This window comes from Oxalicibacterium sp., from assembly GCF_057353965.1.
In genome coordinates this window covers 114,651-171,411 of the sequence record NZ_JBMQZD010000001.1, presented here as the reverse complement: position 1 = coordinate 171,411, position 56,761 = coordinate 114,651, and the positions used below count along the sequence as shown (strand labels likewise).

At 60.0% G+C, this 56,761-nt stretch carries 51 protein-coding genes and 3 tRNA genes (2 of these 54 only partly in view); 28 read left to right on the top strand and 26 right to left on the bottom strand.

Annotation, left to right across the window (positions count from 1 at the left end; genetic code table 11):
- The 3 genes from hpnE to hpnC all read right to left on the bottom strand — a co-directional run.
- On the bottom strand, positions 1-354 hold the 5' portion of the coding sequence (gene hpnE / locus ACO1VH_RS00835) for a hydroxysqualene dehydroxylase HpnE (protein ID WP_486241678.1). Its footprint begins 966 nt before the window's first position; only the first 354 of its 1,320 coding nucleotides appear in the window; it begins with the start codon at positions 352-354; the stop codon falls past the left edge of the window.
- Between the two features lie 21 nt (positions 355-375).
- Positions 376-1,209 carry a presqualene diphosphate synthase HpnD gene (gene hpnD, locus ACO1VH_RS00830; protein ID WP_486241676.1) on the bottom strand — a complete coding sequence of 278 codons (834 nt, stop codon included), beginning with the start codon at positions 1,207-1,209 and terminating at the stop codon, positions 376-378.
- 74 nt (positions 1,210-1,283) lie between these two features.
- Positions 1,284-2,117, bottom strand: coding sequence for a squalene synthase HpnC (gene hpnC, locus ACO1VH_RS00825; protein ID WP_486241674.1), 834 nt, complete (start codon positions 2,115-2,117; stop codon positions 1,284-1,286).
- A 227-nt stretch (positions 2,118-2,344) separates the two neighbouring features.
- Here hpnC and ACO1VH_RS00820 point away from each other — a divergent pair.
- From ACO1VH_RS00820 to clpX, 4 genes are all read left to right on the top strand, one after another.
- Positions 2,345-2,431 (top strand) — tRNA-Leu (locus ACO1VH_RS00820).
- Between the two features lie 32 nt (positions 2,432-2,463).
- Positions 2,464-3,813 carry a trigger factor gene (gene tig, locus ACO1VH_RS00815; RefSeq protein ID WP_486241672.1) on the top strand — a complete coding sequence of 450 codons (1,350 nt, stop codon included), beginning with the start codon at positions 2,464-2,466 and terminating at the stop codon, positions 3,811-3,813.
- 52 nt (positions 3,814-3,865) lie between these two features.
- Positions 3,866-4,495: an ATP-dependent Clp endopeptidase proteolytic subunit ClpP gene (gene clpP / locus ACO1VH_RS00810; RefSeq protein WP_308632356.1), complete on the top strand. Its 630-nt coding sequence runs from the start codon at positions 3,866-3,868 to the stop codon at positions 4,493-4,495.
- A gap of 160 nt (positions 4,496-4,655) precedes the next feature.
- Positions 4,656-5,927 carry an ATP-dependent Clp protease ATP-binding subunit ClpX gene (gene clpX / locus ACO1VH_RS00805; RefSeq protein WP_486241670.1) on the top strand — a complete coding sequence of 424 codons (1,272 nt, stop codon included), beginning with the start codon at positions 4,656-4,658 and terminating at the stop codon, positions 5,925-5,927.
- Here the strand turns inward: clpX and ACO1VH_RS00800 are convergent.
- Entirely contained in the window at positions 5,920-6,171 is a 252-nt protein-coding gene (locus tag ACO1VH_RS00800) for a hypothetical protein (RefSeq protein WP_486241668.1), read from the bottom strand. The two genes, clpX and ACO1VH_RS00800, sit on opposite strands and share 8 nt — an antisense overlap.
- Between ACO1VH_RS00800 and lon the strand changes: the two genes are divergently transcribed.
- The 5 genes from lon (at position 6,170) to ACO1VH_RS00775 (ending at position 11,402) form a co-directional block, all read left to right on the top strand.
- The gene (gene lon / locus ACO1VH_RS00795; RefSeq protein ID WP_486241666.1) at positions 6,170-8,587 is read left to right on the top strand and encodes an endopeptidase La; all 2,418 of its coding nucleotides are present in this window, start codon (positions 6,170-6,172) and stop codon (positions 8,585-8,587) included. The genes ACO1VH_RS00800 and lon overlap by 2 nt on opposite strands.
- A 261-nt stretch (positions 8,588-8,848) precedes the next feature.
- Complete coding sequence (locus ACO1VH_RS00790) at positions 8,849-9,121, top strand: HU family DNA-binding protein (protein WP_486241664.1); 273 nt, start codon at positions 8,849-8,851, stop codon at positions 9,119-9,121.
- Between the two features lie 96 nt (positions 9,122-9,217).
- Positions 9,218-9,293: transfer RNA gene (locus ACO1VH_RS00785), tRNA-Val, on the top strand.
- A gap of 35 nt (positions 9,294-9,328) precedes the next feature.
- A tRNA-Asp gene (locus ACO1VH_RS00780) sits at positions 9,329-9,405 on the top strand.
- A 77-nt stretch (positions 9,406-9,482) separates the two neighbouring features.
- Positions 9,483-11,402 (top strand): SurA N-terminal domain-containing protein, encoded by a 1,920-nt coding sequence (locus ACO1VH_RS00775; protein ID WP_486241662.1) that lies wholly within the window; start codon positions 9,483-9,485, stop codon positions 11,400-11,402.
- Between the two features lie 82 nt (positions 11,403-11,484).
- Here the strand turns inward: ACO1VH_RS00775 and ACO1VH_RS00770 are convergent, their stop codons facing one another.
- Complete coding sequence (locus ACO1VH_RS00770; protein ID WP_486241660.1) at positions 11,485-12,144, bottom strand: arylesterase; 660 nt, start codon at positions 12,142-12,144, stop codon at positions 11,485-11,487.
- On the opposite strand from ACO1VH_RS00770, the gene ACO1VH_RS00765 reads away from it, so the two are divergent.
- Complete coding sequence (locus ACO1VH_RS00765; protein ID WP_486241658.1) at positions 12,143-12,826, top strand: ABC transporter ATP-binding protein; 684 nt, start codon at positions 12,143-12,145, stop codon at positions 12,824-12,826. The genes ACO1VH_RS00770 and ACO1VH_RS00765 overlap by 2 nt on opposite strands.
- Before the next feature lie 15 nt (positions 12,827-12,841).
- Here ACO1VH_RS00765 and ACO1VH_RS00760 read toward each other — a convergent pair whose 3' ends face one another.
- From ACO1VH_RS00760 to ACO1VH_RS00750, 3 genes are all read right to left on the bottom strand, one after another.
- Positions 12,842-14,377 carry an NAD(P)H-hydrate dehydratase gene (locus ACO1VH_RS00760; protein WP_486241656.1) on the bottom strand — a complete coding sequence of 512 codons (1,536 nt, stop codon included), beginning with the start codon at positions 14,375-14,377 and terminating at the stop codon, positions 12,842-12,844.
- Between the two features lie 110 nt (positions 14,378-14,487).
- A complete protein-coding gene (locus tag ACO1VH_RS00755; RefSeq protein WP_486241654.1) occupies positions 14,488-15,738 on the bottom strand; it encodes a D-amino acid dehydrogenase in 1,251 nt (416 codons plus the stop codon).
- A gap of 180 nt (positions 15,739-15,918) precedes the next feature.
- Complete coding sequence (locus ACO1VH_RS00750; RefSeq protein WP_486241652.1) at positions 15,919-16,068, bottom strand: lmo0937 family membrane protein; 150 nt, start codon at positions 16,066-16,068, stop codon at positions 15,919-15,921.
- A 230-nt stretch (positions 16,069-16,298) separates the two neighbouring features.
- Between ACO1VH_RS00750 and ACO1VH_RS00745 the strand changes: the two genes are divergently transcribed.
- The 3 genes from ACO1VH_RS00745 to purL all read left to right on the top strand — a co-directional run bounded on the left by ACO1VH_RS00745 (position 16,299) and on the right by purL (position 22,355).
- Positions 16,299-17,486, top strand: a complete 1,188-nt coding sequence (locus ACO1VH_RS00745; RefSeq protein WP_486241650.1) for an AI-2E family transporter — start codon at positions 16,299-16,301, stop codon at positions 17,484-17,486.
- Positions 17,487-17,684: 198 nt separating this feature from the next.
- Complete coding sequence (locus tag ACO1VH_RS00740) at positions 17,685-18,089, top strand: DoxX family protein (protein WP_486241648.1); 405 nt, start codon at positions 17,685-17,687, stop codon at positions 18,087-18,089.
- 255 nt (positions 18,090-18,344) lie between these two features.
- On the top strand, positions 18,345-22,355 hold the full coding sequence (gene purL, locus ACO1VH_RS00735) for a phosphoribosylformylglycinamidine synthase (RefSeq protein ID WP_486241646.1): 4,011 nt from the start codon (positions 18,345-18,347) through the stop codon (positions 22,353-22,355).
- A 209-nt stretch (positions 22,356-22,564) separates the two neighbouring features.
- On the opposite strand, the gene ACO1VH_RS00730 is transcribed toward purL, so the two are convergent.
- From ACO1VH_RS00730 to cls, 6 genes are all read right to left on the bottom strand, one after another.
- Positions 22,565-23,341 carry a peptidylprolyl isomerase gene (locus tag ACO1VH_RS00730; RefSeq protein ID WP_486241643.1) on the bottom strand — a complete coding sequence of 259 codons (777 nt, stop codon included), beginning with the start codon at positions 23,339-23,341 and terminating at the stop codon, positions 22,565-22,567.
- 76 nt (positions 23,342-23,417) lie between these two features.
- Positions 23,418-23,687: a BolA family protein gene (locus ACO1VH_RS00725; RefSeq protein WP_486241641.1), complete on the bottom strand. Its 270-nt coding sequence runs from the start codon at positions 23,685-23,687 to the stop codon at positions 23,418-23,420.
- 1 nt (position 23,688) lies between these two features.
- Positions 23,689-24,309, bottom strand: coding sequence for a septation protein A (locus ACO1VH_RS00720; RefSeq protein ID WP_486241640.1), 621 nt, complete (start codon positions 24,307-24,309; stop codon positions 23,689-23,691).
- Between the two features lie 13 nt (positions 24,310-24,322).
- Complete coding sequence (gene msrB / locus ACO1VH_RS00715) at positions 24,323-24,730, bottom strand: peptide-methionine (R)-S-oxide reductase MsrB (RefSeq protein WP_486241638.1); 408 nt, start codon at positions 24,728-24,730, stop codon at positions 24,323-24,325.
- Entirely contained in the window at positions 24,727-26,229 is a 1,503-nt protein-coding gene (locus ACO1VH_RS00710; protein WP_486241636.1) for a protein adenylyltransferase SelO, read from the bottom strand. Before ACO1VH_RS00710 ends, msrB begins: the two co-directional genes overlap by 4 nt.
- Positions 26,230-26,423: 194 nt before the next feature.
- A complete protein-coding gene (cls, locus tag ACO1VH_RS00705) occupies positions 26,424-27,842 on the bottom strand; it encodes a cardiolipin synthase (protein WP_486241634.1) in 1,419 nt (472 codons plus the stop codon).
- 206 nt (positions 27,843-28,048) lie between these two features.
- Between cls and ACO1VH_RS00700 the strand changes: the two genes are divergently transcribed.
- Positions 28,049-28,240 carry a YjfB family protein gene (locus ACO1VH_RS00700; RefSeq protein WP_486241632.1) on the top strand — a complete coding sequence of 64 codons (192 nt, stop codon included), beginning with the start codon at positions 28,049-28,051 and terminating at the stop codon, positions 28,238-28,240.
- 24 nt (positions 28,241-28,264) lie between these two features.
- The gene (locus ACO1VH_RS00695; protein WP_486241630.1) at positions 28,265-28,870 is read left to right on the top strand and encodes a DUF924 family protein; all 606 of its coding nucleotides are present in this window, start codon (positions 28,265-28,267) and stop codon (positions 28,868-28,870) included.
- A gap of 32 nt (positions 28,871-28,902) precedes the next feature.
- On the opposite strand, the gene ACO1VH_RS00690 is transcribed toward ACO1VH_RS00695, so the two are convergent.
- On the bottom strand, positions 28,903-29,817 hold the full coding sequence (locus tag ACO1VH_RS00690) for a LysR substrate-binding domain-containing protein (protein WP_486241628.1): 915 nt from the start codon (positions 29,815-29,817) through the stop codon (positions 28,903-28,905).
- Between the two features lie 172 nt (positions 29,818-29,989).
- Between ACO1VH_RS00690 and ACO1VH_RS00685 the strand changes: the two genes are divergently transcribed.
- The gene (locus ACO1VH_RS00685; RefSeq protein ID WP_486241626.1) at positions 29,990-30,625 is read left to right on the top strand and encodes a glutathione S-transferase N-terminal domain-containing protein; all 636 of its coding nucleotides are present in this window, start codon (positions 29,990-29,992) and stop codon (positions 30,623-30,625) included.
- 159 nt (positions 30,626-30,784) lie between these two features.
- Here ACO1VH_RS00685 and ACO1VH_RS00680 read toward each other — a convergent pair whose 3' ends face one another.
- Complete coding sequence (locus tag ACO1VH_RS00680) at positions 30,785-31,327, bottom strand: TetR/AcrR family transcriptional regulator (RefSeq protein WP_486241624.1); 543 nt, start codon at positions 31,325-31,327, stop codon at positions 30,785-30,787.
- A 357-nt stretch (positions 31,328-31,684) separates the two neighbouring features.
- On the opposite strand from ACO1VH_RS00680, the gene ACO1VH_RS00675 reads away from it, so the two are divergent.
- From ACO1VH_RS00675 to ACO1VH_RS00655, 5 genes are all read left to right on the top strand, one after another.
- Entirely contained in the window at positions 31,685-31,870 is a 186-nt protein-coding gene (locus ACO1VH_RS00675; protein ID WP_486241622.1) for a hypothetical protein, read from the top strand.
- Between the two features lie 2 nt (positions 31,871-31,872).
- Positions 31,873-32,688: an alpha/beta hydrolase gene (locus ACO1VH_RS00670; protein WP_486241620.1), complete on the top strand. Its 816-nt coding sequence runs from the start codon at positions 31,873-31,875 to the stop codon at positions 32,686-32,688.
- A gap of 107 nt (positions 32,689-32,795) precedes the next feature.
- The gene (locus ACO1VH_RS00665; protein WP_486241619.1) at positions 32,796-34,019 is read left to right on the top strand and encodes an efflux RND transporter periplasmic adaptor subunit; all 1,224 of its coding nucleotides are present in this window, start codon (positions 32,796-32,798) and stop codon (positions 34,017-34,019) included.
- A gap of 44 nt (positions 34,020-34,063) precedes the next feature.
- Positions 34,064-37,276, top strand: coding sequence for an efflux RND transporter permease subunit (locus ACO1VH_RS00660; protein ID WP_486241617.1), 3,213 nt, complete (start codon positions 34,064-34,066; stop codon positions 37,274-37,276).
- 2 nt (positions 37,277-37,278) lie between these two features.
- Complete coding sequence (locus ACO1VH_RS00655; RefSeq protein ID WP_486241615.1) at positions 37,279-38,727, top strand: efflux transporter outer membrane subunit; 1,449 nt, start codon at positions 37,279-37,281, stop codon at positions 38,725-38,727.
- Between the two features lie 112 nt (positions 38,728-38,839).
- Here ACO1VH_RS00655 and ACO1VH_RS00650 read toward each other — a convergent pair whose 3' ends face one another.
- The 6 genes from ACO1VH_RS00650 to ku form a co-directional block, all read right to left on the bottom strand.
- Positions 38,840-39,130, bottom strand: coding sequence for a PsiF family protein (locus tag ACO1VH_RS00650; protein ID WP_486241613.1), 291 nt, complete (start codon positions 39,128-39,130; stop codon positions 38,840-38,842).
- Between the two features lie 151 nt (positions 39,131-39,281).
- Positions 39,282-40,019: a polysaccharide deacetylase family protein gene (locus tag ACO1VH_RS00645; RefSeq protein ID WP_486241611.1), complete on the bottom strand. Its 738-nt coding sequence runs from the start codon at positions 40,017-40,019 to the stop codon at positions 39,282-39,284.
- A complete protein-coding gene (locus ACO1VH_RS00640; RefSeq protein ID WP_486241609.1) occupies positions 40,016-41,107 on the bottom strand; it encodes a glycosyltransferase in 1,092 nt (363 codons plus the stop codon). Before ACO1VH_RS00640 ends, ACO1VH_RS00645 begins: the two co-directional genes overlap by 4 nt.
- 44 nt (positions 41,108-41,151) lie before the next feature.
- Positions 41,152-41,958 (bottom strand): DNA-formamidopyrimidine glycosylase family protein, encoded by an 807-nt coding sequence (locus tag ACO1VH_RS00635; RefSeq protein ID WP_486241607.1) that lies wholly within the window; start codon positions 41,956-41,958, stop codon positions 41,152-41,154.
- A 9-nt stretch (positions 41,959-41,967) separates the two neighbouring features.
- A complete protein-coding gene (gene ligD / locus ACO1VH_RS00630; RefSeq protein WP_486241605.1) occupies positions 41,968-44,682 on the bottom strand; it encodes a DNA ligase D in 2,715 nt (904 codons plus the stop codon).
- A 3-nt stretch (positions 44,683-44,685) separates the two neighbouring features.
- Positions 44,686-45,675: a non-homologous end joining protein Ku gene (gene ku, locus ACO1VH_RS00625; RefSeq protein WP_486241603.1), complete on the bottom strand. Its 990-nt coding sequence runs from the start codon at positions 45,673-45,675 to the stop codon at positions 44,686-44,688.
- A 163-nt stretch (positions 45,676-45,838) separates the two neighbouring features.
- Here ku and ACO1VH_RS00620 point away from each other — a divergent pair, with 163 nt between their 5' ends.
- Positions 45,839-46,705, top strand: a complete 867-nt coding sequence (locus tag ACO1VH_RS00620) for a DNA ligase (protein ID WP_486241601.1) — start codon at positions 45,839-45,841, stop codon at positions 46,703-46,705.
- A 48-nt stretch (positions 46,706-46,753) separates the two neighbouring features.
- Positions 46,754-47,446: a DUF4197 domain-containing protein gene (locus tag ACO1VH_RS00615; protein WP_486241599.1), complete on the top strand. Its 693-nt coding sequence runs from the start codon at positions 46,754-46,756 to the stop codon at positions 47,444-47,446.
- Positions 47,447-47,558: 112 nt separating this feature from the next.
- Here ACO1VH_RS00615 and ACO1VH_RS00610 read toward each other — a convergent pair whose 3' ends face one another.
- Entirely contained in the window at positions 47,559-48,575 is a 1,017-nt protein-coding gene (locus ACO1VH_RS00610) for a zinc-binding alcohol dehydrogenase family protein (protein WP_486241597.1), read from the bottom strand.
- Positions 48,576-48,776: 201 nt separating this feature from the next.
- On the opposite strand from ACO1VH_RS00610, the gene ACO1VH_RS00605 reads away from it, so the two are divergent.
- A complete protein-coding gene (locus tag ACO1VH_RS00605; RefSeq protein ID WP_486242797.1) occupies positions 48,777-49,685 on the top strand; it encodes a LysR family transcriptional regulator in 909 nt (302 codons plus the stop codon).
- 108 nt (positions 49,686-49,793) lie between these two features.
- On the opposite strand, the gene ACO1VH_RS00600 is transcribed toward ACO1VH_RS00605, so the two are convergent.
- Complete coding sequence (locus ACO1VH_RS00600) at positions 49,794-51,425, bottom strand: methyl-accepting chemotaxis protein (RefSeq protein WP_486241595.1); 1,632 nt, start codon at positions 51,423-51,425, stop codon at positions 49,794-49,796.
- A 285-nt stretch (positions 51,426-51,710) separates the two neighbouring features.
- On the bottom strand, positions 51,711-52,613 hold the full coding sequence (locus tag ACO1VH_RS00595; protein WP_486241594.1) for an NAD-dependent epimerase/dehydratase family protein: 903 nt from the start codon (positions 52,611-52,613) through the stop codon (positions 51,711-51,713).
- A 134-nt stretch (positions 52,614-52,747) separates the two neighbouring features.
- Here ACO1VH_RS00595 and ACO1VH_RS00590 point away from each other — a divergent pair, with 134 nt between their 5' ends.
- Entirely contained in the window at positions 52,748-53,632 is an 885-nt protein-coding gene (locus ACO1VH_RS00590) for a LysR substrate-binding domain-containing protein (RefSeq protein WP_486241592.1), read from the top strand.
- 382 nt (positions 53,633-54,014) lie between these two features.
- On the opposite strand, the gene ACO1VH_RS00585 is transcribed toward ACO1VH_RS00590, so the two are convergent.
- The gene (locus ACO1VH_RS00585) at positions 54,015-54,581 is read right to left on the bottom strand and encodes a M15 family metallopeptidase (protein WP_486241590.1); all 567 of its coding nucleotides are present in this window, start codon (positions 54,579-54,581) and stop codon (positions 54,015-54,017) included.
- 148 nt (positions 54,582-54,729) lie between these two features.
- Here ACO1VH_RS00585 and ACO1VH_RS00580 point away from each other — a divergent pair, with 148 nt between their 5' ends.
- The 3 genes from ACO1VH_RS00580 to ACO1VH_RS00570 all read left to right on the top strand — a co-directional run.
- On the top strand, positions 54,730-55,311 hold the full coding sequence (locus ACO1VH_RS00580) for a restriction endonuclease (protein ID WP_486241588.1): 582 nt from the start codon (positions 54,730-54,732) through the stop codon (positions 55,309-55,311).
- A 229-nt stretch (positions 55,312-55,540) separates the two neighbouring features.
- Positions 55,541-55,975, top strand: a complete 435-nt coding sequence (locus ACO1VH_RS00575; RefSeq protein WP_486241586.1) for a MarR family winged helix-turn-helix transcriptional regulator — start codon at positions 55,541-55,543, stop codon at positions 55,973-55,975.
- A gap of 32 nt (positions 55,976-56,007) precedes the next feature.
- Positions 56,008-56,761, top strand: the 5' portion of a protein-coding gene (locus ACO1VH_RS00570) for a chloride channel protein (protein WP_486241584.1). 986 nt of this gene lie beyond the right edge of the window; only the first 754 of its 1,740 coding nucleotides appear in the window; the start codon lies at positions 56,008-56,010; its stop codon lies off the right edge, out of view.

Here is a 56,761-nt window from a genome sequence, read left to right as displayed (position 1 = left end):
TCCCTGCGCGCGCCATAACGCCATGAGCAGATGCAGCGGGGCGGGCAAGCGCGGCGCGATGAAGTCCATGCCGTCGCAGCCGGCCGGATAGCGCATTTGCAGCGGCAGGCGCAGTAACGCCGTGTCGGGATCGACGCCGGTCATTTCGAGCAGGCGCAGGGTTTCTGTGTAGGCGCCGAGCAGGATGTGCTGGCCGTTGTCCAGCTGTCTGCCGTCGAGTTCGACGGCACGTGCGCGGCCACCCAGCGTGCGTGCCGCCTCGAACAGTGTGACCTTGCAACCGGCATCCGCCAGCTCGACAGCTGCGGCGCAGCCGGCCCAGCCGGCACCGATGACGGCGACGGAAGTTATCATGGGAAGCAGGAAGTCGGTCCGTCAGCCGCGCACATAGGTAGTCCAGGCCAGCCACAGCTTGCGTAGCGGCGTCAGCGAGATGCGCTGGTTCAGCACATGAAAACCGTCGCGTTCGACTTCGCCGAGCAGCGCGCGATAGATGGCTGCCATGATGAGGCCGGGGCGTTGTGCGCGGCGATCTTCCTTCGGCAACAAGGCAAAGGCTTCATCGTACAGGCGTTGCGCGCGTTCGGCCTGGAAACGCATCAATTGCTCGAAGCGATCGCTGTGGCGCGCATTCAGGATGTCGGCGGCGGTAACGTTGAACTGCTGCAGTTCACTGACCGGCAGATAGATGCGGCCTTTGCGTGCATCCTCGCCGACGTCGCGAATGATGTTCGTCAACTGGAAGGCGAGGCCGAGTTTTTCCGCATATTGCAGCGTCTGCGGATTGGTGACGCCGAAGATGTTGGCCGACAGGATGCCGACCACACCGGCCACATGCCAGCAATATTTCTGCAAGCCGGCAAAGTCGAGATAACGCGTCTGATCCAGATCCATTTCCATGCCATCGACGATGGCGGTCAGCTTGTCGCCGTCGATAGCATATGGCTCGAGATGCGGTTGCAGCGCCTGCATGACCGGATGCGTCGCGTTGCCGGCCATCAGTGCCGCGATTTCGGTACGCCACCATGCAAGCTTGATGCGGGCGACGCCGGCATCCGTGCATTCGTCGACGGTATCGTCCACTTCGCGGCAGAACGCATACAGCGCAGTGATGGCGCGGCGCCGGTCCGGCGGCAGGAACAGGAAGCTGTAATAGAAACTCGATCCGCTTTGCGCGGCTTTTTGTTGGCAGTATTCGTCGGGGGACATGGGTGTGGGCGCTTTGCGCTGAATTTGCGCTGAATCAAGCCGCTATGCTAGCCGAGTCGGGCAATGGCGACAAATCATGATGATGCGTGCAGTCGAGAGCGCATGCGCAATGTGCGCCACAGGATGCGCAGCCAGTCGCCACTGTCCAGTTTGGGGCGGCGGCGATGGACGTCGAAATCGACATGCTCGATCTTTTCCAGAATGCGCAAGCCGCCATGCACCACCATGCGCAATTCCCAACCGATCCGGCCGGGCAACCGCAGTGCCAGCGGTGCGCCGGCAAGCAGCATCTCGCGTGCGCGTGCGACTTCGAACCACATCAGCGCACGCCATGCATCGTGGGTGCGCCGTTCGGACATGTCTCGTTCGGATATGCGGAAGCGGAGCAGATCTTCCTGCGGCAGATAGATGCGCTGTTTTTTCAGGTCGATTGCCACGTCCTGCCAGAAGTTGATCAGTTGCAGCGCCGAGCATATCGCATCCGAATCGCGCAGATTGGGTTCGGTCGCGGCGTCGTACAGATGCAGCATCAGGATGCCGACCGGATTGGCGGAGCGACGGCAATAGTCGAGCAGGGTGTCGAAATCGTCGTAGCGCTGGACGAGCACGTCCTGCTTGAACGCCGACAACAGATCGCGGAACGGCTGCAGCGGAAGCGCATGTTCGTGGATGACGCGCGCCAGAGGCTGAAACAGCGGGACGGTTGTCGGCTGGCCGGATGCGATTTTGTCCAGTTCCATTTCATATCCGGTCAACGCTGCCAGCCGTTGATCCGGGGTTGCATCGCCTTCATCGGCCAGATCGTCGGCGCTGCGGGCGAATGCGTAAATGGCTTCTACCGCCGGGCGCAGGCGGGCGGGCAGCAGCAGCGAAGCAACGGGAAAATTTTCGTAGTGGTCGACAGGCATGGGAACGCTAGCCAAGGATTGCCAGAGCGCATGGTAAAGGAAAAAGCGATGCTTGCCGCTGGAATGGCGGGCCGAGGTTGGCATGGCAAAGTGTCAAAAATCAGCGCAGCGATGTCAAAATCCAGTAAAATCCCGGGTTGAAGTTGAAAAGCCGGCATCATGGCAGCGCAGGGCGACACGCATTCACTTCGTGGTCGCCCTTTGCTTTTTGTCGGCGCACCGATCCCGCGAGGATGGCGAAATTGGTAGACGCACCAGGTTTAGGTCCTGACGCCAGCAATGGTGTGGGGGTTCGAGTCCCCCTCCTCGCACCACGAAAGTATTCTTAATTTTTTGGACGATTCACATGGCAACTGCAGTCGAAACCCTCGAAAAACTCGAACGCCGCATCACCATCAACGTGCCAGTCGCTGACGTACAGGCCGAAGTGGAAAAGCGCCTGAAAGTACGCGCACGCACGGCCAAGGCGCCGGGCTTCCGTCCGGGCAAGGTTCCGATGAAGATGGTTGCACAGCAATACGGCTATCAGATCGAGAATGAAGTGCTGAACGACAAGGTCGGCCGCGCATTCAGCGAAGCGACCAGCGAAAACAATCTGCGCGTTGCCGGTTTCCCGAAAATCGAACCGAAGACCGAAGGCGCCGCCGAAGGCACGATCGCATTCGATGCGACCTTTGAAGTCTATCCGGAAGTGAAGATCGGCGATCTGTCGCAGGCGGAAGTCGAAAAGGTTGCGACCGACGTCAGCGAAGCCGAAATCGACAAGACGATCGACATCCTGCGCAAGCAGCGCGTGCATTACCACGTCAAGGGCGAGCAGAGCGCGCACGGTGACGGCGGTTCTGACCTGACGGCAAAGAACGGCGATCGCGTCACCATCGATTTCGTCGGCACGATCGACGGCGTCGAATTCCAGGGCGGCAAGGCTGACGACTACGCCTTCGTGCTGGGCGAAGGCCGCATGCTGGCCGAATTCGAAAACGGCACGCTGGGCCTGAAGGTCGGCGAATCGCGCACCTTCCCGCTGTCGTTCCCGGCCGATTACCATGGCGCCGACGTGGCTGGCAAAACTGCTGAATTCAAAGTCACGCTGAAGCAGATCGAGTGGGCGCACATGCCGGAAGTCGACGCTGAATTCGCCAAATCGCTGGGTATTCCCGATGGCGATCTGGGCAAGATGCGCGAAGACATCAAATCCAATCTGCAGCGTGAAGTCGGTAACCGCATCAAGGCGCGCGTCAAGGACAGCGTGATGGACGCACTGATCAAGAACAGCGAACTGGATGTGCCGAAGGCGCTGGTCGATCAGGAAGTCGACCGCCTGATGGAACAGACCCGCCAGGATATGATGCAACGCGGCATGAAGATCAACAACGACATGCCGTTCCCGCGCGAGCTGTTCAGCGAGCAGGCAGAACGCCGTGTGCGTCTGGGCCTGATTCTGGCCGACATCGTCAAGACCAACGAACTGCAGGCCAAGCCGGAACAGGTGAGCACGCAGGTCGAGGAATTCGCGCAGAGCTACGAAGATCCGCAACAGGTTATCAAGTATTATTTCAGCGATCGCAACCGCCTGGCCGAAATCGAAGCACTTGTTTTGGAAGAAAACGTCGTCAATTACGTGCTGGGCAAGGCGAAGGTGACCGAGAAGCCGGTTGCGTTCGACGAATTGATGGGTAACAACGCACAAGGCTGATAGCGCAACGCACGATAATGAGCGCCTTGTGCGCTCTCTTCGAGGAAAGCAGATGACGACAAGCATGATCCGTACTTCCGCGCTCGATACCGACATGCTCGGTATGGTGCCGATGGTGATCGAACAAAGCGGCCGTGGTGAGCGCGCGTATGACATTTATTCGCGACTGCTGAAAGAACGCATCATTTTTCTGGTCGGCCCGGTCAACGACCAGTCGGCCAATCTGATCGTCGCGCAGATGCTGTTCCTGGAAAGCGAGAATCCGGACAAGGATATTTCCTTGTACATCAACTCGCCGGGCGGTTCGGTTTCGGCCGGCATGGCGATCTACGACACGATGCAGTTCATCAAGCCGAACGTCTCGACGCTGTGCACCGGTCTGGCGGCTTCGATGGGCGCTTTCCTGCTGGCAGCAGGCGAGAAGGGCAAGCGTTTTTCGTTGCCGAATTCGCGCATCATGATTCATCAGCCGCTGGGCGGTGCGCAGGGCCAGGCTTCGGATATCGAAATCCAGGCGCGTGAAATCCTTTATCTGCGGGAACGTTTGAACGGCATTCTTGCCGAACGTACCGGAAAGTCGGTAGAGGAAATCTCCAAGGACACTGATCGCGACAATTTCATGTCGGCAGAAGCTGCTGTGGAATATGGCATGATTGACAAGGTTCTGATGCATCGCGAATAACACGACGCCTGTCGAAATCGCGAACGCCCGGACCTGTTCCGGGCGTTTTGCTTTGCGTCATCGGATTCATCATCGGATTGGCAAAATTGCCATTGCGCGCGGCGTGACGAATCGTGGATTCGCAGGTAATATCGATCCGTTCAACTAAAAGAAATGCACCATGTCAGAGAAAAAATCCTCAAGCGGTGAAAAATTGCTTTACTGCTCCTTTTGCGGCAAAAGCCAGCATGAGGTGAAGAAGCTCATCGCAGGTCCGTCCGTCTTCATCTGCGACGAGTGCATCGACCTGTGCAACGACATCATTCGCGACGAAGCTGCGAGCATCGAATCGGTCGGCGGCGCGCCGCGCAGCGACCTGCCGACGCCGCAGGAATTGTGTGACCTGCTGGATCAATATGTGATCGGACAGCAGGCTGCCAAGCGCATTCTGTCGGTTGCGGTCTACAACCATTACAAGCGCCTGAAGCATCTGGGCAAGAAGGACGACGTCGAATTGGCCAAGAGCAATATCCTGCTCGTCGGCCCGACCGGTTCCGGCAAGACGCTGCTGGCGCAAACGCTGGCACGTACGCTCGATGTTCCTTTCGTGATCGCCGATGCGACCACGCTGACCGAAGCCGGCTATGTCGGCGAGGACGTGGAAAATATCATCCAGAAGCTGCTGCAGAACTGCAATTACGAAGTCGAGCGCGCGCAGAAGGGTATCGTCTATATCGACGAGATCGACAAGATTTCGCGCAAGTCGGACAACCCGTCGATCACGCGTGACGTTTCCGGCGAAGGCGTGCAGCAGGCGTTGCTGAAACTGATCGAAGGCACGATGGCATCGGTGCCGCCGCAGGGCGGACGCAAGCATCCGAATCAGGATTTCGTACAGATCGATACGACCAACATCCTGTTCATTTGCGGCGGTGCATTCGATGGCCTGGCGAAGATCATTTCGGAACGTTCGGAAAAGAGCGGCATCGGTTTCTCCGCCAGCGTGAAGAGTCGGGAAGAACGTACGGCAAGCGACGTCATGCTGGATACCGAACCGGAAGACCTGATCAAGTTCGGCTTGATTCCGGAACTGGTCGGCCGCCTGCCGGTTGTCGCAACGCTGAGCGAATTGAACGAAGACGCGCTGATCCAGATTCTGGTCGAGCCGAAGAACGCGCTGATCAAGCAGTACACCAAGTTGCTGCAGATGGAAGGCGCGGAACTGGAAATCCGTCCGGCCGCATTGCAGGCTATTGCCAAAAAAGCCATTGCCCGCAAGACCGGTGCGCGCGGCCTGCGTTCCATTCTTGAGCATGCCTTGCTGGATGTCATGTTCGAATTGCCAAACGAACAAAACGTTTCCAAGGTGGTCATCGACGACAACACGATCACCAATGGCGCCAAGCCGTTGCTCATCTATCACGAACAGCCGAAAGTGTCCGGTTCTAAGTGATATTCCGTACAAAAAGCGGCTGAAATGATGAAAAACGGGCTTTGAAGGCCCGTTTTTCATTTGAAAAAGGCAGTACAATCAAATCGCAGCAGAAATCAATCAGGCTTCCATCGTAAAGCCACTTCGAAGAACGTCTTCGCGGGTGGCTTTTTTGTTTGTCGGGCTGATTTTTGTTGCTGACCGGGCTTGTGTTTTGGCCGCTCGTGCCAACATCATTAACACGTTTATCGATAAGGCTCGCCATGACGACTACACTTTCCATTGAACAAACCCAACTTCCGTTGTTGCCTTTGCGGGATGTCGTTGTCTTCCCGCACATGGTGATTCCGCTATTTGTCGGTCGTCCCAAATCAATCAAGGCACTGGAAGCCGCAATGGAGCAGGGCAAGAGCATCATGCTCGCCGCCCAGAAGGCTGCTGCCAAGGATGAGCCGTCTGCCGACGACATCTATGAAATCGGCTGCGTCGCCAATATCCTGCAGATGCTGAAGCTGCCGGACGGCACCGTGAAGGTGCTGGTCGAAGGCGCGCAGCGTGCACGTATCCACCACATCAGCGAACTGGAAACGCATTTCGTCGCTGACCTGACACCGATCGAATCCGAACTCGGCGACGAGTCGGAAGTCGAGGCGATGCGCCGCGCGATCGTCCAGCAGTTCGATCAGTACGTCAAACTGAACAAGAAGATTCCGCCGGAAATCCTGACTTCGCTGGCAGGCATCGACGACGCCGGTCGCCTGGCCGATACGATTGCCGCGCATCTGCCGCTGAAGCTCGAGCAGAAGCAGGTCATCCTAGAAATCTTCAACGTCGCCAAGCGCTACGAGCATTTGCTCGGCCAGCTGGAAGGCGAACTCGACATCCTGCAGGTCGAGAAGCGCATCCGCGGCCGCGTCAAGCGCCAGATGGAGAAATCGCAGCGCGAGTATTACCTGAACGAACAGGTCAAGGCGATCCAGAAAGAGCTGGGCGAAGGCGAAGAAGGTGCCGATCTCGAGGAGCTCGAGAAGAAGATCGTTGCAGCCAAGATGCCGAAGGAAGCCTTGGCCAAGGCGCAGAGCGAACTGAAGAAGCTGAAGCTGATGTCCCCGATGTCGGCTGAAGCGACGGTCGTGCGCAACTACATCGACACGTTGCTCGGCCTGCCGTGGAAGAAAAAATCCAAGGTCAACAACGATCTGTCGAACGCCGAGAAAGTGCTCGAAGCGGACCACTACGGTCTCGAAAAGATCAAGGAACGCATTCTCGAATATCTCGCCGTGCAGCAGCGCGTCGACAAGGTGAAAGCGCCTATCCTGTGCTTCGTCGGCCCTCCGGGCGTCGGCAAGACTTCGCTCGGCCAGTCGATCGCGCGTGCGACGAACCGCAAGTTCGTGCGCATGGCGCTCGGTGGCGTGCGCGACGAAGCGGAGATTCGCGGTCATCGTCGTACCTACATCGGTTCGATGCCGGGCAAGATCCTGCAGAGCCTGTCGAAGATCGGCGTACGCAATCCGCTGTTCCTGCTCGACGAGATCGACAAGCTGGGCATGGATTTCCGCGGCGATCCGTCGTCGGCATTGCTTGAAGTGCTGGACCCGGAACAGAACCACACGTTCTCCGATCATTACGTCGAAGTCGATTTCGATTTGTCCGACGTGATGTTCGTGGCGACGTCGAACTCGCTGAACATTCCGCCGGCCTTGCTCGATCGTATGGAAGTCATCCGTCTGTCCGGTTACACGGAAGATGAGAAGACCAGCATCGCGCAGCGTTATCTGTTGCCGAAGCAGATCAAGAACAACGGTCTGAAGGAAGGCGAGATCAGCGTGGCCGAATCGGCGATCCGCGACATCATTCGTTACTACACGCGTGAGGCGGGCGTGCGTTCGCTCGAGCGGGAGATTTCGAAGATCTGCCGCAAGGTCGTGAAAATGCTGCTGCTGAAGAAACAGGACCGCAAGATCAACGTGACGTCGAAGAATCTCGACAAATTCCTTGGCGTGCGTCTGTTCGACTTCGGTGTGGCCGAGAAGGAAAACCAGGTCGGTCAGGTGGTCGGTCTTGCGTGGACCGAAGTCGGCGGCGATCTGCTGACGATCGAAGCTGTCAGCATGCCGGGCAAGGGCAACATCATCCGTACCGGTACGCTGGGCGATGTGATGAAGGAGTCGATCGAGGCGGCGCGCACTGTCGTGCGTAGCCGTGCACAGAAACTCGGCATCAAGCCGATGGCTTTCGAGAAGAACGACATTCACATCCACGTGCCGGAAGGTGCGACGCCGAAGGACGGTCCGTCCGCCGGTATCGCGATGACGCTGGCGATGGTGTCGGTCTTCACCGGCATTCCGGTACGTGCCGACGTTGCGATGACGGGCGAAATCACGCTGCGCGGTGAAGTGCTGCCGATCGGTGGTCTGAAGGAAAAACTGCTGGCGGCACATCGCGGTGGTATCAAGACCGTGCTGATTCCTGAGCAGAACGTGAAGGATCTTGCAGAGATCCCCGACAACGTGAAGAACAAGCTCGAAATCGTTCCGGTTCGCTGGATCGACAAGGTGCTGGAAATCGCGTTGGAGCGCCCGCCGGTTGCGCTGTCGGACGAGGAAGTGGCCGAAGTCGATGCATCGTCGGTCGCAAAATCGTCGGAATCATCCGATCCGAATGTCGTCAAACATTGATGTTCACAGGTGTGTTGCACTGTCGAAAAAGCGCTCTTCGGAGCGCTTTTTTTTCGCATGTGCATCGAACGTCTGCATAAAAATGAGAAAAGTATGTCGTGAAGATAGATGATCTTCAGAGGGAGAATGCCCGGAAAACCGCTTGACACAAGGCTTTGCGGCTTGTTTAATACCTGCTGCAGATTTTTCTGCACTGCGTATCGTCGTGATACAAATCGTGTATGACGACATGCGATATTCAACCTTTGTGAGGGGACGTACGTGAACAAAACCGAATTGATTGACCACATTGCCGATTCCGCAGACATCTCCAAGGCTGCTGCTACGCGTGCACTCGACTCCGTGATTGCTGCCGTCAAAACCACGTTGAAAAAGAATGGTTCCGTTACCCTGGTTGGTTTCGGCACGTTCTCCGTTGGCAAGCGTGCTGCTCGCACCGGCCGCAATCCGCGTACCGGCGAAGCAATCAAGATCAAGGCTGCCAAAGTGCCGAAGTTCAAACCGGGCAAAGCACTGAAAGACGCCATCAACTAATTTGCGTAGTGCATTTTGCAGCGACATGCTGTAAAATAGCTCCTCTTTGCGGCGTGGTGACAACGCTGAATGTTTGACTGGTTAAGCAAAGGCTTCGGGTGCTTAGCTCAGTTGGTAGAGCGGCGCCCTTACAAGGCGTAGGTCGGGAGTTCGAGCCTCTCAGCACCCACCAAGCAGTCAGACTCGCAAGGAAACATCAAGCAGTAAGGAGTGGTAGTTCAGTCGGTTAGAATACCGGCCTGTCACGCCGGGGGTCGCGGGTTCGAGTCCCGTCCACTCCGCCAAAATCAAAAAGGCGAACGAGAGTTCGCCTTTTTTCATATCGACGTCCAGATCGTGTCTAGTTTGTGATTGGTTAGCCATGTTTGAATTCATCCGCACCCACCAACGCCTGATGCAGTTTCTGCTGCTTCTGATCATCTTCCCGTCGTTCGCGTTTTTCGGCCTCGAAAGCTACACCAGCATGCGGGAATCCACGAATGCCGTTGCCAAGGTCGATGGGCAGGAAATCACGCAGCAGGAGTGGGATGCCGCGCAGCGCGAACAGATGGAGCGTTTTCGCCAAGTGCTCGGCAACCAGTTCGATTCCAAGATGTTCGACACGCCTGAAGCAAAGAGAGACATTCTGGACAACATGATCGCGCAGCGCGTACTGGCGGGCGAGGCGAAGCGGAATCAATTGTCGGTGTCCGACCAGATGCTGCAGCAGACGATCGGCAACATGGCTGCGCTGAAGGGCGCGGACGGCAAATTCGACTACGAACGCTATCGTGCGCTGTTGGCCGCGCAGGGATTGACGCCGGAAATGTACGAAGGGCGCCTGCGTCATGATCTGGCAATGCAGCAGGTAAATGCGGCGATCCAGACGACGGCTTTTGCGCCGGATTCGCTGGCCACGCGTCTGTCAGAACTGGGTGAGCAGGAGCGCGAGGTGCAGCAGCTGTCGTTCAAAGCGGCCGACTACAAGTCGCAGGTCAAGGTGACCGACGACATGCTCCAGGCGTATTACGCAGGCAGCAAGCAATTCGACGTGCCGGAACGCGTGAAGGCAGAGTACGTTGTGCTGACGTCGGATGCAGTGGCGTCGCAGATCAATGTCAGCGATGCCGACATCAAATCCTATTACGAGCAGAACAAATCCCACTACGGTACGCCGGAGCAGCGCCGCGCCAGCCATATCCTGATCGCAGTGAATAAGGATGCGACCGATGCCGAGAAGGCAGCGGCAAAGGAAAAGGCCGAAAAACTGCTGGAGACATTGCGCAAGAATCCGCAGCAGTTCGCCGAACTGGCGAAGAAGAATTCGGACGATCCGGGTTCGGCCGAGCGTGGCGGCGATCTGGATTTCTTCAGCAAGGGCATGATGGTTCCGTCCTTTGAGGAGGCAGCCTTCAAGCTGAAGCAGGGGGAGTTGAGCGACCTGGTGCAGTCGGATTACGGCTATCACATCATCAAGGTCACGGCGATCAAGCCGGCGACGGTCAAGACGCTGGATGAGGTGAAAGGCGAGATCGCTGCAGACATTCGCAAGCAACTGCTGGCAAAGAAATTCGCCGAGACGGCAGACGTGTTCAACAACACGGTGTACGAGCAATCGGATAGCCTGAAAGACGTGGCCGACAAGCTGAAGCTGAAAATCGAAACGGCAGACAATCTGTCGCGCCAATCGAATCGCGCACTGCCGGCGACCGCGCTGTACAACAATCAGAAGTTCCTGACCGCGCTATTCTCGGACGATGCGTTGAAGAACAAACGCAACACCGAAGCAGTCGAGGTGGCACCGAATACGCTGATCGCAGGCCGTGTCGTGGATTACAAGCCGGCATCCAAGCGTCCCTTCGAAGAAGTGAAAGCACAGGTGCATGATCGCGTTGTGGCGAAGGAAGCTGCCGCGCTGGCGAAGAAGGCAGGCGAAGCCAAGCTGGCCGAGTTGAAGGCGAAGGACGACGCTGCAGGTTTCAGTGCTGCGCAAATCATTTCGCGTGCAAAAAGCCAGGGTGTGAATCCGGCCGTTTTCCTCGCAGCGATGAAAGCGGATACTTCCAAGTTGCCGGCTTATGCGGGTGCCGATCTGGGCGATCAGGGCTACAGCATTGTCCGTGTCATCAAGATCATGCAACCGTCCAATGTCGACAATGCCAAGCGTCAGGCGGAAAAACAGCAGATCACGGCTGCGCTGGCACAGGAAGAAACGCAGGCCTACATCGAGGCCTTGAAGCAGAAGGCGAAAGTGCAGATTCTGCGTCCGGTATCTGCCGGTTCGGCGGAAGCAACAGAATAAGTCGATGAAGAAATCGGAATCGAAGTGAATAAAAAAGCCGCTGAATAACCAGCGGCTTTTTTCATGAAACGCATATTGTTCGTCATCGGAGCAGCGGTTTCAGTTGCGGCCAGATGTTGTCCAGAATGATGGGATGAGCCGTTTCATTCGGATGAATGCGGTCCGGCTGGAACAGTTCCGGTTTTTCCACGACGCCTTTCAGCATGAAAGGGACCAGCGCCGCTCCCGATTGCTTTGCCACCTTGGGATACAGCGCGGTAAAACGCTTTGTATAGTCGGCGCCGTAATTGGGCGGAATCTGCATGCCGATCAGCAGAATTTTTGCGCGGGCATTCGCGGCACTTTTGACCATGGCTTCCAGATTGTCCTGCGTGGCTGCCAGCGACAGTCCGCGCAGCGCGTCGTTGGCGCCAAGTTCGATGACAACGACATCGGGCTTGTGCTTGTTCAGCAGCGATTGCAGGCGTGCGCGGCCGCCGCTGGTGGTTTCGCCGCTGATGCTGGCATTGACGATGTTGACCGGAATTTTTTCCGCGACGAGCCGTTGCTGCAACAGGCTGACCCAGCCGCGGCCGCGTTCCAGTCCGTATTCGGCCGACAGGCTGTCGCCGAGCACCACGATGGTTTTTGATGCAGAATAGGCCGTCATTGCGAACGTGGCCAGCATCAGCGTCAGTATCATCTGCAATGCCATCCGGAATACCGATCCCACCTGATGTGACAACCTGAAATCAAACGGCATGCCTGAATCCTCTCTTTCGTATCCTGCAATCGAAGCAATCAATCTGACGAAGCGCGTGGCCGATGCAACCGGCGAACTGACCATCCTGCACGGCGTCGATTTTACCGTGCAGCCCGGCGACACGCTGGCGATCGTCGGCGCATCGGGGTCAGGCAAGTCCACCTTGCTGGGCCTGCTGGCCGGGCTGGATACGCCGTCGAACGGAACAGTCCGGTTGAACGGCACCGATATCTTCGCGCTCGACGAGGATGGCCGCGCCGGTTTGCGCAAGGAACGGCTGGGCTTCGTATTCCAGTCATTCCAACTGCTGGGGCATCTGAATGCGCTGGAAAACGTCATGCTGCCGCTGGAATTGCGTAGTGACGATCAGGCGAAGGAAAAAGCGGAAGCGATGCTGGCGCGCGTCGGCCTGTCGAGCCGCTTGAAGCATTATCCAAAGTATCTGTCGGGCGGCGAACAGCAGCGGGTTGCTCTGGCGCGCGCCTTTGTCTGCGAGCCGCCGCTGTTGTTTGCCGACGAGCCGACGGGCAGCCTCGATGCCGCAACTGGCGAGGCCGTCATCAAGCTGATGTTCGAACTGAATCACGAGCGCCAATCGACGCTGGTCTTGGTCACGCACGATCCGTCGATCGCTGCCTTGTGCAGGCAGACGATTACCATTTCGGCTGGCCGGCTGCTCTGATAGAGAACGACGTTTTCAATGCAGGCGCGGTGCATGCTCGGCAATCAGCCGGTTCAGCAGCGCGCGAATCTCCGGAATCAATTCGCTGGCGACCACGCCGACCGGCCCGATGCCGTGTCGAACCAGTTCGTCCGCTGCCGCGCCATGCAGCCAGACGGCCGCAAGTGCAGCTTCCCAGGCCGGCCATTGCTGTGCCAGCAGTGCGCCGCATACACCTGACAGTACATCGCCGGAGCCGGCCGTTGCCAATGCCGGGTTGCCGGTGGGGTTGATCGCGATCCTGCCGTCCGGCGAGGCGATCACCGATCCCGATCCTTTCAATACGATCACCGCATGCAATGTCGTCGCCAACGTGCGGGTGGCATCGATGCGATTTGCCTGCACCTGTGCAGTCGTCATGCCGAGCAGGCGCGCCGCTTCCAGCGGATGAGGCGTGAGCAGGGCCGGTGCGCGATGCGATTTCAGTTTCTGCTGCAACGCCGGTTCTTCGGCGATCAGGTTCAGCGCATCGGCATCGAGCACCAACGGCGTATCGGCGGCAATGGCCCGTGCCAGCAGATCATGGGCGTCGCGGGACGTTCCCATGCCGGGGCCGGCGACAACTGTCTTGTCAATGAAATCGATGGTGGCGGCGGCGCGGCACATCAGTTCCGGCTGCTGGCTGTCGTAGACGAGATCGGCTGCCATTGATGCCACATGCACGCGGCCGGCTCCACATTTGGCTGCTGCGCGTGCTGACAGGATGGCAGCGCCGCTCATGCCGGCCGCACCGCCCAGCACCACCACGTCGCCATAGCTGCCCTTGTGCGAATTGTGCGGACGACGACGCAATGTGGAAGCGAATGCAGCAATGCCATTCAATGCCATCGATGGAGAAGCGGCGGCAACGGATGCCTGCGCAATGTCGAGACAGGCAACGCTGACCGCACCGGCATGATCGCGACCGTCACAGGTATGCAGACCGAGCTTGTCGCCGATAAAGGTCAACGTATGCGTCGCACGGACGGCAATGCCGTCCGCACCGCCGACTACGGTGCCGGTATCGGCGTCCAGGCCGCTTGGCACGTCGAGCGAAAGAACGGGAGCGGGCAACACATTGACCGTTTCGACCAGTTGCCGCCACAGGCCGGACAGCGGACGCGCCAGACCGATGCCGAACAAGCCGTCGATGACCAGTGCCCAGTCGGTTCGCGCAATGGCGTCGTATTGTTCGGGGCCCAGAAAGGCGATATGGCTGGCCGCCGCATGCAGATAGGCCCGATGTGCATCGGCCGGCAGGCGGGTGGCGTCGCTCGCCATCAGGACGGTGACGTCGCAGCGTGCATGGGCCAATAAGCTGGCGGCTTCCAGTGCGTCGCCGCCGTTATTGCCGGGACCGGCAAGCACCAGTACCGGCGGCATGCCGTCCACATCGGCCAGCAGTTCGAGTGCAAAGGCCGCAGCGGCCTTGCCGGCGCGTTGCATCAGCGTGAATGGCGGCAGCGTGCGCAAGGCGGCTTCTTCGATGCTGCGAATCGCTGCGACGGAATGGAGCGGATGCGTGCCGGTCATGGGATCGTCGTGGGAAGTGAAGTGCGATTCCGATTCTAGCCGAGACGAGTGGCAAGGACGTGCATCATCGGCATGGCCGTTGCGGTGCGGTCTTATTCAGCCGTGATTGACTAGGCAGCCTGCAGACGCGACATGGTCAGGCCGTCGGTATCGATATCGGTCGAACGGCCAGAAACGATATCGGCAACCAGCCGTCCGGCGCCCGCCGCCATTGCCCAGCCGGCCGAGCCGTGGCCGATATTCAGGAAAACGTTCCTGGCAGGCGTTTCGCCGATCAGTGGCACGTTGTCCGGCAACATCAGGCTGCTGCCTGACCAGAACGTGGCCGCGTTGTAATGACAGGCGTCGGGGAACCAGTCGTAAGCTACTTTCAGCAGCGTGTTCAATGCGTTTTGCCGCAGAGCAGGTGTGCGGGCGCCGAGCTCGGCGGTGCCGGCGATGCGGATGCGGTTGCCAAGGCGGGCGATCGACGTTTTGCAGCTCTCGTCCATCAAAGTATTCAACGGCACGGATTCATAGTTGCGAATCGTCGCGGTTGCCGCATAGTGGCGTACCGACTGCACCGGCAGCTTCATGCCGAAGGGGGCGAGCAGGGCGGCGCTGTCGGCGCCGGTGGCGAGCACGACGGCATCGGCGGACAGGTTCAGTTCGCCCACCTGCATCAGCACGCCGCGATACGAGGTATGGATGGCATCGACATTGCAGCCGAAGTGGAATTCCACGCCCATTGCCTGGGCAAGCTGTCGGATCTGGCGCGTGAACAGCGGGCAGTTGCCGGATTCGGCCTGCGGCAGATAGAGGCCGCCTGCAAGGCGGGCAGAGGAATTCAGCGCCGGTTCCAGCATGCGCACGTCTTCCATCGTGAGAACGTCGTGCCGGATGGCGGCTTCCTGCAGGAAGTCGAAGGCAGGCTTGGCCAGCTGCAGTTCGCGTTCGGAACGATAGATTTGCAGATAGCCGGCCGTCTGTTCGTAATCGAGCTGATGGCGATCGCACAGTTGGCGGATGATTTCATCACTGTAGGCGGCCACGCGATGCATGCGCGCGCGGTTGATGCGGTAGCGGTTGGCATCGCTTTCACGCATCCAGCGGCGAATCCAGCGCCACAGGGACGGGTTCCAGGCGCGGTGAAGGTGAATCGGCGCGTCCTGTCGCAGCAGCAGCGAAAACAGCGATTTCGCCATGCCCGGCGCAATCCAGGGGGAAACGGCATCGGTTGCCAGAATGCCGGCATCGCCGAAACTGGCTTCTTCCGCGACGTTGTTGCGGCGTTCCACGACGACGACTTCGTGTCCTGCCTCGGCCAGAAAATAGGCGGTGCTGACGCCGACCACACCCGCCCCGATGACCGCTACTTGCATTATTCCCCATCCTTCCTGAAAGCAACTCGTCATGTTACCAAGCCGGTTCGTTACTGTGCCAGCGCGGCAGATGAAATTGGCGAATAAATTTTTTTGCGACGGCTATTTTGTCGCAACGGATACGAAAAAGCCGCCCGCAGGCGGCTTTTCGGCATGTCGTGGTCTTACATGCAACGACTGTTACATCGGACTGCGCCCGCTGATGATGCGCAGCAGGACGACGACGATGGCGATGACCAGCAGCAGATGGATGAAGCCGCCCAGCGTATACGAACTCACCAGGCCGATCAGCCAGAGGATGACGAGTATCACTGCAATGGTATAAAGCATGGCATGTCCTTTCTCTTTTGCGGATGGTTGAAACCTGCCTTGCCGCATGTGCAGACGATTGCTGACAGGCTTGTTCGTTTTTATCCGTTTCCAGTCTAGGGGCGTGCTCCGAGCGGAATCTGTACGTTACCGTACATTGTGCTTGCCTGAGGGCAGTCCTTGTACCAACCGGGAACGTTCCATGACGGCCGTTGCCCAATGGCAGTGTCCTTCCTGCATTTGCCGCCAAAATGAAAAAACAGATCGACGAAAGCCGGCCGCATGGAACCGATGTGGTTCATCATGAGGATGCGAGTGAAAGCGCCGTACAGCAGGAGAGAGCCGCAGCGCTGATTCCGCTTCCGGTGGATGCGCGTGGCATATCGCTGATCATTCTGGCCAGCGTGGCGCTGGTGTTTGCGCTGACTGCCGCGAACAAATTCTTCATCCCGCTGGTGTTCGGCATCTTCATTGCCTATACGCTGAGTCCGCTGGTGACCTGGCTGGAGCGCATACGCATTCCCCGGCTGCTCGGCACCTCGATCGTGATCGCGGCGATTCTGAGTAGCGCCTTGCTGACGACATGGAATCTGCGCGACGAATTCAATGCCATCCTCAGCGATCTGCCGGTAGCGACGCAGAAGATGGCGCGCACGCTGCGCAACTTCCATCGCGGCCAGCCCAGCGCGATTCAGCAGATGCAGGCGGCGGCAAGCGAAATCGAGAAGGCGACCAACCAGGCGGCCGGCGTGCGTACGTCGCCCAGCCGGGCCAATGCCGATCGTTCGCTGTTCAATCTGAACGAATGGTTGCGCGCGGGATCGGCGGGCGTGATGACCTTTCTCAGCCAGGCCGTCATGGTGATTTTCCTGGTGTTTTTCTTTCTTGCTTCCGGCGATACCTTCAAACGCAAACTGGTGAAAGTCAGCGGGCATGCGCTGTCGACACGCAAGATCACCGTACATATTCTCGATGCGATCAACAAGTCGATCCAGAATTACATGCTGATGCTGCTGGTGACGAATGCATTGTTCGGCGTTCTGATGTGGATCGCGCTGGAGTGGATCGGACTGGCGAATGCCGGCGCCTGGGCGATTGCTGCCGCCTTCCTGCACATCATCCCGTATTTCGGCACGGTCCTGATCATCGCGGCGACCGGCGTCAGCGCCTTCATGCAATTCGAGACGGTGAATGCCTTGCTGCTGGTGACGGGGGCGACCCTGGTCGTGTCGACAGTCGTCGGCACATTCGTCACGACGTGGATGACCGGGCGCATCGCCCGCATGAACGCGACGGCGGTATTCGTCTCGCTGCTGTTCTGGACCTGGCTGTGGGGCGCCTGGGGCATGCTGCTGGGGATTCCGATCACGGTGATCATCAAGGTGATCTCCGAACACGTCGAAGGTTTGCGGGCGGTTTCGGAATTGCTGGGAGAGTGAATTGGCGGCCGATGAATCGACCGAAGAGTCGACCGATAAATCGCCGGTGAATTAGCCGGCAATTCGTTCAGAAAAAAGGTTGAAAAAACCCCGAAATGTCACGGCGCTTGCCATCATGCGGCACAAGCGTATGATGCCAGCGGGCGGACTGCTGTCTGCCGGCGGGTACTGTGCATTCAACCATGAAGGGAGCGAGCGATGGGTAATACGGACGATCTCGGAAAACTGCTGTTGCGTGTGGTGCTGGGCGTGCTGATCCTGCTGCACGGCATATCCAAAATCATGGCTGGGCCGGCATTCGTCATCGGTGCGGCGACGCAGGCGGGATTGCCTGCCGCCATCGGCTATCTGGTCTATCTGGGCGAAGTGGTCGCGCCCATCCTGCTGATCGTCGGCTTGTGGTCGCGCCTGGCGGCGCTGATCATCGCCGGCAATATGGTGTTTGCGATCTTTCTCGTCCACATGAAGCAACTGGCGACGCTGTCCAGTACCGGTGGCTGGGCGCTGGAATTGCAGGGCATGTTTCTCTTTTCGGCGCTGGCGCTGGTCTTGCTGGGAGCGGGGCGCTTCAGCGTGGGCGGCCGCGGCGGCCGCTGGAACTGAGTTCCGGCGCTGCAGGATGTGACAGGCAGGCAATCCAGACCGGGCGACAACCGCCGCAATACGCGGATTCGTCGCAAACGCAGGGAAAAATGAAAGGACGCCGGACGGCGTCCTTTTTTCGTCTTCCGGCCGGCGATTTCCGCTGTTGCGGACGCGGCTTCCGAGGGCGCCTCGCGGTATAATCACGGTTTCCGATCCAAATCGCGGGTTGGAGGCCATTCCGTTCCGCCTTCCCGCCTCAACCGCCATCTCGCCATGCTGATTCTGCCAGGTTCCAACGCCCTGTCTGCCTTCCGTACCGAACGTCTCCTGCAACAACTTCACCAGATCGATTCCGCCATCACGGGCGTCTCCGGACGCTATCTGCATTTCATCGATTCCGCCGTGCCGCTGGCGCCGGACGACGTCAAGCGTCTGGAAGCGATGCTGACCTATGGCGAACCTTTCGACTCGAAGCTGGAAGGCGAGGAATTCGTCGTGATCCCGCGTTTCGGCACGATCTCGCCGTGGGCCAGCAAGGCGACCGACATTGCGCACAACTGCGGCATGACCGGTATCCATCGCATCGAGCGCGGCATCAGCTATGTCGTGCATCTGAAGAGCGGCTTGCTGGGTGGTGCGAAGAAGCTGTCCGAAGAGGACACCGCTGCGGTGCAGGCCCTGCTGCATGACCGCATGACGGAAACCGTGCTGCGCGATGCGCAACAGGCAGCCGGACTGTTCGAGGAATTGGACGCCAAGCCGCTGGCGCACATCGATCTGCTGCAGGGCGGCCGTGCCGCGCTGCTCGATGCCAACACGGAACTGGGCCTGGCGTTGTCGGACGACGAGATCGATTATCTGCTGGATGCGTTTACCGCCGCCAAGCGCAATCCGACCGACGTCGAACTGATGATGTTCGCGCAGGCCAACAGCGAACACTGCCGCCACAAGATCTTCAATGCCGACTGGACCATCGACGGCGAAAAGCAGGACAAGTCGCTGTTCGCGATGATCAAGAATACGCACCAGCTGTCGCCGCGCGGCACCGTCGTCGCCTACAGCGACAACTCGTCGGTGATCGAGGGCGGCAACGTGATGCGTTTCTATCCGCGCGGCGCTTCGGCAGGCAATACCTATGCGCCGTCGGAAGAGCTGACGCACATCTTGATGAAGGTCGAGACGCATAACCATCCGACCGCGATCTCGCCGTTCCCGGGCGCTTCGACCGGTGCCGGCGGCGAAATCCGCGACGAAGGTTCGACTGGCCGCGGCGCCAAGCCGAAAGCCGGCCTGTGCGGTTTCACCGTCTCCAACCTGATGCTGCCGGATGGCGAGCAGCAATGGGAAAACGCGCGCGACGTCACGCTACCGCCCGATCAGAAGGGTGATGCAGACGTCTACGGCAAGCCGGATCGCATCGCCTCGCCGCTGCAAATCATGATCGACGGCCCGATTGGCGCAGCAGCATTCAACAACGAATTCGGCCGACCGAACCTCGGCGGCTATTTCCGTACCTATGAGCAGAACGTCGGCGGCGTGGTGCAGGGCTATCACAAGCCGATCATGATTGCCGGCGGCATCGGCAGCATCGCCGCGCAACATACGAAGAAAAACGCCTTGCCGGTCGGCAGCCTGCTGATCCAGCTCGGCGGTCCGGGCATGCGTATCGGCATGGGCGGCGGCGCTGCATCGTCGATGGCGACCGGCACCAACACCGTCGACCTCGATTTCGATTCCGTGCAGCGCGGCAATCCGGAAATGGAGCGTCGTGCGCAGGAAGTCATCAATGCCTGCTGGGCGATGGGTGAAAACAATCCCATCCTGTCGATCCACGACGTCGGCGCCGGCGGTCTGTCGAACGCTTTCCCGGAAATCACCAACGACGCCAAGCGTGGCGCAATTTTCGATCTGCGCGAAATTCAACTGGAGGAGAGCGGCCTGTCGCCGAAGGAAATCTGGAGCAACGAATCGCAGGAACGTTATGTGCTGGCGATCGAACCGGACAATCTCGCACAGTTCGCCTACCTGTGCGAGCGTGAGCGCAGCCCGTTTGCCGTGGTCGGTACCGCGACGGAAGAGCGCCAGTTGAAACTGATCGATCCGCTGCATGACAACGAGCCGGTCGACATGCCGATGGACGTGCTGCTCGGCAAGCCGCCGAAGATGCATCGCGACGTCACGCATGTCGAGAAAAGCCTGCCGGCGATCGACCTGACCGGCATCGATCTGCTGGAAGCATCGGTGCGCGTGCTGCGTCTGCCGACGGTGGCGGACAAATCTTTCCTGATCACGATCGGCGACCGTACCGTCGGCGGCATGTCGGTGCGCGACCAGATGGTCGGCCCATGGCAGGTTCCCGTTGCCGATTGCGCCGTTACGGCGATGAGCTTCGAAGGATATCTGGGCGAGGCGATGGCGATGGGCGAACGCACGCCGGTCGCCGTCATCGATGCTGCCGCCTCCGGCCGCATGGCAGTCGGCGAAGCGATCACGAATATCGCGGCGGCGCCGATTGCCGATATCTCCGACATCAAGCTGTCGGCCAACTGGATGGCGGCATGCGGACAGCCGGGGCAGGACGCGGCGTTATTCGATACCGTCAAGGCGGTCGGCATGGAATTGTGCCCGGCGCTCGGCATCAGCATCCCGGTCGGCAAGGATTCACTGTCGATGCGCACGACCTGGCAGGACGAGGGCAAGGACAAGGCTGTCGTCGCGCCGGTTTCGCTGATCGTGTCCGCGTTTGCGCCGGTGCACGACGTGCGCAAGTCGCTGACGCCGCAACTGCGTACCGACCTGGGCGATACCGCGCTGATCGTCATCGATCTGGGCCGTGGCAAGAATCGTCTGGGGGCATCGGCCTTTGCGCAAGTCATGCAGCAGATCGGCAACGATGCACCGGACGTGGAAAGCGCGGAAGACCTGAAAGGCTTCTTCAACGCGATCCAGCGCCTGAACAACGAAGGCAAGCTGTTGGCCTATCACGACCGTTCCGACGGCGGCCTGTTTGCCACGCTGTGCGAAATGGCATTCGCCGGCCATACCGGGCTGTCGGTCAATCTCGACATTCTGACGCTGGAAGGCGAGCATGCGAGCGACGCCGGCGATGCGAAGAACTGGGCGCAGCAGGTGAGCGAGCGCCGCAACGACATGACGTTGCGCGCGCTGTTCAATGAAGAACTGGGTGCTGTCATCCAAGTGCGCGCGGAGCAGAAGTCCGACGTGATGAACGTGCTGCGCGAATACAACCTCGGCGGCTGCAGCCACATCGTCGGCACGCTGAACGATCACGACATGATCGAATTCACGCGCGATGCGAAGACGATCTACAGTCAGTCGCGCATCGACCTGCAGCGCTTCTGGAGCGAAACCAGCTGGCGCATCGTGCGCCTGCGCGACAACCCGGATTGCGCCGATGCCGAATACGACCGCATCCTCGACAAGCTCGATCCGGGCATCACGCCGCTGCTGACCTTCGATCCGCAGGAGGATATTGCCGCGCCGTTCATCGCGACCGGCGCGCGTCCCAAGGTTGCCATCCTGCGCGAGCAGGGCGTCAATTCGCAGGTCGAGACGGCCTACGTGATGCACAAGTCCGGTTTCGAAGCGGTGGACGTGCACATGAGCGACCTGATCGCCGGCCGCGCGCATCTGGCCGACTACAAGGGCGCGATCGCCGTTGGCGGTTTCTCGTACGGCGACGTACTGGGTGCCGGCGAAGGCTGGGCCAAGACCATCCTGTTCAATGCGCAGCTGGCCGAGCAGTTCGCCGACTTCTTCTTTCGTGCGGATACGTTCGCGCTGGGCATCTGCAACGGCTGCCAGATGATGAGCAACCTGAAATCCATCATCCCGGGTGCGGAAGCCTGGCCGAAATTCACGCGCAACAAGGCCGAGCAGTTCCAGGCGCGCTTCTCGATGGTCGAGGTGGCATCGTCGCCATCGATCTTCTTCAGCGGCATGGCCGGCACGCAAACCGCGATCGCGATTGCGCACGGCGAAGGCTATGCGGATTTCTCGCAGACCGGCGACATCGACAAGGCCATCGTCGCGATGCGCTACATCGACAACAAGGGTCATGCGACCGAAACCTATCCGTACAATCCGAACGGTTCGCCGCAGGGCATCACGTCGGTGACGACGCCGGACGGCCGCTTCACCGTGCTGATGCCGCATGCGGAGCGTGTGTTCCGCACGGTCCAGCAATCGTGGCATCCGGATGCGTGGGGCGAGGATTCGCCGTGGATGCGCATGTTCCGCAATGCGCGCAAATGGGTTGGATGATTTACCTTTCCATCTGAAAAATGGCCGGAAATATCCGGCCATTTTTTTTACGATGTACATGTTTCTTTCAGGCTTGCTTGGAGAAGCCGGAAGGACATGACGATCATGGAGGATGGCGGTTCGTTAGAGGAACTGTCGATTCACAGGCAAACAAAACAGGCAATAAAAAAGGCGCTCGTTCGAGCGCCTTTTTCGTGAAGAAGCGGGAATTACTTGATCTTCGCCTTGGTACGCAGTTCCTGCTGGTAAGCCTGCAGTTTGCGCTGTTGCAGCGATTCGACGATCTGCGGTTTGACTTCTTCCAGCGTCGGAATCTTCGCTGCACGCACATCATCCAGACGGATCACGTGCCAGCCGAATTGCGTATGCACCGGCGTTTCCAGCAGCTGGCCTTTTTTCAGCGAAACCATTGCGTCGGAGAACGGTTTCACGAAAGCCTGCGGTGCAGCCCAGTCCAGATCACCGCCGTTGGCAGCAGAACCAGGATCCTTCGATTGCTTGGCCAGGTCTTCGAACTTGGCGCCTGCCTTCAGCTTGGCGATGATGGCCTTGGCTTCATCCTCGGTTTCGACCAGGATGTGGCGCGCATGATATTCCTTGTCACTGGCTTGTGCACGGAACTTGTCGTACTCGGCCTTGACGTCGGCATCCTTGACCGGATTCTTCTTCAGGTAATCGCCGACCAGCGCGCGGATCAGGATGGACTGGCGTGCGATTTCCAGTTGCGCCTTGACGTCGGGCGTGGTGCCGAGACCGAGTTTGTCGGCTTCCTGCACCAGGATTTCGCGGTTGATCAGCTCTTCCTTGATCATGGCGCGCAGTTCAGGCGTGTCCTGCTGGCCTTGCGCGGCCATCTGCTTGACCATCATGTCCGCACGGGAGGAGGGAACGGGTTTGCCGTTCACAACGGCAAGATTTTGTGCCATCGCAGGCAACGCGGAAGACACAAGTAATGCGACCACCAGATGAGCGGGTTTAAAGGTCATATTGATTCCTGAATGGAAGTTTGTTGTTGGGAAAAACGTGCCGGCTTACTTTGTTCAACTTTTCTTCAAATTTTTGTCAGATTTCGGACGGCGCGAGGGCGGTAATGGCCAATGCGTGAATATCCTTGTGCATCATGTCACTCAGACAATCATACACCAGCCGGTGACGTTGGATACGGCTCTGTTTTTCGAATTTGTCCGAGACGATGAACAGGCGGTAATGTCCGCCGCCGGAAGCCGCGCCCGCATGGCCTGCGTGCAGCGCGGATTCGTCCTCAAGTTGACAGGACTCGGGAGCGAAAGTTTCCTCAAGGCGGATACGGATGCGGTCGATGCGATCGCTCATGTTACTGCGGTTCCTTGATGTACTTGGACAGCATCAGGCTCTGCACGACGATGAAGACCAGCATCAGTCCCATGCTGCCGAACAGCTTGAAGTTGACCCAGCTGTCCGTGGAGAAATTGAAGGCGACGTACAGGTTCAGCAGTCCCATCGTCAGGAAGAAGGCGACCCACGACAAGTTGACGCGGCGCCAGATGCCGTCCGGCAGCGACATCTGTTTTTCCATCATCGTGCGGATCAGGTTCTTCTTCAGGAAGATCTGGCTGAACAATAGCGCGGCGGCGAAGCACCAGTACAACACGGTCGGTTTCCACTTGATGAAGGTTTCGTTGTGGAAGTAGATCGTTGCGCCGCCAAAGACCACGATGATGGCGAGCGACAGCCACAGCGTCGTATCCACTTTCTTCCGGCGCAGCAGCAGCCAGCCGATCTGCACGACGGTGGCGACGATGGCGATCGCGGTCGCAAGCAGGATGGGGGCCTGCGCCAGCGTGACTTCGCCGCCGGAGACGAGGCCGCTCAGATATTGCTGGCCGATAGCCTGCGCGGCTTGCGCATTGCCTTCGCCCCACTTGAAGACGCCGAAGAAGAGGATGACGGGGAACAGATCGAACAGGAATTTCATGGCAGTCGTGCGGTTATTTCAGTTCGGGCATCGGTGAAAAGCTCAGCGATGCGGAATTGATGCAGTAGCGCAGGCCGGTCGGCGGCGGGCCGTCGTTGAAGACGTGGCCGAGGTGCGCGTCGCAGACATTACAGATGATTTCGGTGCGCACCATGCCGTAGCTGCGATCGATCTTTTCCTTGACCATCGCCGGATTCAGCGCCTTGAAGTAGCTGGGCCAGCCGCAGCCGGATTCGAACTTGGCGTCGGATGCGAACAGCGGCGTGCCGCAGCAGATGCAGGTGTAGATGCCGGGTTCGTGATGATCCCAGTAGCGGCCGGTGAACGGCGCTTCGGTGGCGGCATGGCGCGTGACGGCGTATTGTTCGTCGTCCAGCTGTTCGCGCCATTCGGCGTCGGTCTTGATGACTTTGTCGATCATGATGAGCAACTCACTTCCAAATCGTTGGCCCAGTCGGGCGGCAGGGCGGCGTAATGTTCGTTTTCCGGCTGTTCGTCGAACGGACGTTCCAGCACCTGCAACAGGCGCGCCACCTCCGAAAAATCCTTTTTCTGCGCTTTCTCGATGGCGATATGCGCCAGATAGTTGCGCAGCACGTACTTGGGGTTGACGGCGTTCATTGCAAGCTTGCGTGCGCCGTCGTCGTTATTTTCCTGTTGCAGGCGTGCCGCGTATTGTAGCGCCCAGGCATCGAAGGCGGCGCGGTCGATGAACAAGTCGCGCAACGGTTCGGCGCTGCCGGCATCTCCCGGCCGGAAATTGCCGAGCTGGCGGAAGAAGGACGTGAAATCGACATGACTGGCATGCAGGATGCCGAACATGTCGTCGAACAGTGCGGCGTCTTCCGGCTGCGATGTCTGCAGGCCGAGCTTGGCATGCATCAGCGCCAGGAATTTTTCCGAAAAGGCCGGCTTGTAGATGCGCAAGGCTGCCTGCGTTTCCTCGACGCTACCGATCAGCGGCAGCAAGGCTTGTCCGAGCGCAAAACAGTTCCATTCGCCGATCTGCGGCTGGCGCGCATAGGAATAGCGCCCTTGCTGGTCGGTGTGGTTGCAGATGTGGTGTGCGTTGAATGCTTCCATGAAACCGAACGGGCCGTAATCCAGCGTCAGGCCGAGGATGGACATATTGTCGGTATTCATCACGCCATGCATGAAGCCGACCGACTGCCATTGCGCCATCAATTGCGCCGTACGCAGCGTCACTTCCGTCAGCAATGCCTTGTAGGGATTTTCGGCGGTACGCAATTGCGGATAGAAGTTGTCGATGACGTAGTCGGCCAGCGTGCGCAACTCATCGTGCTTCTCGTTGTAGAACCAGTGTTCGAAGGAGCCGAAACGCACAAAGCTTGGCGACATGCGCGTTGCCACGGCGGCGGTTTCCGGTTGTTCGCGCATGACGAGTTGATCGGAACCGGTCACGCAGAGTGCGCGCGTGGTCGGAATGCCGAGTGCGGCCATCGCTTCCGAACAAAGGAATTCGCGAATCGACGAACGCAATACGGCGCGGCCATCACCCATGCGCGAGTAGGGCGTCAAGCCGGAACCCTTCAGTTGCAATTCGAGACGTCCCGTCGGCGCGGCATCGAAGGCCGGCACATCGCCGAGCAGAATCGCACGGCCGTCGCCGAGCTGACCGGCCCAGACACCGAACTGGTGGCCGGAATACACGGCGGAGAGCGGTTTGGAGCCGTCCAGAAGCTGATTGCCGGTAAACACGTCGATGAAGGCTTGCGTACGCGTTTCCTCAACATCCAGGCCGATCAGGGCTGCGGCCGAGGTGCTTGTTGCAACGAGATAAGGATCGGGCAGCGGCGTCGGCATCAATGTCGTGTAATGCGCAGGCGGCAGCGAGGCAAACGAATTGGCAAGCTGCAAATCGCCGAGGCGTTGGCCCGGGCGCGGTGCGGGTGCATTCATGCAGAATCTTTCAGGGGCGTGGCGCTTTTGTCGCCATGGAAACTGCTATTTTGACAGAGAAGGGAAAGCGCTGCGCGCACGCGTACTGAAGCTGCGGTGCAGCGATGTTGCACGCCGTGATTGCAAACAATGTTGCAACAAGCGCCGACAGAAATGTCGCGCAGTCAGTGCAACATCAAGCGTTCAATTCGGCGCTACAGCCAGTATTCGAACTGGCGTGCAAACCATTCCTTCAGGCGGTCGGACAAGGGGCGCTCTTCCCATTTTTCCGGCGTGACTTCAATCGAGTTCTTCAAATCTTCGTTGAAGGCGCTTTCCATCACCGAGCCGAATTCCTGGTCGATCGCGATCAGGTTGACTTCGCTGTTGTGCAGAAAGCTGCGCATGTCGAGATTGGTGGAGCCGACCGTGGACCAGTAGCCGTCGATGACGGCTGTCTTCGCATGCAGCACCGAAGCCTGCAGTTCGAAGATGCGTACGCCTGCCGTCAGCAGTTCGGTATAGAAGGAACGCCCCGCATGCATGACGAGACCGGCATCGGATACCGCAGGGAAGATGACTTTCACGTCCACCCCGCGTCTTGCTGCATCGGTCAGCGCATCGAGCAGTTGCTGATCCGGCACGAAATAGGAATTGGTGATGTGGATAGACGTCTTGGCCTGCTGCATCGCCAGCACATATGCCTTGTACGTCTCATAGTCGCCGTTGGGCTCGCTGGCGATCACGCGGACGATCTTGTCGCCGGCCGGCTTGAGCGGCGGAAAATATTTGCGTGCTGCCAGATCGATGTCTTTCTCCTTGTGCTGGCTGACCCAGGTTTGCAGGAACAACCACTGGAAGGAGGCGACCGCCGGGCCTTCCACGCGGATATGCGTATCGCGCCAGCCAAGATGCTTTTGGCTCTTCGATTTCGAACGGAACAGCGAACCGGAGGAGTAATCGTCGGTGATGTTGATGCCGCCGGTGAAGGCGACCTTGCCGTCGACGACGAGAATCTTGCGATGGTCGCGATTGTTCAATCGCCAGCCGGAACCGAAACGCTTCAGCGGATTGACCGGATGGAATTCGAGCACGGCGATACCGGCGTCGCGCAGGCGCTGGAAGAATTCAGGCCGCGTGCCGAGCGAGCCGACGCTGTCGTAGATGATGTTCACCTGTACGCCTGCCTGCTGCTTTTCGATCAGCAGGTCCGCGAATTCGTCGCCCATCGTGTCCTGGCCGAAGATATAGGTTTCCAGATTGATGTGGTCCCGCGCATCCTTGATGGCTTCGATCATCGCCTTCATCGTCTGCGGTCCATCGTTCAGCAGCGTCAGCTTGTTGCCGGCGATGAGCGGGCTGTTGGTCGCAGCCTCTTCCAGCGCAGCCATTTCCGGCAGATCCACCTTCGCGCTGCGCAAGCGTTGCGCCAGCAGCGATTCGGTACGCTGCGGCGACAGTTCACCCTGCGCCGTGCGTACGGTCGGCGTGTCCTGCGGTGCGAGCGAGGTTTTCAGATAGCGCACATCGGGCAGCGAGGCGCAGGCCGACAATGTCAGGCAGAAGGCGGCCAGCGGCAGCAAGGCCGTACGATGTATGCGCAAGGTGAGGCAACGATGGAAAAAGCCGGTCATCCTGATCCTCTGACATGTTCTTGTAGGAATTGATGAAGCGCCGATGCCGGCAGCTATCAATCAGACAACGCGACAGTAAAAAAGTTGGCACGCGGATAAAGGCGATGCGCATATTTGTGTGCAGAGGTTGCGGTAGTCTAAAGAAAGCGCGATCCTCGCCGTTAAGAAAAGATGAAAGCGGTCATTCCGATTTGAATGGAGGTAGTATGGATGTAGGCAATATCCCGGCTCTTGCCACCAGCATGGCGCAGGAGCGCACTGCCAGCGCGGTATCGATCGCGGTTTTCAAGAAGGCGCTGGATGCGCAAAGCTCTGCCGCACTGGCATTGCTGGAAGCGATTCCCCAGGTGCAGAGCCTGCCGCCGCATCTGGGCAACAACATCAACACCAAGGCCTGAACGGGCTGATCGCAAGGAGAGGCATTGATCGAAACAGCGGACACGATAAGAACGTTCTGGTTCGGCAGCGATGAGGGCGACGATGCTGCCGTCGGCAGCCGTCAGGGCAAGCTCTGGTGGTCGAAAGACGACGATACAGATCGCGAGATTCGCACACGTTTCGAAGCCTGCACGATTGCTGCCAGCGGCGGCCGCTTCGATCAATGGTCCAGGACGCCGCACGGTCTGCTGGCATTGATTCTGCTGACCGACCAGTTCCCGCGCAATATGTATCGCAACCGGCCGGAATCGTTCTCCTTCGATCCGATCGCCTTGCATTGGGCGCTGGACGGATTGGCGCGCGGCGTCGATGCCTTGTTGCGTCCCATCGAACGCGTGTTTTTCTATCTGCCGCTCGAACATGCGGAATCGCTGCCGCTGCAGGATCGCGCGGTCGCATTGTTCAACACGCTGCAGGATGAAGTGCCCACCGAGCAGCGCGAAGCCTTCACCGGCTACACCAATTTCGCGATCCGTCATCGCGACATCGTTGCCCGCTTCGGGCGTTTCCCGCATCGCAATGCCATCCTCGGCCGGACATCGACCGATGAAGAAATCGCGTTCCTGAAAACACCGGGTTCGGGATTCTGAGCGGACGGAGAATCCGACTCAGCGTTTGCCCATCAGAGCGGCCGTGCGCCGATTTCCGTCTTCGCAAACAATTCCGCCGCCCATTCGGCGAATGCACGCACCTTGGTCGACAGGTGGCGGTTGGGCGGATAGAGAATCCACAGCGGTACATGTTCCGATAGCAAACCATCCAGCACCGGAACCAGCTGGCCTGACGCCACATATTCGCGCGCGATGTAATCCGGCAGTTGCGCCAGGCCGATACCGGAACAGGTGGCAGCTGCCAGCGCGTCGGCATCGTTGACCGAGACGCGCCGCATTCCTTGCGCAGTGGTCTGTACCTCATCCTGTTCGTAGATCATCGGAAGAATCCTGCCGGTTTTCGACGAGGCGAACAGGATCAACTGATGGCGTTCGAGTTCTTCCAGGCTGTGCGGCTCGCCATGTTTTTTCAGATAGGCAGGCGCGGCATAGGTACGCATGCGGAAATCGCCAAGTCGGCGTGCCACCAGCGATTCGTCACTGATTTCGCCGCCGCGGATCACGCAATCGATGCCTTCATGCACGAGATCGACAGGCCGGTCGGTACAACCCAGTTCCAGATCGATTTCGGGATAGCGCTCGAAGAAATCCGCCAGCGCCGGTGCAATGATGCGGCGTCCGACCGAACCGGGAACGTCCACGCGCAGACGGCCTTTGGGCGACGTCGCCGCATGGCTGACGGCTGCTTCGGTTTCTTCGAGTTCTGCCAGCAGGCGTACAGCGCGTTCGTAATAGCCGGCGCCATCCGGCGTCACGCTGACGTGGCGCGTCGTGCGGTTGAGCAGTTTGACGCGCAGGCGTTTTTCCAGCGCGATGACCTGCGCGGAAACCGTCGCCTTCGGCAGGTTCAGCGACATGGCTGCCTTGGTAAAGCTCTTCAGTTCCACCACGCGGGTGAAGGCCAGCATCGTATCGAAACGGTCCATGCGGAATTGTCCGGTCGTAAAAGACAGTAGTGAGTAACGGGGAAAGATAGTGCGCACGATTCTAGAACATTCTTGAAAGTGAACAGGGAACCTTGTACCTGTCAGCCGACTCCGTCTGGAATAACGGTCCGTCGTGGCGCGATGTTCGACGGCAATTTTGGATGGAGGACGCATGCTGACCGTATACACATGGGGCACGCCGAATGGCCGCAAGCCGTTGATCCTGCTGGAAGAACTGGCGTTGCCGTACAACGTGCAGCCAGTGAATATCGGCAAGGGCGAACAGTTTGCTGCGGATTTTCTGGCGATCTCGCCGAACAACAAGATTCCTGCGCTGGTCGACGACGAAGCGGAAGGCGGACCGCTGACGCTGTTCGAAAGCGGTGCCATCCTGACCTATCTGGCGGAAAAGCATGGCCGCTTTCTCGACGCCACAGGTCCCGAACGCTATCGCGCACTCGCGTGGCTGCACTGGCAGATCGGCGGGACGGGGCCGATGTTCGGGCAACTGGGATTTTTCGCCTTGCGCGCCGAAGAAAAACTGCCGATGGCGATCAAGCATTTCACCGACGAAGCGGATCGCCTGCTCGGCGTGATGGATCGCCATCTGATGCGCAATACCTATCTCGCCGGCGAGCACTACACGATTGCCGACATCGCGTGCTACGCCTGGACGCTGAGCGCAACAACCTATCTGAAAGATGTGCTGGCGGACAGCATGCGCGACAAGCAATCGGTACAACGTTGGCTGGATGACGTCGGCGAACGTCCGGCCGTGCAGCGCGGGATGCGTGCATTGCAGGCGTAAGACAAATGAAATAAGTGGGATGTAAAAGGCTATCGGGCGTTGCCGCCCGCAAAAAACAAAAGCGCACGTTGGGCGCTTTTTCGTTGGCGAAGACCGGATTGAATTGATTGCCGGTTTCGCTTAGTCGTGTCACTTGGTTGCGACACTTGCTTGATCTGTCTATTTTGCAGGCCAGGCTCGCATCGCGGTGTATGCAATCGCCAGCAGCTTGTCGCGATTGCCGCCCGTATCACGCGCCTGCGTGGACATGCCCTGAATCACCGTGTTGTAGAAGTTGGCAAGGGCGGCAGCATCGGTGTCCTGCGCCAGTTCGCCATCGCGTATGCCTTGCTCAATGCGTGTACGAATCATGCTTTCCACATTGTCGCGGCGTTCGACCATCGCACTCTGCACATGGGCCGACGAGGCGGAACAATTGGTGGCAGCGGTGACGACCAGGCAGCCGGGCGGATGACTGGGGCAGGTGAGTTCGACTGCATTGCTTTGCAGCAGACGTTCGATCGCATCGCGTGCCGTCGGCGCTGCCGCGAAGAGGCACTGCAATGCATCGCAATTCTTGGATGAATAACGTTCGACGGCTTCAAGAAACAGCTTTTCCTTGTCGCCGAATGCCGCGTACAGGCTGGGCGGCGTGATGCCCATCGCGGACGTCAATTCCTGCAGCGAGGCTGCCTCATAACCGTAACGCCAAAAGACAAGCATTGCCCGTTCCAGCGCCGCATCGCGGTCGAAGGAAAGGGGGCGGCCGGCCTTTTTGCGCGGCTTGTCTTCAGTTTTTGTCTCTATTTCCATAGCGATCGATATTAAATCTCTTGACAGCGCAAAAGACGCTGGCTACAGTAGCAACTGTATTCTGTAGCGATCACTAGTAATTATGAAGTTATCATCCGTTTCGCTCACGGATGTCTGTATTAAAAGGCGATACACCGCCTTTGTCAAGGTTGGAAACGGTGGACTGTCAAATTTTAAAAGACAGTACTTCATAAAAACCAATATTTATCTTCGATGAATGGATTCCTATACTTCCGTCCATCGAAACATTTGCAAGAGGGCATCATCATGAAAGCACGTCTTTATCAGTTTACGGCAGTTGCCGCCGGTACGCTGGCAATTTCTGCTGCGATGCACAATGCGGCAGTGTCCGACTTGGTCTACGACAGCGCGTTGAAGGGCGGCGCCGTCTGGGCCAATGCCACGATGGCGGTCGGCAACCTCGGCCAGTCGACTGCCGTGGAGCGCCGGTAATCATGGAACTGGCCGTACGGCAGGCTCCGGCATTGGCGTCGTTCCGATACGCAGAGAGGGAAATCGCCCTGCGCGTATTTGGTCAACGTGGCGGCCAACATTCTGGCCGCCACGCCGGCAAGCCTGGCGTGCCGCTGATCGTCTATTTCCATGGCGGCTATTTCGATTGCGGTCGCGCGGACGACGCGGATGGCATCGCCGACGCGCTGGCCGATGGTGCAGTCGTCGTCACGGTCGATTATCCGCTGGCGCCGACCGTGCAGTTTCCCGATACGGCTGAAACGGCGTTCGCGGCGCTGCTATGGGCGCACGAACATGCAGGCGCATACGGCGCCGATGGCAAGCGCGTGTTCGTCGCCGGCGATCAGGCGGGCGGCAATCTGGCTGCGGCCGCGGCGATGATGGCGCGCGATCGCGTCATGCCGAACGGTCGCGGCATCTGGTTGAAAGGACAGATCCTGATCACGCCGATGCTGGATCCGCATCAGACGTCGTCATCCATGCATGCATCCGGCGAATTCATCTGCCGCGAAGGTTGGGCTGCCTATCTGCCGGCCGTCGGCGATGCGCTGCATCCGTACGCCGCGCCTTCGCAATCGCGCCGTCTTGCCGATCTGCCGCCGGCATTGATCGTCAGCACGGAAAGCGGTGCCTTGCGCGATGAGGCGGAACAATACGCCGCGCAACTGATCGCTGCCGGCGTTCCCGTACAGACCCGTCGACTGGAAGGTTCCGCACACCGGCTGGTGCAGACGACGCATCCGGATTTTCCGGCCATCGTTTCCGCCGTCGTGCGATTCATCGACGCTTCGGATTGAGCTTCGCCTATCGCTATGGCCTTACGTAACCGACTCATGTAACCGACTCATTCGCCTATTTATTCATCGATTCATCTAGTCAATATTCACGCTCACAGGGAACAACAATGAAGATCACCACCAAACCTCGCTTCTCCCGCAGCCTTATCGCTGTCGCCATCGGCGTGCTCGTCATCGCCGGTGCTGCGACCGTCTCGCTTTCCGGCCATGCGGAAAAATCGCAACAGGCCGCGCCGGCCGCCACGCCGGTCACGGTGGCAGCAGTGCTCGAACGTTCGGTCACAGAATGGGACGATTTCTCCGGACGTGTCGAAGCGATCGAGCGCGTCGAAGTGCGTCCGCGCATTTCCGGCACGATCGACGCCGTGCATTTTCAGGATGGTCAGCTGGTGAAGAAGGGCGATCCGCTGTTCACCATCGATCCGCGTCCGTACCGGGCCGAACTGGCGCGCGCAGACGCTGCGCGTGCCGGTGCGCAGGCACGCCTGACATTGGCGAAAACGGAACTGGAGCGCACGCGCAAGCTGCTGGAAGAACGCGCTGTCGCGCAACGTGAACTGGATACGCGCAATAACGCCTATCGCGAAGCCGAAGCCGACCTGAAGGCAACCGATGCCGCCGTGCAGACCGCACGCCTGAATCTGCAATACACCGAGATCACCGCGCCGGTGGCCGGCCGCGTATCGCGTGCCGAGATCACTGTGGGCAACCTGGTGACGACCGGACCGACCGCGCCGGTACTGACGACGGTGGTGTCGGTATCGCCGATGTACGTCAGCTTCGAAGTCGATGAACCGACCTATATCCGCTATGCAGCGACTGGCGCGGTCGGCAACAGTGGCGTCAACCGCATTCCGGTGGCGATGGGGCTGACCAGCGAGGAAGGCTATCCGCGTCAGGGACATGTCCAGGCATTCGACAACCGCATCGACAACGGCTCCGGCACGATCCGCGTGCGCGCTGTGTTCGACAACGCCAACGGCGCGCTGACGCCGGGCATGTTCGCCCGTGTTCGCACCGGCGACGCCAACGCAAAGAATGCGCTGCTGATCGACGACCGCGCGGTCGGCACCGATCAGGACAAGAAATACGTGATGGTCGTCGGCGCGGACAACAAGGCGACGTACCGCCCGGTCACGCTGGGCCCGATCGTCGAAGGACTGCGTGTCGTGCGCACCGGCCTGAAGAAGGATGAACGCATCGTCGTCAACGGTCTGCAACGCATCCGTCCGAACGAAACGGTGACGCCGGAAACGGTGGCGATGGACGCACGCGTGGCGCAGTTGTTCAGGACGGAAGGCAAGGGCGCCGACGTCATCGCGGCCAACTGATCCGGTAACGCTGCGCTCCTCATACTGAAGAAAAAGAAAACCACATGAACATATCCAGATTCTTTATCGACCGCCCGATCTTTGCGGGCGTGCTGTCGGCGATCATTCTGCTGGGAGGACTGATTGCCATGTTCAACCTGCCGATTTCCGAGTATCCGGAAGTCGTGCCGCCGTCGGTCGTCGTCAAGGCCAACTTCCCTGGCGCCAATCCGCAGACGATCGCGGAAACGGTCGCCACGCCGATCGAGGAACAGATCAACGGCGTCGAAGGCATGCTGTACATGCAATCGCAGGCGACGTCCGACGGCCTGATGACGCTGACCGTTACCTTCCAGCTCGGCACGCCGCCCGATCTGGCGCAGCAGCTGGTGCAGAACCGCGTCAACCAGGCATTGCCGCGCCTGCCGGACGTCGTGCAGCGCCTCGGCGTGACGACGACGAAAAGCTCGCCGGACCTGACGATGGTAGTCCACCTGCTGTCGCCGAACGATCGCTACGACATGGCCTACCTGCGCAACTACGCGGTGCTGAACGTCAAGGACAGGCTGGCACGTTTGCCGGGCATCGGCGCGGTGCAACTGTTCGGTTCCGGCGATTATTCGATGCGCATCTGGCTCGATCCGCGCAAGGTGGCCGAGCGTGGCCTGTCGGCCGACGACGTGGTGCAGGCGATCCGCGAACAGAACGTCAACGTCGCCGCCGGCGTGATCGGTGCATCGCCGACGGTGCCGGGCGTCGACTATCAGATCTCCGTCAATGCGCGCGGCCGTTTGCAGACCCAAGAGGAATTCGGCGACATCGTCATCAAGGCATCGCCGGACGGCGTCGTCACCAGGCTGAAGGACGTGGCCCGCATCGAACTGGGCGCCAGCGAGTACGCATTGCGCTCGCTGCTGAACAACAAGCAGGCGGTAGCGATTCCGATCTTCCAGTCGCCGGGTTCCAATGCGCTGGAAATCTCGAACAACGTGCGCAAGACGATGGAAGAGCTGAAGAAAGACATGCCGGAAGGCGTGGACTACAGCATCGTCTACGATCCGACGCAATTCGTGCGCGCCTCGATCGAAGCGGTCGTGCATACGCTGCTGGAAGCGATCCTGCTGGTCGTGATCGTCGTGATCGTGTTCCTGCAGACGTGGCGCGCCTCGATCATTCCGTTGCTGGCGGTGCCGGTGTCGGTGATCGGCACGTTCGCGGTGATGCTGGGGCTGGGCTTCTCGATCAATGCACTGAGCCTGTTCGGGCTGGTGCTGGCGATCGGCATCGTGGTCGACGATGCGATCGTGGTGGTGGAAAACGTCGAACGGAATATCGAAGCGGGCCTGACGGCGCGCGAGGCGACCTACAAGGCGATGCGCGAAGTGTCCGGCCCGATCATTGCGATTGCGCTGACGCTGTGCGCCGTGTTCGTGCCGCTGGCTTTCGTCTCCGGCCTGACTGGTCAGTTCTTCAAGCAGTTTGCGTTGACGATTGCGATCTCGACCGTGATCTCGGCATTCAACTCGCTGACGCTGTCGCCGGCGCTGTCCGCCTTGCTGCTGAAGAATCATGGCGCGCCCAAGGATAAATTCCAGCTGGCGATCGACAAGGCATTCGGCTGGTTTTTCGTGCGCTTCAACAAGGCGTTCCATCGCGGTTCCGAGAACTACGGCGGCGGCGTCACGCAGATTCTGAAGCGCAAGTCGGCATCGCTGATCGTGTATGCGATGCTGATCGGCCTAACCGGTTTCCTGTTCCATCATGTGCCAGCCGGTTTCGTACCGGGACAGGACAAACAGTATCTGGTCGGCTTCGCGCAATTGCCGGATGCCTCGTCGTTGGATCGTACCGAAGACGTGATTCGTGAAATGTCCGACATCGCGATGAAGACGCCGGGCGTCGAATCGGCGGTGGCTTTCCCGGGCCTGTCGATCAACGGCTTCGTCAACAGCCCGAACTCCGGCATCGTGTTCGTCACGCTGAAGCCGTTCGACGAGCGCAAGAGCAAGGAACTGAGCGGCAACGCGATCGCGATGCAATTGAACCAGAAATATGCCGGCATCAAGGATGCGTTCATCGCGATGTTCCCGCCGCCGCCGGTGCAGGGTCTGGGTACGATCGGCGGCTTCAAGCTGCAGATCCAGGATCGCGCGGCGCTCGGTAACGAAGCGCTGAATGATGCGCTGAAGGCGTTCATGGCAAAGGCGAATGCCGCGCCGGAACTGCAGGGCATGTTCTCCAGCTTTCAGATCAACGTGCCGCAGCTGTATGCCGATCTGGATCGTACGCGTGCGCAGCAACTGGGCGTGTCGGTGCCTTCCGTGTTCGATACCTTGCAGATCTATCTGGGTTCGTTGTACGTGAACGACTTCACGAAATTCGGCCGTACCTTCCAGGTACGTGTGCAGGCCGATGCACCGTTCCGTGCCCACGCTGAAGATATCGGTCTGCTGAAGACGCGCAACGCTGCCGGCGAAATGGTGCCGTTGTCGTCGGTGCTGAAGCTGACGCAGAGCCACGGTCCCGATCAGGCGATCCGCTACAACGCCTTCCCGTCGGCCGACGTGAACGGCGGCCCGGCACCGGGCTACAGCACGGGCCAGGCACAGGATGCGATCGAACGCATTGCTGCCGAAACGCTGCCGCGCGGCATCGGCTTCGAATGGACCGAGATCACCTATCAGGACAAGATCGCCGGCGACACGCTGTTCATCATCCTGCCGCTGTCGATGCTGCTGGTGTTCCTGGTGCTCGCTGCGCAGTACGAAAGCCTGACCTTGCCGCTGGCGGTGCTGCTGATCGTGCCGATGGGCTTGCTGTCCGCGATATTCGGCGTGTTCCTGACCGGCGGCGACAACAACATCTTCACGCAGATTAGCCTGATCGTGCTGGTGGGGCTGGCGTGCAAGAACGCGATCCTGATCGTGGAGTTCGCACGCGAACTGGAAGATCACGGCCGCGGCATCTATGAAGCGGCGATCGAGGCGGCGCGCCTGCGTCTGCGTCCGATCCTGATGACGTCGATCGCCTTCATCGCCGGTGTCGTCCCGTTGATCCTGTCGAGCGGTGCTGGCGCGGAGATGCGCCATGCAATGGGCGTGGCGGTGTTCTCCGGCATGATCGGCGTGACTGCCTTCGGCCTGTTCCTGACGCCGATCTTCTACGTGTTGCTGCGTACGCTGGAAAACAAGCTGACGCCGAAACGCGATCCGGAGGAGGAAGCCTATCCGCACCATCCGGCGATTGCCAACGACGTTCCGCACAATTACGAGGTATGACAATGAGAACATTCAAACTGACCCTCACCGCGTTGACCGCCGCGCTGGTGCTCGCGGGCTGCTCGACGGCGCGTCCGCCGGAGCAGGTCAAGGTCGATGCGCCGGCTACCTACAGGGAGAAGGCTGAGCAGCTGGATGGCGCGTGGAAAGTCGCCAAGCCGGCCGACGGTGAAGATCGCGGCCAGTGGTGGAAGGTGTACGGCGACGACGATCTGAACAAGCTGGTCGCCGCAGCCACGCAATCGAATCCGAACCTGGCGATCGCATTGGCGAACGTGAAGGAAGCACGTGCGATTGCCGGTGTCGTCGATGCCGACCGCGGCTTCCAGCTCGGTGCCGGCTTCGGCCCGACGCGCATCGGCGATGCGCAGGGTGCATCCACCGAATACCGCGCGCAGTTGGGCTTCTCGTATGAAGTCGATCTGTTCGGTCGCCTGTCGGATGCCAGCCGTGCCGCTGCGCTCGATGCGCAGGCGCAGGAAGCGGCTTACCGTTCCGTGCTGCTGGCCTTGCAGGCCGACGTCGCGCAGCATTACTTCACGATCCGTGCGCTCGATTCGGAAACCGACGTGCTGCAGAAAACCGTTGAACTGCGTCAGGAAGCGCTGGATCTCGCCAAGCATCGTTTCGAAGCAGGCGATACCAGCGAACTGGACGTTGCGCAGGCGCGCACCGAATGGGCGACCACCAGTGCCGAACTGGAAGGCGTGCGCCGCGAACGTGCGCAGCGCGATCATGCGTTGGCCGTATTGCTGGGACAGGCACCGGCGCAATTCACGCTGCCGGTGGCGTTGCTGAAAGCGCCGCTGGTGACGGTGCCGGCCGGCTTGCCGTCCGATCTGCTGGAGCGCCGTCCGGACATCGCGCAGGCCCAACGCCGGATGGCGGCTGCCAGTTCACGTATCGGCGCGGCCAAGGCGGCGTTCTTTCCGTCGCTGGTGCTGACCGGCGCCGGCGGTTATGCGTCGGATGAATTGCGCGACCTGTTCAAGTGGTCCAGTCGCAGCTGGATACTTGGCCCGCTGACCGGCACCATCCTGAACCTGCCGATTTTCGACGGCGGCCGCAACCGCTCGAACCTGGCGCGTGCCGATGCAGGTTATGAAGCAGCCGTCGCGAATTACCGTCAGCAGGTGCTGGTTGGCTTCCGTGACGTCGAGGACAATTTGAGCGCCTTGCGTACGCTGGATCGCCAGATGGTGTTCCAGGAGCAGGCGATCGATTCGGCCAAGCTGGCCAACAAGCTGGCGGATTCGCGCTACCACTACGGCTCGGCCAGCTATTTCGAAGTCATCGATGCACAGCGTTCGCGACTTGCTTCGGAGCGTGCTCTGGTGCGCAGCCAGGGGCAGCGTGCGGTTGCATCGGTCGGCCTGATTCGGGCATTGGGTGGCGGCTGGGATACGCCGCAGCAGCAGGGTGGGGAAGTGCCGCCGATGGCGAAGCAATAGCCGTTTGATTGCGCCTTGCAATGCATGATCAATATGCACAATCAATGCGCAATAAGGAAGTCCGTAAAAAAGCCCGCTTCATGCGGGCTTTTTCAATCGGAGCGGGCGGTGGTCAGTTCTTGGAGAGGCAGGTTTTCATGAATGCCTTGCGCTCGTCGCCTTTCTTGTCGCCGGCTTCGGCATTGCAGGTTTTCATCTTCTCGCGCTGCGCCTGTTGCGCGGCGCTGCCTTGCTCGCTGTCCTTGCTCAGGCATTCCTTCATGAACGCCTTGCGTTCGTCGCCTTTCTTGCTGCCGGCCTTGACGTTGCAGGACTTCATCTTGTTCTGCTGTGCCGTTTCGGCGAGGGCCGGATGGAAGGCGATCGGCATCAGCAATACTATGGCACCCAACAGTTTCTTCATGGCGAGGCTCCTTATCGATGGTGGGACGATGGGACAGCGCTGAAACGTGCAAGGCATTACACCATGAATGCCGTGCGTTGCCAATCGTATAACGAGGCAGGCAAGGGGGCGTAAAGAAACGGTTAAGCCGGAAGTGAATTCGGCAGCAAATTCAACGCCGGATCAGCGGGCGCTTCGGCGTGTTCTTCATGTGCATCTTCCACCAGACGCCGACCAGCGAATCGCCCCAGGCAACCGCCTTGCGCGGCAGCGTCAGCGGATCGTCGTTGATGGTAGCCGGTGCGCGTTCGCAGGTGACGGCCGTCTTGTAGCCTGCTTCCGCGACCGCTTCGACGGTCTGCAGATTGTGGCTGCCATAGGGGTAGCAGAAATGATCGACCGGGCGACCGAGCGCATCTTCCAGCACCGATTTGGATTTCAGTGCCTCGTTGAACACGAGTTCGGGCGGATGTTCGCCCAATCGGATGTGATTGAACGAATGCGAACCGATTTCAATGCCGTGCGACAACAATTCGCGCAACCGTGCAGCCGTCATCAGCGGCGGTGCATCGTGACCGTCGGTGATCAACCAGTCGGCCGAGCCGCCGAGCATGCCGGCGATCGCATAGACAGTAGCGGGAAAACCATGGCGCTGCAGGACAGGCAGCGCATATTCATAGAAATTCTCGTAGGCGTCGTCGAAGGTGATGGCGACGGCGCGCGGCGGGATCGGCTTGTCGCCGCGCACGCATTGCAGCACGTCGTTCATGCTCAGCACGTTGTAGCCGAACAGTTTCAGATAGCCCATCTGTACGGCGAAGCGGCGGTGGTCGCAATAGGTCGCGCGATGCGTGTCCATCGCGGGAAAATCGCCGACCTGGTGATACATCAGGATCTGGATGCGGTTCAATTCGTTCTCCTGCCGGCTTCGGCGGTTTCAGCCTTGACGGCTTCTTCATAGATCGCCAGCGTGCCGCGCGTCATGCTGTCCAGCGCGAACAGTTGTTCGTAGCGGCGTCGCCCCGCCTGGCCCATGCGTGCGCGCAAGTCTGCATTATCCAGCAAAGTCGCGATCGCCTGCGCCAGCGCGGCCGGATCTTCCGGCGGCGCCAGCAGGCCCGTTTCGCCGTCGGCCACCGCTTCGCCGATGCCGCCGACGTCGAAAGCGACGATCGGCAGGCCGAAGGCGGCGGCTTCCAGCAGCGTCAGCGACAGCGCTTCGCGGCGCGACGGCGCCAGCAGCATGTCGGCGCAGCCATAGATGTTGTTGACGTCGTCGCGATGGCCGGTGAAGCGGATGCGATCGATGATGCCGAGTTCTGCGGCCAGTGCCTGCACTTCCTTGGCAAATGCCGTTTCCAGTGAGCCGGTCAGCACCAGCGTCCAGCGACGACCGGCGAGTTGGGCGAGGGCGCGCAAGGCGAGGTCCTGTCCCTTCGCATGCATGAAGCGGGCGACCATCACCAGCGCCGGCGCATCGTCGAGGCCCAGTTCCGTGCGCATCGTTGCGCGCGGCGTGCGCGGCAGGGCGGCGTAGTCGGGCACGCCGTGATGGACGGTACGGATTTTCTGTTGCGGATAGCCGCAGGAAACGAGGAAGCGCGCGACGGCGTCGGAGACGGCGATGATGCGCGTGGCGCGGCCGAACCATTTGCCGGCGTTGGTCGAGTGCGCGGTGGCGACGTTCGGCACGCCGGCGAATTTGGCAGCCCAGCCGGCGTAGTAGGCGCCGCGCGTCAGATGGCCATGCACGAGGTCGGCTTTTTCGCGCCGGATCAGGCGAACGAGCTTGAACAGCGAGCCGAGGTCGAAGAAACCGGTCAGCGCAACCTGTTCACAGCGGAAACCGTTCTTTTGCAGCTGTTCGCCCAGCCATCCCTGCAGCGGGCCGGCGTAAATGCATTCGACGCCTTTGCTCGCCAGCCCTTGCATCAATTGCAGCAGATGACGCTCGGCGCCACCGGCCTTGTGGCTGTGCAGGACGAAGATGACTTTCATGCGGGAGAAGGGCGACGGTTCGGAGGATGACAGACGGTGCAGGATTATAGCGTCTTCGCCCGTCGCGGCTGTTGTCGTGAGGGCTGTGACCTCGGCATTCCTTCGAGATCGAGCGACGTCTGTCCATAGCGTTTCTGGCAGCGTTCGCACCAGAAGCTGCGGCGGTTCGTCTTGCCCAGTTTGCCCTTGTGAAAAGGGATGTGGCAGCGCGGGCAGGTGTGCTTCGTATGCGCAAGCCAGTGCTTCTTCAGTTCGAAGGCGCGCTTCCAGCACAGGAAATCGAAACTGTATACACGTGCCTGTTCGACCAGTTCGCGCAGCTTGCGGTCCGGCAGCGCACCGACGGTCGACAGCGGGTGCAGCCGGATGCGGAACAGCACTTCGTTCTTGATGATGTTGCCGACGCCGGAAAAGATCTGCTGGTCGAGCAGCGCGTCGCAGACCGGCATGTCCGGCATGGCACGCAGCTTGCGCCGCGCGGCGGCCGGATTCCACAGGTCGGACAGCACGTCGGCGCTCCAGTCGTACTGCGTGTCGAGATCGCCTTCGATGACGCGCACCGAGCTCGTATAGAAATTGAGTTCGCCGTTGTCGAAGCGCAGCGACAGGCTCGGATTCCTGTCCTTACGCGAATCGATGCAGTAGCTGCCGAACATCAGCAGGTGGATGCGTACCGTCAGCGCCGGCAGCTGGATCAGGAAATGCTTGCCCCAGGTGCGCAGCGCCAGCACGCGCTGGCCGGTGAGCCGTTCCATGTCGATCTTCGCCAGTCCTTCCGCCTGCGCGATGGTGCGGCCGGCGAATGCGGCGGTTTCTTCCTTCAGCAGGAAAAGCGACGGGCCTTCGGGCATCGGTTATTTCTATCGGTTATTTCTTTTCTTCGGCGCGGTTTTTGTCGCGGTTTTTATTGCGGCTTGGGGCACGAACCCCAGCATCTTCATCGCCGCCGTGATGTTCTGCGCGGCGGCATCGTAGCCTTCCCACGGCGCGTTGCCCCGGTCGAGCCGCGTGTGGATGTTCGCCACGTGCCATTGCGCGCTGCCGTGCAGCTTCTCGACTTCGTCCCAGCCGACCGGCACCGATACGCCGAGGCCCGGCCGCGCGCGCACCGACCACGCGGCGACGGTGGTCGCGCCGAAGCCGTTGCGCAGGTAGTCGATGAAGATCTTGCCGACGCGGTTCTTTGGCCCGCTCTTGGCGACGAAGCGCTGCGGCAGCGTCTGCGCCATGTGTTCGACGATGGCTTTCGAGAAATCCTTGACGGTGTCCCAGTCATAGCGCTTCTTCAGCGGCACGATGACATGCATGCCCTTGCCGCCGCTGGTCTTGACGAAGGAGACGAGCTCCAGCTGTTCGAGGAAGGAGCGCATCAACAGTGTCGCTTCCAGCACTGTCGGCCACGCCACGCCTTCGCCGGGATCGAGATCGAAGGTCATGCGGTCCGGCTTGCCGATCGCCGTTTTCACGCCGTTCCACGTATGGAATTCGATGACGTTCCATTGCGCGGCGGTCATCAGTCCGAGCGGGCTGGCGATCTCGATCAGCGATGCATGGTCGGGGTCGAGCGCCGGATCGAGCAGCCGTGTGCCGTCCATCGGTTCGTCCATGTGCTTCTGGAAGAACAACTGGTTCTTGATGCCGTCCGGCGCGCGTACCAGCGAGGTCGGCCGGCCTTTCAGGTGCGGCATCATCAGCGGTGCGACCAGCGCGTAGTAGCGGATCAGGTCGATTTTCCTGATGCCGGTCGTCGGATCGATGACGCGATCGGGATGCGTGACCTTGAAGCCGGTCGGCAGCGTGCCGTGCAGGGCGTCGTCGGTCTGCGATGCGCGCTTGCTTTTCGATGTGTTTTTCGACGCATCTTTCGATGTGTCATTCGTGTTAGTACCTTTATCGCCCTTGGCGACTCTGCCGATGGCCACCGGTTCCTCATGCACGATGGCGTTGGCCCTCTTGTCGGTGCGCAGTCCGTGGAAGACGGCCTGCCGCACATGGCCGCCATCGGTCCATTCGCCGAACGCGATTTCGGCGACCAGCTGCGGCTTGAGCCAGTGCGCTTTTGTCCGCAGGCCGGTGCCACCAGTGAACGGACTTTTGTCCGCTGCCAGCGCATCGAACTGGCGTTTCAGGTCCTGTAGCGATTTGTCGCTGAAGCCGCTGCCGACGTTGCCGGCGTAGCGCAGGTGGCCCTTGTCGTCGTGTACACCGAGTAGCAATGAGCCGAAACCCTTGCGCGCGCCTTGCGGATCGGTATAGCCGCCGATGACGAATTCCTGGCGACGGCCGCATTTCAGCTTGATCCAGTCGGACGAACGGCGCGACACGTAATGCGAATCGCGGCGCTTGCCGATCACGCCTTCCAGCCCGAGCCGGCAGGCCGAGGCGACGATCTCGGCCGCCGGCACGTCGAAGGTGTCGCTGTAGCGGACGTCGGACGGTTTCTTCGCCAGTATCTGCTGCAGCAGCGCGCGCCGGGCCTGCAGCGCAACCTTGCGCAGATCGAGGCCGTCGTGGAAGGGCAGGTCGAAGACGTAGTAGGCGATCTGTTTCGTCCTTGCCATGTCGAAGGCGTTCTGCAGCATCTGGAAATTCGGTACACCGTTTTCGTCGGCGACGACGATTTCGCCGTCCAGCCAGCATGGCTTCAGTTTCAGTTTGCGCAGTTCGGCCGCCAGTGCCGGCAGCTTGTCGGTCCAGTCGTTGCCGTTGCGCGTGATCAGGCGGACGTCGCTGCCGTCGATGCGGGCGACGATGCGGTAGCCGTCGAACTTGATTTCGTACAGCCAGTCGCCATCCTGCGGCGGCCTGTCTACCAGTGTCGCCAACTGCGGCGCCAGCGTCTTCGGCAGGTCGGCGGCAATGGCGCCGCCGAGGGCGTCGTTGCTGTTCCTGCCGCTGCGCGATGCGGTCGAAGCCTTCTTGCGTGCGGCAGGTTTGGCCGTTGCAGAGGTTTTCACCGTCCGCGACGTTGCCGACGATTCCACGTCGGCAGGATCGTCGAGTTTCGCGACGCTGTCCGGCAATTCATCGATGACGCTGAATTCGGTGGCGGGGCGCGCGTATTCATCCTTTTCCTTGATCAGCAACCACGGCTCCTGTTTTTCGCTGCCGGTGCGGCCGCCTTTCATTCGTACCAGCGCCCAGCGGCCATGCAGCTTGTGGCCGCGCAGTTCGAATTTCAGACTGCCCTTGCGATAGCCTTCGTGCGGATCGGTCAACGGCGTCCAGACACCCTTGTCCCAGATGATGACCTTGCCGGCGCCGTACTGCTTTTCGGGAATCTGGCCTTCGAACTTGTTGTAGGCGATCGGATGGTCCTCGACGTGTACTGCCATGCGCTTGTCGTGCGTGTCGTAGCTGGGGCCTTTCGGTACGGCCCAACTTTTCATTGCGCCGTCGAGTTCCAGCCGGAAGTCGTAATGCAGGCGCGACGCCCAGTGCTTCTGCACGACGAAGGACAGTGCCTCGGTATTCGGCACACCGCCTTCGGACGGTTCGGACGTGATGCCGAAGTTGCGCTTGGCCTTGTAGGTTTTCAGCGTGTCGGATCGCGTGGATTGTGCGGATCGTGGCATGGATCAAGCCGATCTGCGCCGGGGGGCGCTGGTTTTCGTTGCAGCTTTGGACGCGGATTTCACTGCCGTGCGTGAAGAAGTTTTAGCAGAGGATTTGCGCGCAGCCGCACGCTTGGCCGGTGTCTTCCGCGCCGGTTTTTCTTCGTCTTCGGTTTCGTCGTCTGCTGACGCCTTGCCCTTGTTCTTCAGGCTGCGCTGCAGCATCTCGGTGAGGTCGTAGATCGTTGCGCCGGTGCCGGCTTCCTGCGGCTCGATATGCGCCACCGTTTCGGTTTCGCCGGCGGCGATCTTGCGCTCGACCAGTTGCAGGATCTGCTCCTTGAACGAATCGGTGAAGGCGTCGGGGTCCCATTCGCCGCTCATGTCGTCGACCAGCTGTTCGCCCATCTTGATTTCCCTGTCTGTCAGGCCTGCTGCCTTCGTACCTTCCTTCGGCAGGTCAAGCTGTTCCCAGGTGCGGATCTCGTCGCCCCAGCGCAGCAGGTTCAGCACCAGCGCCGGGCCGACCGGGATCAACACGGCCAGATGCTGGCGCGTCTGGATTACGACCTTGGCGATGCCGACCTTGCCGCTGCGCTTGAGGATTTCGCGCAGCAGCGCATAGACTTTTTCGCCCTTGTTGATCGGCGCGATGTAGTACGGCCGTTCCAGGTACAGGAAGGGAATGCTGTCCGCCGTGACGAAGGATTCGATCTCGATGGTCTGCGTCGTCTTCGGATACGCGGCTTCGATCTCCTCTGGCGTCAGCACGACGTAGCTGCCGTCTTCGACCTCGATGCCCTTGACGATGTTTTCCTTCGTGATTTCCTTGCCGGTCTTCTTGTTGATGCGCTTGTAGCCGACCGGATCCAGCGTGCGCTTGTCCAGCCAGTCGAAGTTGAGGCCGTGTTCGGAGGTCGCGGTGTACAGCGCGATCGGGATATGCACCAGGCCGAACGAGATCGCGCCTTTCCACAGCACGCGCCGGCTGGTTGTCGGCATGGATTTCGCCATGATCGTGTCCATGAATGCGGGATGTTCATGATGCGATGTGCATGGCAGAGTGTCTGTAGGAAAAGCGCGTGAAACGCTGTCGGAACTGTCCACGAACCATGGTGGTAGACACCGCGTGTTGCACGAAAGCACAAACAAGAAAAGACAAACGGGAGAAGACAGCATGGGATTTCGCAGGATTGCCGCCGCCGCATTGTTGCTTTGCTGCATGTTGCCGGCGGCGCAGCTACAGGCCGAGACGTCGCGCGCGCCGGTCATGCTGGCCAACAGCTATCGCGCCGGCATCGATCTGTCCGCCTATTGGGTCAGCGAGAAATACGACGGCTTGCGCGCCTACTGGGATGGCGAACGGCTGTTGACGCGCGGCGGCGAGGTCATTCATGCGCCAGCGTGGTTCGTTGCCGGCTGGCCGGGCGTGCCGCTGGACGGAGAACTGTGGGCCGGGCGTGGACGTTTCGCCGAAGCGGTATCGACGGCCCGTACGCAGCAGCCGGACGATGCGGCGTGGCGCAAGATGCGCTTCATGGTGTTCGATCTGCCGTCGCATGGCGGCATTTTCGATCAGCGCTTGTCAGCGTTGCGGCGCACGGTTGCATCGATCGACAAACCATGGGTGCTGGCTGTGCCGCAAGAGAAGGTAAAGAGTCACGCAGAACTGCAGCAGCGGCTGCAGGCGATCGTGCAGGCAGGCGGCGAAGGCTTGATGCTGCATCGCGGCGCATCGCTGTACCGCGCCGAGCGCAACGACGATCTGCTGAAACTCAAACTGCATGACGACGCTGAAGCGAAGGTGGTTGCGCATCTGCCGGGCAAGGGAAAGCATGCGGGGCGGCTGGGCGCACTGCTGGTGGAAACGTCGGACGGCATACGCTTTCGTCTGGGCAGCGGCTTCACCGATGCCGAGCGCGAGACGCCGCCGGTGGTCGGCAGCTGGGTCACGTATCGCTATCGCGGGTTCAACGACAGCGGAATTCCGCGTTTTGCGACTTTCCTGCGCGTCCGTGAGGACATCGATCCGGCGTTGCGCTAGGATGACGCATCCTTCGTCCGTTCATTGATTTTCACTCAAGGAGAGAGCATGTCGATTTCCATCTTCCCGAAAACCCTGGCTGTCGCCGCACTGGTCTGCGCCAGTTCGCTGGCCGTGGCCGTGTCGCTTGCCGATCTCAGCAACAAGGATGCGACGGCTGGCGTCAAGACGGCGCTGGAGAAGGGCGCGTCGATTGCCGTTTCCAAGCTGGGTACGCAAAACGGGTTTCTGAACAACGACAAGGTACGCATCAGCCTGCCGGGACCGCTGGAGCAGGCCAAGCCCATCCTGAAAATGCTCGGCCAGAGCAAGAAGGTCGATGCGCTGGAAACGTCGATGAACCATGCCGCCGAATCGGCTGTTGCCGAAGCCAAGCCGCTGCTGCTGGATGCGGTGAAGAACATGTCCGTCACCGACGCAAAGAACATCCTGACCGGCGGCGATACTTCGGTCACCGATTTCTTCCGCCAGAAGACGTCGTCGCAGCTGACCACGAAATTCCTGCCTATCGTCAAGAAGATCACCGACGGCAACGGCCTGTCCGCGCAGTACAACGCGCTGATGAGCAAGGCCAGCGCATCGGGCCTGACGAAGGAAGATTCGACGGTCGAAAGTTACGTGACACAGCGCGCGCTGGATGGTCTGTACACGATCATCGGCGAAGAGGAGAAGGCGATCCGCGCCGATCCGGTCGGCACCGGCAGCGCGATTCTGGGCAAGGTGTTCGGTGCGGTGAAATGACGGCATAAACGCGCATCCACCGAATGCAAACGGCGGCTTTCGAGGCCGCCGTTTTGTTTTTTGGAGCGTTGCTGACTGCGTTGACGATTGTGCTGTGTTCAGCTTTCGTAAATCAGAACCCTTCCAGCACGATCTTGCCTTTCGCCTTATTGCTTTCGATCAGCGCGTGTGCACGGCGCAGATTGGCCGCGTCGATCCGGCCGAAGTGTTCGCCGAAGGTCGTCTTCAGCGTGCCGTTGTCGATCAGCCGTGCGACTTCGTCCAGCAGTTCATGCTGTTTCTGGATATCGTCCGTGCCGAACAGCGAACGGGTGAACATGAATTCCCAATGCAGCGATAGGCTCTTGCGCTTGAGCTTGTTGGCGTCCAGTGATTTCGGGTCGTCGATCAGGCCGAGTTTTCCCTGCGGGGCCAGCGATTCGATGATCTCGTCGAAATGGGCATCGGTCTGGTTCAGGCTGGCGACGTAGCGCACCTGCGGGATGCCGATGCGTTTCAGTTCCTGCGACAGCGGCTTCGTGTGGTCGATCACGTGATGCGCGCCCAGGCTCATCACCCATTCGCGCGTTTCCTCGCGCGATGCGGTGCCGATAACGGTCAGGCCGGTCAGCTGGCGCGCCAGTTGCACGAGGATGGAGCCGACGCCGCCGGCCGCACCGATGATCAGGATCGCATCGTCGGTACCGGCACCGGAATTGCGGGCCACGCCGAGCCGCTCGAACAGTAGTTCCCATGCCGTGATGGCAGTCAGCGGCAGGGCGGCTGCCTTGGCGAATTCCAGCGAGGCCGGCATGTTGCCGACGATGCGCTCGTCGATCAGATGCAGTTCGCTGTTGGTGCCAGCACGCGCGATCGAGCCGGCGTAGTAGACGCGGTCGCCTGGTTTGAACAGCGTGGCATCGCTGCCGACGGCACGCACGATGCCGGCCGCGTCCCAGCCGAGCACTTTCCATTCGCCATCCGGCGGATTGACGCCGGAGCGCACCTTGCAATCGACCGGATTGACCGAGATCGCCTTGATTTCGACCAGCAGGTCACGGCCGCTTGGCGTCGGATCGGGCAGGGTGACATCCTGCAACGCTTGCGGCTCGGTGATCGGCAGGGGTTTTTGGTAGGCGACGGCTTTCATAAGGTACTCCTTGTTCTTGTTCGGGTTGGTGTTTCGGGTTTCTGTATTTCGGTTCGCGTTCATGGGTACTTCGGGCCGGACCGATGTTTGGCTGCAGTTTTGCGGCGAACGTTCATGTCCACCCACGATGCGCAGTTTCCGCTATATTCGTTTGATGAAAAATCACGTCAATCGAATAACACTTTCAAAAATAAAATGAAAATCCCGCGCATCGAAGACCTGCAACTGTTCGTCCATGCCACCGATCATGGCGGTCTGTCGGCAGCGGCGCGGGAACTGGACATGGCGCCGGCGGCGGCCAGCGCCGCACTAAAACGTCTGGAAAGCGTACTGCAGGTAAGGCTGTTCGTGCGCTCCACGCGCAGCCTGCGGCTGACCGCCGAGGGCGAGCGTTATCTGGCGTATGCACGGCAGATTCTGCAGGCGGTGGAAGAGGGAGCGACCAGCGTGGCGCGCGACGCGCAGGAAATCGGCGGCGAACTGAATCTGTCGATGCCGTCCGATCTGGGGCGTAATGTGCTGTTGCCGTTACTGGATGCTTTTCAAGTGCAGCATCCGATGATCCGTTTCCGCATCCGCATCAGCGATCGGCTGGCCGACTTGTACCGGCAGCCGGTGGATATCGCGATCCGCTATGGCGAGCCGGAGGATTCGACGATGGTGGCGCTGCCGCTGGTACCGGACAATCGACGCGTGCTGTGCGCGGCACCGGCCTACCTGCAACGGCATGGCACGCCGCAATCGATCGCCGACCTGCAGCATCACAATTGCCTGCGTTTCGTGCTGGGCGATACCGTCCACGATCGCTGGGTGTTCCACCGCAACGGTCGTATCGAGACGGTGGCGGTGCAGGGCGACCGCATCTGCGATGATGCCGACCTTGTGCGGCGCTGGGCGCTGGCGGGAAAAGGGCTGGCCTACAAGTCCGCGCTGGACATCCGCTCGGAGCTGCAGTCGGGAAAACTGGTGGCGTTGCTGCCGGAACTTGAAGGGGAAGCCGCGCCGCTGAATCTGGTCTGCGCGCATCGGCTGATGCTGTCACCATCAGTGACGGCCTTGCGTGCCTTTCTGCAGGAGAGGTTGAAAGAGTCGGCAGAACCGGCGACATAAGCGAAGGAAAGATTCGCGTGCCGCCGGTCGTTATGCCTTGCCGTCGATTTTCCGGGACATGTTTCCTTTGCCGTCAGGCGGTCAGGTCCTCAGGTTTCATGCCCGTTATCAAGCGTTTTCTGAATGCGCAGAGGGCGCCGCCAATCCCAATCTGGCGGTGGAACTGCCCGCCGACGCATCGAGCCGGAAGATGCTGACGATCTGCGCCAGCTTGTTTGCCTGCTCCTGCAGCGAAGCTGCCGCTGCGGCGGCTTCTTCCACCAGCGCCGCATTCTGCTGGGTGACCTGATCCATCTGGCCGATGGCCTGATTGACTTCCTCGATGCCGGCGCTCTGTTCCTGGCTCGCGGTAGTGATGTCGCCCATCATCAGCGTGACACGTCCGATGCTGTCGACTACGTCGCGCACCGTATTGCCGGCCTGATCGACCAGTGCGGTGCCGGCATCGACCTTGCCGACCGAATCGCCGATCAAGGCCTTGATTTCCTTTGCCGCCGCTGCCGAGCGTTGCGCCAGGTTGCGCACTTCGGCTGCCACCACGGCGAAGCCGCGGCCCTGTTCGCCGGCGCGTGCGGCTTCCACCGCGGCATTCAGCGCCAGGATGTTGGTCTGGAAGGCGATGCCGTCGATGACGCCGATGATGTCGACGATCTTCTTCGACGAATCGTTGATCGAGCGCATGGTCTCGACCACTTCCGCCATGACCGTGCCGCCTTTCGCCGCTACTTCGGATGCGGTCGCGGCCAGTTGATTTGCCTGTTTGGCATTGTCGACGTTCTGCTTCACCGTCGAGGTCAGTTCTTCCATCGAGGAAGCGGTTTCTTCCAGCGAGCTGGCCTGTTCTTCCGTGCGCGACGACAGATCGAGATTGCCGGAGGCGATCTGGCTGGATGCCGTGGCGATCGTATCGGTGCCGCTGCGCACTTCGCTGACGATCCTGGCCAGGCTGTCGCGCATGCCGCGCATGGCGAACAGCAGGCTGCCGCTGTCCCCCTTGCGGAGCTGAACGTCGACCGTCAGGTCGCCGGCCGCAATGCTGCTGGCAACGCTGGCGGCGTAATCGGGTTCGCCGCCAAGCTGCCGCAGCAGGCCGCGCGCAATCACCATGCCGATCGCGAACAGGATGGCGGCCAGTATCAGTGCGCTGATGGAAAAGTAGAGCAGGCGTTCGAGGATAGTGGCCTGCACCGTATCGAGATAGATGCCAGAGCCGATGATCCAGCCCCACGGCGCGAATCCCTTCACATACGAGATCTTGGGCACCGGCTTGGTGCTGCCGGGCTTGGCCCACAGATAGGGCACGAATCCCGCGCCATCGGCCTTGACCACTTTCACGAATTCGACGAACAGGTGCTTGCCGGTCGGGTCCTTGTTCTCCGTCAGATCCTTGCCTTCCAGCGCGGGGCTGATCGGATGCATCACCATCGTCGGATGCATGTCGTTGATCCAGAAATATTCGGTGCCGCTGTAACGCAGCCCTTTGATGGCTTGCATGGCCTGCTGCTGCGCCTGCTGTTCCGTCAGCGCGCCTTTGCCTGCCAGATCGTGATAGTAGGTGAGAATGCCGTAGGCGGTTTCGACGGTCTGCCGGACATTGCTTTGCCGTTCTTCCAGGATGAGCTTGCGTTCCGAGACGAGGAAGAGTGCCGTGATGACGACGATGCCGAGAAGGGCGCTGCCGATGAGCAGCCCGAGTTTTTTCGCGATGCTCATCGCGCGGCGAGGGTGTGGCGTGGACATGACTGTTTTCCCAATGGTTGAATTGTTCTGTTCGAAGATCAAGCCATCTACTGCGGGAGGCGCATCGGGAATCGCATTGGAATCGACGTGCCGTCCTTGTTCAGCAAGTCACTGCCAGAACATATTAAGCCCGGGAAAAATTCTTCGGCAGAAATTTATTGCTATTTAACAAATTTCTGCCGAGATTTTGCAGTCTGCCTGCCGGCGGAAAGCGGGGCAATGGCGGCATATGGATCTGCCAAGTTGATCCATCAAGCCACACACCGCCAAGCCGCCGACCGCAGGCTACTTCACCTGCATATCGTTTTCGATCCAATCGAAAACCGACGTGTGCTTCGGCTGCCAGCCCAGTTCGCGGCGTGCCTTGTCGGCCGTCACGCGGCTGTTGGAGCCGAAGGAATAGACGGCATGGCCGAAGCCCCATTCCTTGATCGCTTCCTCTACCGGCCACGATTGCGGCGCGCCCAGTTTCAGGCGTTTGGCGATGGCGGCGACGATGTCGGCATACGAAGCTTCGCCGTTTTCGACGAAGTAGAACGAGCCGGCTGGTGCTTTCTTCAATGCCAGCAGATATAGTTCGACGACGTCCGCGATGTGGACGTTGGACCAGACGTTGACGCCCTTGCCGACGTAGCGTGCCACGCCGCTTTTCTGCGCCTGCGCCACCAGCGGTGGAATCTGGACGCTGTCGGGGCTGACGCCGAGGCCAGTGCCGTAGATCATCGTGTTGCACAGGATGACCGAGCGCACGTTACGCTGCGCGGCATCGAGGATCAGCTTATCGAGCGAGGCGCGCGCGGCTTTTTCCGGCACCACGTCGACCGGCGTGTCTTCGGCGTAGACCTTGTCCGATTTCCATTCGCCGCGCGCATCGTCGCCGACCACGCTGGAGCCGCTGGTATGGATGAAGGGTTTGCCCGAGCCGACCAGCGCATCCAGCATCGCTTCTACCGGCGGACGGTTGTCCGAGCTGGCGGCGTTGATGACGGCGTCAGCTTGCCGGACTTCGCGCGCCAGCAGATCCAGATCCTCCAGCGTGCCGACCACCGGCTCGATGCCGAGCTTGCGTACGCGTTCGGCCTGTTCCTGCGTACGGACTAGGCCGCGCACCTGATAGCCTTCCTGCAGCAGCCGGACGGCAACCGATCCACCGATGTAACCCGCAGCGCCTGTGATGAATACATTCATGTCGATTTCCTTTCGTTGTTCCAGTTGGTTTGTTTGCCGGTTTGTCTGTCGATTCGGCATGGCATCACTATGCGGGCATTCATTGTTGAGATAAACAGGCGTATTCTCAAAATATATTTTCTGCGGAGGCAAGAATGGAAATCAATTCGGACGACCTGCGCCTGTTCGCCGCCATCGTCGACAGCGGAACGCTGGGCGCGGCGGCGGCCCATCTGGGGCAGACCACATCGGCCGTCAGCCGTGCGCTGGCGCGGCTGGAGGAAAAGCTGGCAACCTCGCTGATGACGCGCACGACGCGCCGCATGGAGCTGACCGAGGAAGGGCATCTGCTGCTGGCAAAGGCACGGACCATCCTGGCTGCCATGGATGAAGCGGAGGAAGCGATCCGCATTCGCCGGCAGCAGCCGAGCGGCCGGCTGCGCGTGGATGCCGCTTCACCATTCATCCTGCATGCGATCGTGCCGCACGTCGCGGAATTCCGGCGGTTGTATCCGCAGATCACGCTGGAACTGACCAGTAACGATCAGGTGGCGGATCTGCTGGAGCATCGCACGGATATCGCGATCCGCATCGGTGCGCTGCAGGATTCGACGCTGCATGCGCGGCCGTTGCGCGCCAGCCGTCTGTTCGTGCTGGCCAGCCCCGACTACCTGCAGAAATACGGAACGCCGCAGACGCCGGAAGAATTGGCCCGGCACCAGTTGTTGGGTTTCCTGCGTTTCGATAACGGCAATCTCTGGCCGTTGCGGCACGAGGGAGGCGACATGCTGCCGGTAACGCCTGCGTTGTTTGCGTCCAGTGGAGAAACGCTGCGTGCATTGGCGCTGGAAGGACAAGGGATTGCCTGCCTGGCGGAATTCATGACGAAGGACGATATTGCCGCCGGCCGGCTGATGAAAATTCTGGAGGAACACGCCACTGGCTATCTTCAGCCGATCCATGCGGTCTACTACCGCAATACGCAGTTGTCCCGGCGCATCAGTTGTTTCTTGGAATTTTTGCAACAAAAATTAATGTAGGTTTTTCTTTTTAAAACAGGTTATTACGTCATATCTTTAAAGTAAAACTACATCTCGTTTATTTTGCGGCAGCATCAATTCGGCAGCGCTTTTCGAATACTGCCAGCAAGTTTGTTGGCAAGATGCCAGGAGAATCTTTGCCGATTCTTCATTCGAGCAGGGTTGCGTCTATCGAGCTGCAACGATCCGGACGCACGGGAATGTCATGCAGAAGCAGCCTCCATGGAAACGGATGATTGCATTGACTAGGCCATGTCTGGCGAAGCGCAGTGTTGCTATATGGTGCAATGTCCAGGCATCGGTGTCAGGAGGAAGTCGCCTGCTTGGAAGTGAAGAATTGAAAATATAAATTCATTAAAAACATGGACTTACAAATTAATTCTCAAGTTGATTCTTGATTTTGGGATGGCGATTCCGGCTGGTAGCACCAATGCCACGGTTCGTAGATGAAGCCCAGATCGTTATCGCGTGGATACGACAGGATGAAACCAAAGCGTCCCGCATGCTGCTCCAGCCAGTGGAACGCTGCCGTGTGCTCGAACTCTTCTTCAGTTGGCCGGCAGCCGGGCGTATTGATGTCGATTGCGCAACCGGTGTGATGTTCGCTGTAGCCGGGTGGCGCGCTTAGCGTCAGGATGCGCTCCATCGGCATCTGGCGGTCCAGTTTGTCGCGAATGATGGCGATCTGCCGTTCGACGGAGCGAAAAGCCGAGACGACTTCCAGGATCACACCGTCCTGCAATGCGGCCGCCTTCATCGCGCTCCACGCATTGGCTGCGGCGGGCGTCATCATGTGCTGCCTGCCACTAGCGTCGGTTTCGCCGACGGTCAATTCCTCCGCTTCGCAATAGAACGGCAGGTTCTTGCATGCCAGCAGTTCGGGTGTGATGCCGAGGATGTCGAGTTCGCGCGTGATGCGCTGCCGGTATTCCCGTTCTTTGGATTGCATCTCTTGGTGCTGCATGTTTTTCCGCTGGAATGAAGACCGGTGCAGCTTACGCCGTGTCGCCTCGCTCCGCAAATGATGGCGGAAAGCACGGCGCAAGCTGCTATCATGCGGCGCACATAAAAAAGGAGAAACGATTGTGGCATTGAGGATGGCAAAGAATTCTATTTTCGCAATACTGCTGCGTTCGCCGTGGTGGGTGAGCGGACTGGTTTCGCTGGCGTTGGCGCTGGTCGGCTGGGTGCTGATGCCGCCGGGTTACGGCGTCTACGGCATGGCTACCGGCGTGCCGTTTGCCATCGTCTGCGTGATGGCGCTGAAAAAACAGTGGGGCACGCCGAGCCGTGCGCGCACGACCGCGATGCTGAAGCAGATTCGTGCGCTGTCCTGGCGCGATTTTTCGGACGAGATCGAGCGTGCCTTGCGGCGCGACGGTTTCGAGGTCAAGCGTGTCGATATGCCGGAAGCGGATTTTTCGATCACCAGCGATGGCCGCACGGCACTGGTCAGTTGCCGCCGCTGGAAAGTCGCCAGCACCGGCGTCGAACCGCTGCGCGAACTGTGCAAGGCAGTCGAGCGGGACGGCCTGTATGATGCCTTCTATGTCACGGCTGGCGAATTCACGCCGAAGGCGATGGATTTCGCGGCGGAGAAGAAAATGCGCCTGTTGCATGATGCAACCCTGGTCAAGTTGATGCGGGAAATGAAGAGCGAACGCAGCGACAAGGCCTGACAACGTTCGATGTGAAGATGCAGGAAATGCAACCCGGCTCCGGCCGGGTTTTTTATTGGCCGGACGATTTGCCGAGCGGCTGCCTGAAGGGAGGCCGCCATGCGCATGAGTTCGCAGCCATGGATGGCGCGCGTCCGGTCGGGCCGATGCGCAGCCGCGTGCAGATATATATCACAGCGTGATATGATGCCGGCTTTTGTTTTCGCCGCTTGCCGGCCGCATTTTTCCCATGCAGTCATCCGCACCGCTCGAACAGGGCGATTTCGAGGCGCTTTCGGAGTTTCGCTACCAGATGCGCCGCTTCCTGAAATTCAGCGAAGATGCCGCGCACAGCGTCGGCCTGACGCCGCTGCAGTATCTGGCGTTGCTGCACATCAAGGGCTATCCAGGGCAGGACAGCGTGACGGTCGGCCAGCTGGCCGAACGCCTGCAGATGAAGCACCACGGCGCGGTGGCGCTGGTGTCGCGTTGCGAACAGGCCGGGCTGGTGTCGCGCACGCAGGGCCGCGAGGATCGCCGGCAGGTGATGGTGGGCCTGACCGAGCTGGGTGAATCGCAGGTGCGGCATGTGGCGGAGCTGCACCGCAACGAATTGAAATCGCTGTCGAAGGTGTTCAAGGTGGCGCGGATTTCTGCTTTCAACGACGGCGAAAGCCTTTCCTGATTTTCCCGATTTTTTGTTTCCGGACTTTTCACATGCATGCGCATCAACGTGATTTTTCGCCCGATCTGCGGGTTGTCTTTATGTGTGCGATCGCCGTGGCGATCGGCGCAGTCAGTACCGTCGCAGCCTACGTGCTGCTGAACCTGATCCATTTCTTCACCAACCTGTTCTTCTTCCAGACCCTGTCGTTCGAGGATCGCTCGCCGGCCGACAACACGCTGGGGCTGCTGGTCATCATCGTGCCGATCATCGGCGGCTTGATCGTCGGCCTGATCGCGCGCTACGGCTCGGACAAGATCCGCGGCCACGGCATTCCGGAAGCGATCGAATCCATCCTGTTCGGCAAGAGCCGCATGTCGCCCAAGGTCGCGGTTCTGAAACCGCTGAGCTCCGGCATCGTGATCGGCAGCGGCGGCCCGTTCGGCGCCGAAGGCCCGATCATCATGACGGGCGGCGCCATCGGTTCGCTGATCGCGCAGCATTTCCCGGTCAGCGCGGCCGAACGCAAGACCTTGCTGGTCGCCGGCGCGACGGCCGGCATGACGGCAGTCTTCAGCACGCCGGTGGCGGCCGTGCTGCTGGCGGTCGAGCTGCTGCTGTTCGAATGGCGGCCGCGCAGCCTGCTGCCGGTGATCGTCGCCTGCGCGGTGGCGGCATTCTGCCGGCCGCTGCTGCTGGAGGCTGGTCCGCTGTTTCCGATGGAGACGCAGCCGGTGGGGCTGGCTTCGTTCGTCATCTGCATCGTCGCCGGCCTGCTGAGCGGCATGCTGGCGGCCGGCATGTCGG

Excerpts from the sequence above, each read along its gene's own strand:
- ACO1VH_RS00725 (WP_486241641.1), bottom strand. The coding sequence starts at position 23,687 with ATGAGCGATCGCATCGACCGCATCCGTATCCGCCTTGAGGAAACTTTC.
- ligD (WP_486241605.1), bottom strand. The coding sequence starts at position 44,682 with ATGCCACGATCCGCACAATCCACGCGATCCGACACGCTGAAAACCTAC.
- ACO1VH_RS00740 (WP_486241648.1), top strand. The coding sequence starts at position 17,685 with ATGGGTAATACGGACGATCTCGGAAAACTGCTGTTGCGTGTGGTGCTG.
- ACO1VH_RS00750 (WP_486241652.1), bottom strand. The coding sequence starts at position 16,068 with ATGCTTTATACCATTGCAGTGATACTCGTCATCCTCTGGCTGATCGGC.
- ACO1VH_RS00675 (WP_486241622.1), top strand. The coding sequence starts at position 31,685 with ATGAAAGCACGTCTTTATCAGTTTACGGCAGTTGCCGCCGGTACGCTG.
- ACO1VH_RS00575 (WP_486241586.1), top strand. The coding sequence starts at position 55,541 with ATGCAGTCATCCGCACCGCTCGAACAGGGCGATTTCGAGGCGCTTTCG.
- ACO1VH_RS00720 (WP_486241640.1), bottom strand. The coding sequence starts at position 24,309 with ATGAAATTCCTGTTCGATCTGTTCCCCGTCATCCTCTTCTTCGGCGTC.
- hpnD (WP_486241676.1), bottom strand. The coding sequence starts at position 1,209 with ATGTCCCCCGACGAATACTGCCAACAAAAAGCCGCGCAAAGCGGATCG.
- hpnC (WP_486241674.1), bottom strand. The coding sequence starts at position 2,117 with ATGCCTGTCGACCACTACGAAAATTTTCCCGTTGCTTCGCTGCTGCTG.
- ACO1VH_RS00655 (WP_486241615.1), top strand. The coding sequence starts at position 37,279 with ATGAGAACATTCAAACTGACCCTCACCGCGTTGACCGCCGCGCTGGTG.
- ACO1VH_RS00685 (WP_486241626.1), top strand. The coding sequence starts at position 29,990 with ATGCTGACCGTATACACATGGGGCACGCCGAATGGCCGCAAGCCGTTG.
- ku (WP_486241603.1), bottom strand. The coding sequence starts at position 45,675 with ATGGCGAAATCCATGCCGACAACCAGCCGGCGCGTGCTGTGGAAAGGC.
- ACO1VH_RS00620 (WP_486241601.1), top strand. The coding sequence starts at position 45,839 with ATGGGATTTCGCAGGATTGCCGCCGCCGCATTGTTGCTTTGCTGCATG.
- ACO1VH_RS00680 (WP_486241624.1), bottom strand. The coding sequence starts at position 31,327 with ATGCTTGTCTTTTGGCGTTACGGTTATGAGGCAGCCTCGCTGCAGGAA.
- ACO1VH_RS00730 (WP_486241643.1), bottom strand. The coding sequence starts at position 23,341 with ATGACCTTTAAACCCGCTCATCTGGTGGTCGCATTACTTGTGTCTTCC.
- ACO1VH_RS00585 (WP_486241590.1), bottom strand. The coding sequence starts at position 54,581 with ATGCAATCCAAAGAACGGGAATACCGGCAGCGCATCACGCGCGAACTC.
- cls (WP_486241634.1), bottom strand. The coding sequence starts at position 27,842 with ATGACCGGCTTTTTCCATCGTTGCCTCACCTTGCGCATACATCGTACG.
- ACO1VH_RS00580 (WP_486241588.1), top strand. The coding sequence starts at position 54,730 with ATGGCAAAGAATTCTATTTTCGCAATACTGCTGCGTTCGCCGTGGTGG.
- ACO1VH_RS00590 (WP_486241592.1), top strand. The coding sequence starts at position 52,748 with ATGGAAATCAATTCGGACGACCTGCGCCTGTTCGCCGCCATCGTCGAC.
- ACO1VH_RS00690 (WP_486241628.1), bottom strand. The coding sequence starts at position 29,817 with ATGGACCGTTTCGATACGATGCTGGCCTTCACCCGCGTGGTGGAACTG.
- ACO1VH_RS00760 (WP_486241656.1), bottom strand. The coding sequence starts at position 14,377 with ATGACCGGCACGCATCCGCTCCATTCCGTCGCAGCGATTCGCAGCATC.
- ACO1VH_RS00600 (WP_486241595.1), bottom strand. The coding sequence starts at position 51,425 with ATGTCCACGCCACACCCTCGCCGCGCGATGAGCATCGCGAAAAAACTC.
- ACO1VH_RS00615 (WP_486241599.1), top strand. The coding sequence starts at position 46,754 with ATGTCGATTTCCATCTTCCCGAAAACCCTGGCTGTCGCCGCACTGGTC.
- ACO1VH_RS00765 (WP_486241658.1), top strand. The coding sequence starts at position 12,143 with ATGCCTGAATCCTCTCTTTCGTATCCTGCAATCGAAGCAATCAATCTG.
- ACO1VH_RS00640 (WP_486241609.1), bottom strand. The coding sequence starts at position 41,107 with ATGAAAGTCATCTTCGTCCTGCACAGCCACAAGGCCGGTGGCGCCGAG.
- ACO1VH_RS00710 (WP_486241636.1), bottom strand. The coding sequence starts at position 26,229 with ATGAATGCACCCGCACCGCGCCCGGGCCAACGCCTCGGCGATTTGCAG.
- ACO1VH_RS00595 (WP_486241594.1), bottom strand. The coding sequence starts at position 52,613 with ATGAATGTATTCATCACAGGCGCTGCGGGTTACATCGGTGGATCGGTT.
- ACO1VH_RS00635 (WP_486241607.1), bottom strand. The coding sequence starts at position 41,958 with ATGCCCGAAGGCCCGTCGCTTTTCCTGCTGAAGGAAGAAACCGCCGCA.
- ACO1VH_RS00660 (WP_486241617.1), top strand. The coding sequence starts at position 34,064 with ATGAACATATCCAGATTCTTTATCGACCGCCCGATCTTTGCGGGCGTG.
- lon (WP_486241666.1), top strand. The coding sequence starts at position 6,170 with ATGACGACTACACTTTCCATTGAACAAACCCAACTTCCGTTGTTGCCT.
- ACO1VH_RS00700 (WP_486241632.1), top strand. The coding sequence starts at position 28,049 with ATGGATGTAGGCAATATCCCGGCTCTTGCCACCAGCATGGCGCAGGAG.
- ACO1VH_RS00775 (WP_486241662.1), top strand. The coding sequence starts at position 9,483 with ATGTTTGAATTCATCCGCACCCACCAACGCCTGATGCAGTTTCTGCTG.
- msrB (WP_486241638.1), bottom strand. The coding sequence starts at position 24,730 with ATGATCGACAAAGTCATCAAGACCGACGCCGAATGGCGCGAACAGCTG.
- ACO1VH_RS00670 (WP_486241620.1), top strand. The coding sequence starts at position 31,873 with ATGGAACTGGCCGTACGGCAGGCTCCGGCATTGGCGTCGTTCCGATAC.
- ACO1VH_RS00800 (WP_486241668.1), bottom strand. The coding sequence starts at position 6,171 with ATGGCGAGCCTTATCGATAAACGTGTTAATGATGTTGGCACGAGCGGC.
- tig (WP_486241672.1), top strand. The coding sequence starts at position 2,464 with ATGGCAACTGCAGTCGAAACCCTCGAAAAACTCGAACGCCGCATCACC.
- clpX (WP_486241670.1), top strand. The coding sequence starts at position 4,656 with ATGTCAGAGAAAAAATCCTCAAGCGGTGAAAAATTGCTTTACTGCTCC.
- ACO1VH_RS00610 (WP_486241597.1), bottom strand. The coding sequence starts at position 48,575 with ATGAAAGCCGTCGCCTACCAAAAACCCCTGCCGATCACCGAGCCGCAA.
- ACO1VH_RS00755 (WP_486241654.1), bottom strand. The coding sequence starts at position 15,738 with ATGCAAGTAGCGGTCATCGGGGCGGGTGTGGTCGGCGTCAGCACCGCC.
- ACO1VH_RS00650 (WP_486241613.1), bottom strand. The coding sequence starts at position 39,130 with ATGAAGAAACTGTTGGGTGCCATAGTATTGCTGATGCCGATCGCCTTC.
- ACO1VH_RS00745 (WP_486241650.1), top strand. The coding sequence starts at position 16,299 with ATGAAAAAACAGATCGACGAAAGCCGGCCGCATGGAACCGATGTGGTT.
- ACO1VH_RS00665 (WP_486241619.1), top strand. The coding sequence starts at position 32,796 with ATGAAGATCACCACCAAACCTCGCTTCTCCCGCAGCCTTATCGCTGTC.
- ACO1VH_RS00770 (WP_486241660.1), bottom strand. The coding sequence starts at position 12,144 with ATGCCGTTTGATTTCAGGTTGTCACATCAGGTGGGATCGGTATTCCGG.
- purL (WP_486241646.1), top strand. The coding sequence starts at position 18,345 with ATGCTGATTCTGCCAGGTTCCAACGCCCTGTCTGCCTTCCGTACCGAA.
- clpP (WP_308632356.1), top strand. The coding sequence starts at position 3,866 with ATGACGACAAGCATGATCCGTACTTCCGCGCTCGATACCGACATGCTC.